This window comes from Sphingopyxis sp. MC1, assembly GCF_000371385.1.
Classification (GTDB): domain Bacteria; phylum Pseudomonadota; class Alphaproteobacteria; order Sphingomonadales; family Sphingomonadaceae; genus Sphingopyxis; species Sphingopyxis terrae.
Genome location: NZ_AOUN01000024.1, coordinates 56086 through 108887, shown reverse-complemented (window position 1 = coordinate 108887; position 52802 = coordinate 56086). Strand labels below are relative to the sequence as shown.

The window sequence follows — 52802 nt, the reverse complement described above, 5'->3', positions numbered from 1 at the left end:
TTCAATCAGCGTCCGCACCGCGGCGGCGACATGATCGGGAACCACCACCTTGCCGTCGGGTCCGATTTCGGTCGTGCTGCTCGTCATATCCCCGCTTTCACTGTTGCTTTCTTGCCGCACATTTCGGGACGATTGCCCCGATAAGCAAGAGCGTGCGCGCAAGTTTTTGTTCGGTCGCCGATGCTTTACGTTGCGGAATCCAACCCTTTTCCGATTGTGCAGAGCCGCAATTTCCTTTCGAATTTTCCCGCCAACAAGCCACTTGACGCTTTGGTAAAGTCAGCGCAGTTTTCAATCATTACAGAGTTCGCTCAAGCGGACCGTAATCCGGAGAGGCCGGCGTTTTCCCCGACGCCGGTGGGAGAGGACGATGACCAGCACCGCTGGCAGGTGGGATACTCACTGGCGCTTGGCCCCCGCGGCCCGGCGCCTTCTGGCATGCCCGGTCGAATCCCCTCCCCTGACCACAAATTGAATTTGGGCGAACCCGTGGACTGCGGGGTCGAAAAAGGGAGGAATAGATGAAGTTCAAGGCACTGATTGGAACGTCCGTCCTGGCCATGGCGGTGGCAACGCCGGCCCATGCGCAGAGCGGCGGCTCCAGCTCCGACCCCTATGGCGAAATCGTCGTCACCGCGCAGCGCCAGTCCGAACGTCTGCAAGACGTTCCGATTGCCGTCAGCGCCTTTTCGGCGGAAGCGTTGGAAAAGCAACAGATCGACAATGCGTCCGACCTTCAGCTGACGCTTCCCAATGTCACTTTCTCCAAGGGCAATTTTACCGGCTCGAGCTTCACGATCCGCGGCATCGGAGATTTGTGCGTCGGCTCAAGTTGCGACAGCGCCACAGCTATTCACGTCAATGGTTCCCCCCTGTTCGGCACCCGCATTTTCGAAACCGAATATTTTGATCTCGAGCGCATTGAGGTTCTTCGTGGTCCGCAAGGCACGCTCTTCGGTCGCAACGCCACGTCCGGTGTCGTGAATTTCGTCACGGCGAAGCCGAAAGTTGGGCAATTCCAGGCGAGTGCCGATGGCGAGTATGGCAATTTCGATGCCTGGAAGGTCAAGGGGATGGTCAATGTTCCCCTCGGCGACACGCTCGCGCTTCGGGCCGCGGGATTTTATTTGAAGCGCGGAGGCTATACCAAGAATCTGTTCGATGACAGCCATATCGACGGCCGCGAAATGTATGCGGTCCGCGGTTCGCTACGCTGGGAGCCCAGCCCCGATACCTCGCTCGACCTGATGGGCTATTATTTCCGAGAAAAGGATGACCGGCTGCGCATCCAGAAACAATTTTGCCAGCGCGACCCGACCGGCGTTCTCGGCTGCCTGAATAATCGCCGCGATGCCGAAAAGGTGAACGGCAACGCAACCTTCCCCAGTGTGCTGGGATCGCGCGAAGTGTTCGCGCTCAACGGCATCTCTCCCCTGCTCGGCCTCGGCACCGGCAGCCTCTATGGCGCGGACGCCAATGCCGGCGCTATCGAGCCGGCCGACGTCCGGACCGTCAATACCGATTTCACGCCGGAATATTTCACCGACGAAATTCAAGCACAGGCGCATTTCGAGCATAATTTCGGCGCGATCAAGCTGGGCCTGACCGGCATCTATCAGCGCACCCGCGTCGATTCACGGCAGGACTACAACCTCGACGTCGCCAATCGCGCGACGATCCAGCCGGGCCTCAACGCCTTGGCCTACCTCGCCGCCAACGGCATTCCGACGGGCGTTGCAAGTCCGGCCTTCATCCCGGGATCAGCGGCTTATTTCGCACCGATCGCCGCTGCATTGATCCCCGATGGCCCGACAGGCAAGCTATGCACGTCTAACACCAATCCGAATGGCTTGGGCGTATTCGGCGGCGATGGGGTGTGCGGCGACAACGCATTGGCGTTCGACCGCTCGGTCGGCAAGAATGAAAGCTGGTCAGGCGAAGCGATCATCAGCAGCGATTTCGACGGACCGTTCAACTTCCTGCTCGGCGGCATCTACGCGAGGTCGAAATCAACCAATGTCGACTATTATATCAACGCCTTCTCGATCGACTATTTTGCGAGCCTTTTCGGAACCTTCTCAGCTTTCGCCAACGGAAAGGATCCCTCCTATCTGGGATCTCCCTATTTCAAGAACCATAACGAAAGCCTGACGCTCAATTCCTACGGCCTGTTCGGCGAGGCTTATTTCGAAGCAAGCGATCGTCTGAAATTCACCGTCGGATTGCGCTACAACAACGACAAGAAGCACGACCTGTCCAATTCGACCCTGGCGTCGTTCCTCGTTCCTTACGGGACCACCGGCGACATCTTCAACTCGCCCGATTCGGCAGGTTATGACGCGGACGCCGGCGTCACCGGCCTGCCGGGCGCGCAAAGAATTCGCGACCGCACCCAGAAGTTCGACGAAGTGACGGGCCGCGCGGTGATCGACTTCAAGATTACCCCCGACAACCTCCTCTACGCCTCCTATTCGCGCGGCTATAAATCGGGCGGCATCAACCCGGCGCTGCAATTCAATGTCCCGGGCGTGACCGAAACATTCGCGCCGGAAATCATCGATGCCTTCGAGGTCGGTTCCAAAAATACCTTCGGAAACGGCGCGCTCCAGCTTAATCTCACCGGCTTTTATTACAAATATAAGGGCTTGCAATTGAGCCGCATCGTCGCGCGCACATCGGTCAACGACAATGTCAATGCAAATATCTACGGCTTCGAGGCCGAAGCTATGGTGCGCCCCGATCCCGACTGGCTCATCAATCTGGGCTTCAGCTATCTGAAGACTAAGGTTACCGACGATAAGCTGTTCGTGAACCAGCGTGACCCGTCAGGCGGCCTGCCCAATTCGGTCATCATCAAGGACATCACCCAAGCCTTCAATTGCGCAGTGGTGGCTAATGTCGGCGGCCAGGCTGCCGCCGATGGCTTCGTCACGGCGGTTAACAATGGTATCAACGCCTCGAAGGGCTTGACGGCGGCCAATGGACTGCGGGGACCGGAAGCCTTTCCGTCCGATGCAAACCTTGGGGCCGCCACCGGCGCCTTCAGCAGTTGCAATGCTCTTGAAGCCGCGGCTGCCGGCACGGGCGGCGCCATTACAGTCTACGGCGGCGGCGTGCCCGTGAGCATCAAGGGCAATGCGCTGCCGCAGGCGCCCAATTTCAAATTCTCCGCCGGTGTCCAGCACACGGTCAACTTCTCCAGCGGCATGACGCTCGTCCCGCGCCTCGACCTCACCTATACCGGCGAAAGCTATGGCAATATCTTCAACGGCCGGGTGAACAAGGTGAAGGGCTATGCCCAAGCCAATGCCCAACTCCAGCTCAACGGGCGTGACGACCGCTGGTATGTGCGCGGCTTCATCCAGAATATCTTCGATAATAATGCAACGACCGGCCTGTATCTGACCGATCAGTCGTCGGGGCTGTTCACCAACATCTTCACGCTCGAACCCCGCCGTTACGGCATCGGCGCCGGTGTGAAATTCTAAGATCCGGCGGCGGCAACGCCCGAAAAAGGACCCCGGCCTCTCGCATGAGAGGCCGGGGTTTTCTTTTGCCCGAATGGCCGATCCGGCGGCGCTTGGCGCCGCCGGGGCCGGTCAGAATTTGAAGCGGCCGGTGACGCCATAGGTGCGCGGCTGGCTGGGATAGCCCGACACGCTGCCCGCCTGCGCGACGGCGTTGAAGATCGTCGTCAGATATTGCGCATTGGTCAGGTTGCGGCCCCACACGCCCAGTTCGAAGCCGTTGGTCAGCGCGACGGTGAACGACGCGTTGAGCTGGTTGACTTCACGCTTCAGATTCTGCGCGACGCTGGCGGGGAAGCCCGACAGGCCGTCGACGATCTGCGTCGGGCTTTCATACTGATAGTCGACGTGCGCGATCGCCTTCGTCCCGCCCGCGAATTCATAGGTATAGGTACCGCCCATCGAAACCGACAGATCGGGGATGCCCGCGGGCTTCTTGCCCGACAGGTCACCGAACGCCGAGGCGACGAAGCTGTCGTACTTCGGATCGAGCCAGGTCACCGCCAGCGACAGGTTCAGCCCCTGCACCGGACGGACCGAACCGTCGAACTCGAGGCCCCAGGTCGACTGCTTGCCCGCGTTGGCGAGCGCGAAGCCGGTGCCGGTGAAGACGTTCGACTGGAAGCCCTTGATCGACTGCTTGAACACCGCAAGGTTCAAGGCCGCGACCGACCACTGTGCCTTCAGCCCGGCTTCGTACACCGTCGATTCCTCGGGCGCCGCAAAGCGGGTGCCCGACACCAGATTCGCGGTGCCGAGACCGCCTGCGATGATCGCCGGCAGGTCGCTGGCGAGCGGACGGCTGTCGCGCGACAGGTTGACCGAGCTTGCCTTGAAGCCCGTCGCATAGGTCGCATAGACGTTGACCGTGTCGGTCAGCTTATAGGCCAGACGCGCGCTGTAGCTGAAGTCGCCGTCGTTGGTCTTGCCGGGTTCGACGCTGTTCGGAACATTCAGGAAGGGCGGCAGGAACTGGAAATCCTTCAGCGGTTTCAGCGGGTTCGCCGCCGGGTTGTTCTGGTTTGCGTCGGCAATAGCCTGGACCTGCCCCGAGATTCCGGCAAAGGCAGTGGGATTTGCGCCCGCAAACGCCGCGATTTCTGCGGCAGTCGCCGGGCGTCCGAGGTTAAGGACATCGGGACCGCCGATCGTTTGAGCGAGGCCGCCCTGATAGATCAGCTGATTGCGGAACGGCGCATAGGCCGCTGCATCGAGGTCGATGCCCGAAAAGACGTCGGTGCTCGTCACGTCGGTCGTGAAGCGCTTCTTGTCCTTGGTGTAGTTGCCACCGAGGGTCAGCGTCAGGCGATCGGTCACGTCGAAATCCACCGTGCCGAAGATCGACCAAGCCGTGTTCTTCATGCCGTAATATTCGTCCATGCCGTCACCGGCGCGGAAGAAGGTGCCCACATATTTGGCCGGGTTGCCTTCGAGCGTGCCAAGCGTCCCTTCAAGCACCGGAACGCTCAGCGCCCCGCCGCTTGCCGCCTGGATCAGCGCATTGCCATAGGCGCGGAAATCGTCGCCGAAATAGATCTGGCTGTGCTGCTTGATCTTCTCGTTGAAATAATAGCCGCCGATCAGGAAGTTGATCGGGCCGTCGAAATCCTAGGCCAGACGCAGTTCCTGCGTGAAGGTGTTGATCGCGGTATCGTCCGACTTCTGCCCGATCAGGTCGGCGCTGGTGAAGTCCGAATCCTGGTTGGTGTTGGAGCGAACTTCGCGATAGGCGCTGATCGAGGTCAGCGACATGTTGCCGAGATCATAGTCGATCTGGCCCGAACCGCCGTAATTCTTGATCAGGTTCGACGACAGGAAGTTGTTGTAGACGCGATACGAAAAGGGATTGTTCGCATCGACGCTGGGGCCGCCCGCGAGGGCATTGGTGATCGCGACCGTCGGGCCGGCGATAACGTTGCCGGCGATGCAGCAATTCTCGTCGATCTTGTCATAATCGCCGATCAGGCGGATCGTCAGCGCCTCGGTCGGTTCGAACAGCAGCTGGCCGCGCACGCCCCAGCGGTTGCGATCGTTGACGTCGGTGTCGAGGTTGACGTCGCGGGCATAGCCGTCGCGGCGGTTGTAGTTGCCGCCGAGCGAGAAGGCGATCTTGTCGCTGATCGGACCGGTGATGTCGCCCTTGATGACGAAGGCATCATAATTGCCGTAGCTCGCCTCGACCGAACCGCCGAATTCATACTGCGGCTTCTGCGTGACGATGCTGATGACGCCTGCCGACGCATTCTTGCCGAACAGCGTCGACTGCGGACCGCGCAGCACTTCGATGCGCTCGACATTGGGAAGGTCGCCGATCTGGGCGGCCGAACGCGAACGATAGACGCCGTCGATGAAGACGCCGACCGAGGGTTCGATGCCCGGATTGTTCGCGCCGTTGCCGAAGCCGCGGATGATGAAGTTGGTGTTCGCGCTCGACTGGAGCTGCGACACGCGAAGGCTGGGGACCGCCGACTGCAGGTCGATAAGGTCGCGGATCTGCGCGTTCTGGATATCGGCGGCCGAGGTCACCGAAACGGCGATCGGCGTATCCTGAAGCGTCTGCGAGCGCTTGGTCGCGGTGACGATGATGTCATTGCCATAATCGGTGTCGCTTGCGGGCGCCTCGGCGGTGTCCTGAGCGAAAGCGATGGCGGGGGTGGTCGCGGCGCACAGCATCGTGGCGCCCAACAAAATGTTGCGCAAAGTCATGATAGTCTCTCTCTCCATACCGCCAGAGGTGACCCATCGGGCCTAAGGAGGGGATGCACTAGCGGTGACTGGTCGCTGTAATACGGCGGCGGGCCGCGTCAACGCCATCGCGGTGACAATGGCGGATTTTCCCGAAATTCGTGACCAAAAAGCAACAGTTTACGCTACGGCGACCGTTAAGGCACTCGGGGGACCGGACAAGTCGTCAGCAAAATTTTCCGCCGCAGCCGCCCGCGCTCGACGCCTTTCCGAAACTGAAATCTATAGCTCAAGGCTATGGATCACCCGCCGATCGGCGATATTTTGCTCAATGGTCTGCGCGTAGAAACCTGTCGCCACCAAACAGGAGAAGATCATCATGTCGGGACCGCCGCTTTCCCCTGCCCGCTGCGCCGGGTCGCTCGTCTTCACATCCGGACAGCTCGCGCGCGGCGACGACGGCAAGATCGTCGCCGGAGGAATCGAAGCGCAGGCCGAGCAGGCGCTCGCCAATCTGATCGCCGTGCTCGCCGCCGAAGGCTGCACCGCCGCCGATGTCGTCAAGGTGACGGCTTGGCTGACCGACGCGCGGTTCGGCGCCGCGTTCAACGCGGCCTATCGCCGCCATTTCGGCGCGCCCTTCCCTGCGCGCTCGACGGTGGTTTCGGCGTTGCTTGCCGACGGCGCCCTGATCGAGGTCGAGGCGATCGCGCAGCGCGCATGAGCGTAAAGGGCACTGGACCCCAGCTTTTGCGGGAGTACAGTCGCGGCATGCGCTTTCGCCAGATCGAAGTCTTTCACGCCGTCTATACGCACGGGTCGATCAGCGCCGCCGCGCGCGTGCTTGGCGTGTCGCAGCCTTCGGTATCGAAGACGCTGCGCCATGCCGAGGACGGTCTGGGCTTCTCGCTGTTCCAGCTCGCCCGCGGCCGCCTCGTCCCCACCGACGAGGCGCATGCGCTGATGCACGAGGCGGGCGATATTTTCGACCGCATCACCTCGCTCCAGCATACCGCGCGCAATCTGTCGCAAGCGGGCGGCGGGCATATCCGGCTCGGCATCGTGCCCAGCCTGGCGCTCGACGTCGTACCGCAGGCGATGGCCCAGTTCCGCCGCGAATGGCCGCGCGTGACCTTCGAGGTGCATACGCATCACCATGACGATCTGGTGCAATCGCTGATCGAGCGCGAAACCGACATCGCGATCGCCTATACGCCGCCGCGCCATCCGCGCCTGACGCGCTCGCTGCTGGCGGAAGGCGAGCTGGTCGTCTTCTTCCCCGACGGCGCCTTCGCCGATGCCGGCCCGCGCCTTGCACTCGACCAGCTGGCCCATCGCGACGTCATTGGCGTGGCGGCAACGGGGCCGATCGGCGACGTCCTCACCCGCGCGGCGCGCGATCGCGGCATTACCTATCGCGAATCGGTGTCGGTCCAGACCTTCTTCATCGCGGCGCGTCTGGCCCAGCTCGAGGGCGGCGTCACGGTGATCGACGAATTCACCGCGCGCGCCTGGCAATCGCCCGGCTATCGCTGGCTACCGACCGACCCGCCACTGGGGTTCACCGTCTCCTACGTCACGCTGGAGGACCGGCCGCCGTCGAAGATCGCGCGCCAGTTCCTGCGCACACTCGAAGACACGCTCGAGGGGATCCGTGCCGACCGCCCATAGCTTTTGGCTATGGATGTCACAAATGTTGCATATTTGCGCGGCGTGACCCTTCGATATTCTGCCCCGAGAGCAGGCGGCGGCATTTTCCCTTTCGCCCTGCCACAGGGGGATCGGGTTGATCGATGCGGGCCACGTTCGGACTGGACGAACCGCCGCAGACAAGGCGGCCGCAGGAGCTGATCGTGATCGGCGCCGGCGTCGTCGGCATGGCGACCGCGCTGACCCTTTCCGACCGCGGGCACCGCGTCACGCTCGTCGACGCGGCCGAGGGCCCGGGTCTTGGCACCTCCTTCGCCAATGGCGCGCAGTTGAGCTATGCCTATACCGACGCTTTTGCGAGCCCGTCGACCGTCGCGCAATTGCCACGGCTGTTGATGGGGCTGGACCCGGCCTTTCGCCTCTCGCCGTCGCTCGATCCCGATTTGCTGCGCTGGGGCATCGCCTTTCTGCGCAATGCCTCGGCGGGGCGGTTCCGCCGCAACACGCTGGCCGGCATGATGCTCGCCATCGAATCGCGCGCGGCGCTCGACCGGCTGACGCAGCGGCACGGCATCGAATTTGCGCGCAGCGCCCCCGGCAAGCTCATCCTCTATCGCAGCGCCAAAAGCTTTGCGGCGGCCGAGCGTGTCGCCGCGATGAAGGCCGAACATGGCGCGAGGCAAAGCCTGATCGACGCCAGCCAAGCGGTGGCGATCGAACCCGCGCTGGGCGCGATCCGGCCGGAAATCGCCGGCGCGGTGTTCGACCGCGGCGAGGAAGTGGGCGACCCCTATCGCTTCTGCAACGGCGCACGGGCTGTCTTGGCGGCGCATGGACAAAGCGCGAGCTGGTTCCGCACCGACATTGCCGCGATCGAGCCCGACGCGCGGCGCCCCGCGATCGTCGCGCGGGACGGTCGGCGGTTCGCCGCCGACCGGATCCTATTATGTTCGGGCACGGGATCGCTCGCGCTGGCGCGGAGCTTCGGCGTCCGCCTGCCGATCGTGCCGATGAAGGGCTATTCGATCACCGCCGGGCCGGGCGCGGCCGCGCCGACGGTCAGCATCACCGACGCTGCGAACCGGGTCGTTTTCGCCCGGCTGGGCAATCGCATGCGGATTGCCGGCCTCGCCGACCTGGCGCAGCGCGACGCCGCGGTCGATCCGCGGCGGCTCGCCACGTTGATCGCCAGCGCCCGCGCCGCGCTACCCGAAGCGGCGACCTATGACGCGATCGAATCGAGCTGGGCGGGGCTGCGGCCCATGACCCCCGATTCGCTTCCGATCACACGGCCGATCGCGCCGGGGGTGATCGCGAACACCGGGCACGGGGCGCTGGGCTGGACCTATGCCGCAGGGTCCGCCGCGCGCGTCGCCGCGCTTATCGATCGAGAGGATTAATACAAAAATACAACCGCTTATCTGCCAAATCTCAGGGAAGGGCCATTAGCATGAACAGGGGTCAAAAATTCATCAGCCTGATGGGCGGCATTTCGCTGCTCGCCAGTGCAACCGCCGCCATGGCGCAGGACCGCGCCGAACCCGAACCGCAAATCGCCGAGGATATCGAACAGGACTCGGGCGAAGCGATCGTGGTCACCGGATCGCAGATCAAGGGCGCCGACGTCGCGGGGGCGCTGCCGCTGACGTTGCTCAACGAACAGGATATCGACGCCATTGCCGCGACGAGCGGTGACGACCTGTTCCGCGCCATTCCGCAGGCGGGCGATGTCGCCTTCAACGAAAGCCGCGACGCCGGCGGCATCAACGACGCGCGCGGCGACGTCGCGTCGATCAACCTGCGCGCGCTGGGCACGGGCAACACGCTCGTCCTTCTCAACGGGCGCCGCATGGTGCTGCACCCCGGCACCCAGTCCGAAAATCTGGTTCCGGTGCAAAGCGTCAACACCAACACCATCCCGGTGACGGGGGTCCGCCGCGTCGAGGTTCTGCTCGACGGCGCCGCCGCCATCTATGGATCGGATGCGGTCGCCGGCGTCGTCAACACCGTGCTCAAGGACAATTTCAATGGGCTGCGCGTTACCGGCGAATATAGCCTGACCGACGACAGCGATCAGCGCGAATATGAACTGTCGTTCGAAGCGGGCCACACGTTCAATGACGGCCGCACCAACATTTCGCTGTTCGGGTCGTTCAACCACCGCGACCCGCTTTATGCGCGCGAACGCTACAACTCGCGCTCGTCGGACCTGCGCCCGCTGCTCGTCGGGACGGCGTTCGAGGGCGACACCGATTTCCGCAACACATCGGTCGATACCATCTGGGGCGAATTCCAGCGTCTGACGAACAGTTACGCCCCCTCGACCACGACGGCGCGCATCGACGGCGTCGCGCTGACGACCAGCGGCATCTTCCATGTCCAGCCCGACACCAACGACGGCTGCATCGCGCCGACCCAATATGCCGGCACCTGCTGGGACAACAGCTCGCTATCGACAATCTCGAGCGACGAAAATCTGAGGTACGACACCAACTATCTGCGCACGATTCTGGGACGCAACAATCGCTTCAACCTGTTCGGCTTCCTGAATCATGAATTTGATTCGGGGCTGGAATTCTATGCCGAGGCAGGCTGGTATCATTCGGATTATCGCGCCTACCGCGATACCGAAACCAACCTGTCGAGCCAGCGGCTGATCATCCCCGCCAACGGCTATTGGAACCCCTTCGGTCCGGTCGGCAGCCCGAACCGGATTCCGGGTCTGACCGGCGTGTCCGATGCCGGGGTGCCGATCGAACTGATCGACTATCGCCCGGTCGATGCCGGCCCGACGATCGTCAACGTCAAGAACGACACCACCCGCTTCCTCGGCGGGCTGCGCGGCAAGCTGCTCGGCTTCGATTTCGACACCGCGGCGCTTTACTCGCGCGCCCGGACCAAGGACAGCATGCACACGATTTCGATGACGCTGTTCGAAGAAGCGCTGAGCCGTACCGATGCGACCGCCTATAACCCGTTCAACGGCGGCGATCCGCTCAATCCCGGCACGCTCGATTCCTCGCCCAATCCGCAGGAGGTGATCGACAGCTTCATGGTCGATATCGGCCGCATCAGCACGACCGAGCTTTACCTCGCCGATTTCAAGCTCAGCAAGAACGACCTGTTCGAACTGCCGGGCGGCCGGGTCGGGATGGCGACCGGCGTCGAATTCCGTCACGAAACCTTTGCGGACGATCGCGACGACCGGCTCGACGGCACGATCTTCTACGTCGCGCCCGACGGTTCGTCGAACGGCAGCGACGCGATGGGCGCAAGCCCGACCCCCGACAGCAGCGGGTCGCGCGATGTGCTGTCGGCCTTCCTCGAATTTGCGGTGCCGCTGGTCTCGCCCGAGATGAATGTGCCGCTGGTCCATGCACTGGACCTGCAACTTGCGGGCCGCGCCGAATCCTATCAGGGCTTCGGATCGGTCGCGAAGCCGAAGATCGCCTTGTCCTGGTATCCGGTGCGCAACTTCCAGCTGCGCGGCAGCTGGTCCGAAAGCTTCCGCGCGCCGAACCTGCCGCAATTGTTCGAAAATGGTATCCAGCGGTCAAACACGCGCACCGACTGGATCCGCTGCGAGGCAGACCTGCGCGCGGCGCGCATCGCCAATTTCGACGAGTGCGGTCAGGCACAGGGCATCGTCAGCAACCGGTCGGGCAGCAAGGAGCTGAAACCCGAAACGGCTCAAAACCTGTCGGTCGGCGGGACTTTCCAGATGAATTTCGGCGCGGCGGGTCGTTTGACGCTGACCACCGACTATTGGGAAATCCGGCAAAAGCAGGTCATCGGCCTGTTCGGCGACTCCAATGCACTCATCCTAGACTATTTGCTCCGTCTGCAGGGTTCGTCGAACCCCAATGTTCAGCGCGCCGATCCGACGCCCGCCGACATCGACGACTTCGACGGCACCGGAATCGCACCGGTCGGCGACGTGATCCAGGTGATCGACAATTACACCAACCTCAGCCCGCGCCGCGTCCGCGGCATCGACTTCGGCCTCTATTATCAGGTGCGCAACACCGGCATCGGCGACATCAGCCTGCGCGTCAACGCGGCGCGCCTGCTCGAATTCTATCAGGTGCCGGGCGACATGCAGCAGATGCTGCTCGACGCCCAGACGTCGGGCGATATCGATCCGACGATCATCATCTCGGGCGCCGAAAGCCTAGTCGAACAGAATGGCCGTCCGAAGTGGCGCGGATCGGCCAGCCTGACCTGGCGCTACAAGGGCTGGGGCGCCGGCTGGTACGGCAGCTATGTCGGCCCGGTGAACGACACCTCGGCGGCGCTGGCCGACGGCACGCTGTTCCGCGTCAAGGATTACATGTCGCACAGCCTCTATGTGCAATATGAGGCCGAGAAGGGCCCGCTCAAGGATACGCGCTTCCGCATCGGGGTGCGCAACCTGTTCAACGAGCTCGCGCCGCTCGCCGATCAGAGCTTCGGCTATATCGGCGATCTGTACAGCAACCGCGGCCGTCAGTTCTACGCTTCGATCAGCAAGCGTTTCTGACCGCCGCCGGGTCGCCGGGACAGGCGGCGTGGGGGCTCCCCCTCCCGCGCCGTCTTCCCGACCGGCCGTCAGAGAATAAGAAAAGGGTTCGCCGATGATCTTCCGCCGCCTGATCGCCGCTTCGCTCGCGCTGACGCTGGCACTCCCCGCGCCGCTCGCCGCGCAGAGCCGCCACCTCCTCGAATATCCGTCGATCCATTCGCCGACGGTGGGAACGCGCGGCATGGTGGTCAGCCAGAACGCCATCGCCAGCGAGGTCGGCGCGAAGATCCTGCGCGAAGGCGGCAATGCCGTCGATGCCGCGATCGCGGTCGGCTTCGCCCTGTCGGTTACGCTGCCGCGCGCGGGCAATATCGGCGGCGACGGCTATATGAGCGTCTACGACGCCGCCTCGGGCGAGGTGCGCGTGATCGATTTCCGCTCGGTCGCCCCACGCGCCGCGACCCCCGCCATGTTCGTCGACAATCGCGGCAAGGAGCGCGCGGTCGCGAGCTACGGCTATGTGGCGCCCGCGGTGCCGGGAACGGTCGCGGGTTTCGACTATGCCCATCGCAAATGGGGCAAGCTGTCGTGGGACAAGATTGTCGCTCCCGCCATCGCGCTGGCCGCCGACGGCGTGCGGCTGAGCGCCGACGAGGCTTTCGTTTTCAGCTGGGGCAAGGATCGGCTGTCGAAGAGCGCGGCGGGCAAGGCCGCCTTCTACAAGCCCGACGGCAGTCTGTACCAAAAGGACGAGGTGATGAAGCGCCCCGACCTCGCCTGGACGCTGGGCGAGATAGCGCAGCATGGCGCCGACGGCTTTTACAAGGACGAAGTCGCGCGCCGGATCGCCGCCGACATGAAGGCGCATGGCGGGCTCATCACGCTCGACGACCTCGCCGCCTATCGCCCGCAGGAGCGCGCCCCGCTGGTCGGCAGCTACCGCGGTTACACCATCTACACCGCGCCGCCATCGAGCGCGGGCGGGGCAACGCTGCTCAATATCCTCAACCAGCTCGAACATTTCGACGTCAAGGCGATGGGCGCCAATTCGGCGGCGTCGCTGCATGTGATGGCCGAGGCGATGAAGCTCGGCTATGTTGACCGCTACCGCGCGCTGGGCGATCCCGCTTTCGTCACCGCGCCGGTCGGCGGTTTCATTTCGAAAGCCTATGCCGCCGAGCGCGCGAAACTGATCGACCCCGCGCGCGCCAAGCCGATCGACGCCATGCCTTTCGGCGACCCGCTCCGCTACGAAAGCCCCTCGACGACGCATTTCTCGGTCGCCGACAAGGACGGCAATGTCGTCTCGACGACCTTCACGCTCGGTTCGGACTTCGGATCGGGGGTGATGATCGCGGGAACGGGCATCCTCCTCAATAACGAGATGAACAATTTCAGCCACGAACAGGCCTGGGAGGCCCAGCGAACCGGGACACCGCCACCGCTCAACGCGATGGCGCCGGGCAAGCGCATGCTGTCGACGCAGATGCCGACGATCGTGATGAAGGACGGCAAGCCGTGGATCGTCACCGGAACCCCCGGCGGCAGCACGATCATCACCTCGGTCGTGCAGGTTCTCGTCAACGTCATCGATCATGGCATGAACATCGCCGAAGCGACGCACCAACCGCGCATCTATCAGGGTGCGAGCGACACGCTGCGCGTCGAACCCAATTTCAACCCGGACACCGTCGCCGCGCTGAAGGCGATGGGCCATCCGATCACCAGCGATGAAACGATGGGCAGCGAACAATCGATCATGATAGAAAAGGGCCTGTTCCTCGGCGCCGCCGATCCGCGGCGCCCCGGCGCGCTGGCGGTGGAACCATGATGCGCCGCCGCCTGTTCCTGCTCGCCGCCGGCCTGCTCGCGGCCTGCGCGCCGGTCGCGCCGCCGCAAACGGTCGCTCCGCCCGCGGCGTCCGCTCCCTCTTCCGCCGACGAGCAGGCGTTCGTCGCGGCCGCGCATCCACTCGCGGTCGAAGCGGGGCTCGACGTGCTGCGTCGCGGCGGCAACGCCGTCGACGCAGCCGTCGCAGTCCAGGCGATGCTCGGGCTGGTCGAACCGCAAAGCTCGGGGCTCGGCGGCGGGGCCTTCATGGTCTATTATGACGCCGCCACGCGCGGCGTCACCGTCTATGACGGGCGCGAAACCGCGCCCGCCGGCGCGACCCCGGACATGTTTCTCGATGCGGACGGCAACCCGCTGCCCTTCCGGACCGCGGTGCTCAGCGGCCGCGCGACCGGGGTTCCGGGCGCGGTGGCGATGCTGGCGCTGGCGCAGCACGACCGCGGGAAGCTCGCATGGCGCGACCTCTTCGGCAGCGCCGAGCGGACGGCACGCGAAGGCTTCACCGTCACCGCCCGCCTCGAACGCTTCGTCCACGGCCCCTACCCGCAGGCGAGCGCGCCCGATGTGGTGCGCTATTTCAGCGACGGGCATGGCGACAAGGTTCGCGCCGGCGACACGCTGCGCAATCCCGCCTATGCCGCCTTCGTCCAGCGCCTTGCCGCCGAGGGCGCCGACGCCCTCTATCGCGGCGCCACTGCCGCGCGCATTGTCGCGCGGCTGCACGAAGGCGCCTTGCCGGGCAGCATGACTGCAGCCGATCTTGCCGGCTATCGCCCCGTGGTCCGGCAGGCGCTGTGCAATGGCTATCGCGTCTATCTGCTCTGCGCGCCGCCGCCGCCGTCGAGCGGGGTGGGCTTGCTGCAGCTTATGGCGATGATCGAACATAGCGATATCGCGGCGCGCGGCCCCGACGACGCGGTCGCTTGGGTCGAATATGCCGAAGCGAGCCGGCTGATGTATGCCGACCGCGACGCTTATGTCGGCGATGTGCCGAACGTCCCGGTCAAGGGGCTGCTCGATCCCGCCTATGTCGCTGCCCGCGCCGCGCTCATCAAGGACCGGGCCGGCCCGCCGCCCTCTGCCGGAACTCCGCCCGGTGCGGTCGTCGCGGCGGCGGACGCCACCGATGAAGTTCCGGGCACCTCGCACTTCGTGATCATCGACGGCGACGGCAATGCGGTGTCGATGACCACCACGGTCGAAAGCTATTTCGGATCGGGGCGCATGGTCGACGGCTTCTTCCTGAACAACCAGATGACCGACTTTTCGTTCGTCCCCACCGGTCCCAACGCCATCGCGCCGGGCAAGCGGCCGCGGTCTTCGATGACCCCGCTCGTGATTTTGCACCGCGACCGCAGCCTTGCCGGCGCGATCGGGTCGCCGGGCGGCAACGCGATCCTTGCCTATGTGTCGAAGGCGCTGATCGGCGTAATCGATTGGGGACTACCGCTGCAAAAGGCGGTCGCGCTCCCCAATCTGGTCGCCCGCGGCACAACTTTCGCTGGCGAGGAAAGCCGCTTTCCGCCCGCAATGCGCGCCGAAATGGCGCGGCGCGGCGTCGAAGTCCGTGCCGGATCGGGTGAGGAATCGGGACTCCACGGCGTCATGATCCGGGATGGCGGCTTCGATGGCGCCGCCGACCCGCGCCGCGACGGCGTTGCGCGAACGATCACGCTCGAAAGGAAATGACGATGATGCGTTTCATCCCGCTCGCGGCGCTTGCCGCCAGCATGACCCTCGCCGTTCCCGCGGCTGCGCAGCGCGTGTCGGTCGAAGCGGTCGAATTCCCCAGCCGCGACGGCAAGACGATGATCAAGGGCTATGTCTTCAAGACGGACAATGCCCCCGCGCAATCGCCCGCCGTTGTGATGATGCACGGACGCGCCGGCGCCTATTCGTCGCTTGCCAAGGGGAAATATGATGCGGCGACCCTCGCATCGCGGCACCGGGCGTGGGGGCGTCTGCTCGCGCGCAGCGGCTATGTGGCGCTGATGGTCGATGACTTCGGCCCGCTCGGCTATCCGACGGGCTTTCGCGCCGGCACCTACAAGGACCGCCCCGCCGAAGTGAACGAGGTCACCTACCGCCCGCTCCATGCCTATGGCGCCCTGCGCTATCTTCAGCAGCGCGCCGATGTGGCGGGCACGCGCGTCGCACTGCTCGGCTGGTCGAACGGCGCGAGCGCGACCCTCGCCGCCATGGCCGACGACAAGCCGGGCGACATGCGCAAGATCGGCTTTCGCGTCGGCATCGCGCTTTACCCCGGCTGCGGGCTCAAGCGTCGCTTCGACAAGCAGGGCTATCGCCCCTACGCGCCGGTGCGCGTCTTCATCGGCACCGCCGACGAGGAAGTGTCGCCCGCATCATGCGAAAAGCTGGTCGCGCGCAGCCGCGACAAGGGCGGCGACATCACGCTGACCAGTTTCAAGGGCGCGACGCACGGCTATGACACCCCCACCGAATCGCGTCAGTCGGTTGCCGCCAATGCCGCAGCCAAGGCGGCGACGGAAAGCGACGTCCTCGCCTTTCTGGCGAAAAATTTGAAGGATGAGTGATATGGCTCAGCTTGCGCCCTTTCATTTTGCCTTTCCCGTCGATGATCTCGACGCGGCGCGGCATTTCTATGGCACCGTCCTCGGTTGCCCCGAGGGGCGCAGCGACTGCGACTGGATCGACTTCAACCTCTATGGGCACCAGATCGTCGCGCACCGCGTCGCGCGGCGCGATGCGGTGGCTGGCCATAATCCGGTCGACGGCCACGACGTGCCGGTTCCGCATTTCGGCGTCGTCCTGCCGCCCGACGAATGGCGCGCGCTTGCGGCGCGGCTCCAGGATCAGGGCGTCCGCTTCGTCATCGAGCCGCACACGCGCTTTCCCGGCCAGCCGGGCGAGCAGTCGACGATGTTCTTCCACGATCCGGCGGGCAATGCCCTCGAATTCAAGGCCTTTGCCGATCTCGACCAACTCTTCGCCAAATAAGGATTTGTGATGGCGCGACCGATGCGTTTCTGGGGACATTTGGGCGCCGCCGCCGCGCTCGCCGCGGGCGTTCCGCTCGCAGCACCTCTCGCCGCAGCCGCCGAAGCGCCCGCGTCGATCCGCGGCATCGAGGGAACGGTCGCGGTCGTCGGGGGCACGGTCGATGTCCAGGCGGTAGAAGCGCGCATCAATGGCCAACCGGTGCCGATTGCGCGCGATGGCAGCCTTGCGGCATCGCTGCCCAACGCAGCCGATTACCGGATCAGCCTGCGCGGCCCGGCGATCTTCGACGCCGATTTCGCCTTCGCCGCCGCCGAACTGGGCACGAAGGACGGCAAGCGCGTGCTGCCGCAGCTCGAAGTCGTGGCGCGCGCGCCGGGCCGTGTCGAATTTTTCTTCGGCGGCGATGTCATGATGGCGCGCCGCTATGAAAAGCCGATCTGGGGCGAGCGCACCTTGATCCATCCCGCGACCCGCGCCGCCGACATGGCGCGGCTGCTCGCGCCGATGCGTCCCTACTTCGCAGGCGCCGACCTTGCCTCGGTCAATCTCGAGACGGTACTCGCGGCCGAGGATCTGGGCGACGCACCCGACAAGACGGTGGTCTTCTATACCCACCGCGATGCGGCGCAGGTGCTCGCCGATGCCGGGATCGATTATGTCACGCTCGGCAACAATCATGTCTATGACTATGTCGAACCGGGCCTTGCCTCGACACTGGCGGCGCTCGACAAGGCGAAACTCCCCTGGTCGGGTGCCGGCCGAAACGAAGCGGAAGCACTGAAGGCTGCCCGCATCGAGGTTGGCGGACAGCCCTATGCGATGCTCGGTTTCGTCGGCTGGAAGGGACGCGTCGAGCCCAATCAGGTCGCCGAAAGCGCCAAGGGCGGGGCCGCCTTCGGCAGCGACGAGAATATCGAGACCGCCGTTACCCGCGAAGTCGCGGCCGGGCGCATGCCCATCGTCCAATATCACGGCAGCAGCGAATATAGCGACCGCCCCACCGACATCAGCGAACGGCGGATGAAGCTGGCGATCGACAAGGGCGCGGTGCTCGTCGTGTCGCACCACCCACATGTGTCGCACGGGCTCGAACTCTATAAGGGGCGGCTGATCGCCTATTCGCTCGGCAATTTTGTCTTCGACCAATATTTCCCCGAAACGCAGGCGACCTATGCGCTGAAAGTCTGGATGGACGGCGGCACCTTGTTTCGCGCCGAAATTCTGCCGATCCAGCTCCTCGACTATCGCCCCGTTCCCGCGACGGGCGCGATCCGGCAAGCAGCGCTTCACCGCATCGTCGACCTGTCGGCAGAGCGCGGCACACAGATCGCCCTGTCCGGCGGGCATGGTGTGATCACCCCGCAGCAGCAGCCTGTACCGCTGCGCGAATGCGCCGCGACGTCGATTTCCGGAGTTGTCGCCTACCGCTATGCACTCGACGCAGCCGCACCTTGCACGGCTGCCACAGGCGCGATGACCGGCCGCGATCTGATCCTGCGCGGCGATTTCGAAGCGGCGCGGTACGACGACGCGACCGACCGGAGCTGGGCAAGCGAGAATGGCAGCATCGATTTCGTCGGCGGCGACTTTGGCGGCGGGCACGCGCTCGCGCTGCGCCCCGATGCGGGGGCATCATCGGCCACCGTCGCGCCGACGACCTTCTTTCGCAACGGGAATGCACGCCGCTACACGCTGGTCGGCCGCGCGCGCAGCGATAGCGCCGCGACGCTAGCGGCCTTCGTCCAGTTGCAACCGAAGGGCAGCGGCATGACCAAGGCGATCGAAAGCGCACCGTGGCAGCCGATCGGCACGGCCGCGCTGACCGGCGGCGCATGGACCGATTTCCGCTTCGACGTCGACCTTGCGCCCGGTGACGAGGAACTGCCCCTGCGTCCGCTGTTGCAAATCGATGGAAAGCCGGTGCGGATCGACGATATCGCCTTCGTCGCGTGGGACGGACCGACGGACGGCGAACTGCCGGCGCCCGGCCGCTCCTATCGCCGCTAAATCAACGCTTCGAGGAGGCCGATAAGCGGTTTGTCGGCGGGTGGCATGTCGAGCGCATATAATTCGGCCGGCCGCACCCAGCGCAGCGCCTCCGCATGGCGGGCGGCGGGCGTGCCGCGCCACTTGCGGCAGACATAGACGAGCAGCAGCAGGTGGCGGTCCCCCAGCGTGTCGCTCGCGAAACAGGCGGGCGCGAGGCAGGCCGCTTCGACGTCGATCGCCAATTCTTCCGCCAGTTCGCGGATCAGCGCCTGTTCGGGCGTCTCCCCCTCCTCCAGCTTTCCGCCCGGAAATTCCCATAGCCCCGCCAGTGGCTTACCCGCCGGACGCCGCTGGACGAGCAGCCGCCCGTCGCCGTCGACCAGCGCCGCCGCGACCACGAAGAGCAAGTTTTTCGGCGGATTTCCGGGGCCGGACGCAGTCAAATCATTAACCTTCCTGTGCCAGAGAGACGATGCCGGACTGCTATAGGTTCGGTCGAGGGTGGAACAATGGGCTTTTTCAACAAACTGATCGGATCGGTCAAAGCCGCGACGGCCGTGGAATATGGCCTCGTGCTGGCGCTGATCTTCATCGGCGCGATCTTTGCCATCGGCGCGGTCGCGGACAAGACCAGCATCCTGTGGAATCGGGTGGGCGATGAAGCCACGCAGGCGATGGCCCGCAATTCCTGAAATGGGACAGTCGCCGGAAATGCGGCGCCCGCCGATTAATCCTTTCAAAACCAATTGGGCATAGATGTCACAGCGTTGACAACGACCAGAACGTCAACGGGGTAAGTGATTGTCAGGAGACCAGACATGAAGTTTTTCAAGAAATTCGTTCGCGACAACAAGGCCGCGACTGCCATTGAATACGGCCTGATCGCCGCTCTGATCGCGATTGCCGCCATCACCGTGATGGGCAATGTCGGCGACAGCGTGACCGCCACCTTCGGCAAGGTCGACAGCGGCCTACAGGCAGGTCTGGACAAGAGCGGCGGCTAAACGCCGACGCCGTAATCGGAACCCGTTTCCGACCAAGGGAAAGGGCGGTGGAGCGATCCACCGCCCTTTTTCGCGTCGGGGGCCGGGGGCTGGCTCGCCGCTCCAATCCGCGACACTCCGCATTCCCGAGCGAAGACGAGGGGCCCGTTCGAGCGAAGCGGGAACCGCACCGTCGCGGCCTCGGCTGCGCTCGGAAATTCCCCCCGGCGCGCGCAATTATCGGTTCGCGTAAGTGACGATCTTCACTTTCTGCCCCGGCTGCAAGGCGCTGTTCGCAGCCAGCCGGTTCAGCACCTGGAACCGTTCGCCCTGAAGGTCGGTATAGGCCATGCGCCGCGACAGGCTGGCGACCGTGTCGCCGCTTTTCACCGTCACCACATCGACGCGCCGCGGCCGGATCGCGGCCGCCTCGCTTGCCGTCAACCGCCGGACGCTGCCGAACATCGGATTGAAAACGCCCGATCCGCCGGCCTTGGCCAGGGTCACGAAGTGGAAAGCGCTTTTCGGCGCAAATTCATAAGCGAAGACGGTCACATCGACCTGCCCCGACTGGCTGTTCGCCCGCGCCGAAGAAAAATAGGCCGGGATACCGTTCACTGTCGTGCGCTGAATGGGGCCGGGCGTAATTTTGGCATCGCCTGCAACCGCCTTGAACACATTGGCAATATAGGCGGTCATGTCGCCGTTATACGCCGCGGTCGAAAATTGCGCCTGCCCGCCATTGCCGCTGATCGACACCGCGCTGGTGCCGTTCTGCATTGCAAAGCCGTTCGGGACGGTGAAGCGCAAACGCAGGTCGGGATGCAGAAAATCCCTGCCCTCGACCACACCCTGCGCCGGATCATCGCCATAGAGCACGCCGTCAACCGACGCGAGGAAGGCGTCGGCGTTGCGCACGCCGCCGGTGCCGACCCGCGAGGCGAGCGTCTGCGCATTGCGCACGCGCGACGCCGGATCGGGATGGGTGCTCGCCCATTCGGGTAGTGACCGCGCATCGCCGCCCGCCAGTCGCGCCTCGAGGTTGGTCTGGTTCGCAAGGCTCGCCAGCATCGTCGAAAGCGCCATCGGATCATAATCGGCGCGCTTCAGATATTGGACGCCGAGTTGGTCGGCCTCGAGTTCCTGTGAGCGCGAGAAACCCAGCGTCGCAAGCTGCGCCACCTGCATCGCATTATTCTGCAACAGGCCGCCGAGCCCGCCGAGCAGCCCTCCATTGTCGCCGATCGCGCCGCCAAGCACCGACGCGAGAACGCCGAGGATGGTGTTGCGCGTCGCCGCCGACTGGCGCTTCTTGCTATGCTGCGCAGCGACATGGCCGACTTCGTGGCCGAGCACACCGGCGAGTTCGGCCTCGTCGTTCATCAGCGCCATCAACTGGCGCGTGACGTAAACATAACCGCCGGGGATCGCGAAGGCGTTGTTCACCGGCGAATTGAGCAGCGTCACGGTGAAGTCGCTCGGGCTGCGCGACAGGCCCGACTGCACGGCGATATTCTGGCCGATGCGGTTCACATAGGCGGCCTGCGGCCCGGCATAGGCACCGCCGAATTCGGCGAGCAGTTGCGGATGCGCCTCATCGCCCTGCTTGCGCTCGGCGGGCGAGATGCTGGTCGCGGTGCGGATTGCCTTGAGCTGCGCCTGGGCGGCCCCGGTAAACACCAACGCCGACAGCGCGAACACCGTTGCCAGCCTGCATTTCGTCTTCCGCATCGTCACCGCCTCCCTTATGCGCTTCGTCATTGCGAGCGCAGCGAAGCAATCCAGCGCGGTTTACGCATACTCTGGATTGCCGCGTCGCCTTCGGCTCCTCGCAATGACGATTCCAACCAACAACATCCGTTCGGGTTCCGCCGCTTCAGGCGCGCCCCATCGCAAGGAACTTGTCTTCGCGGTCTGTGCGCAGCCGCTCACGCGACTGGCCCTGCAAGCCGTCGAGTTCCTGCGCGAGTGCATCGCCGAGCGACTGGATGGCCACTTCGGGCGCCCGGTGCGCGCCGCCGACGGGCTCAGTCACGATACGATCGATGACCTTCAGCCCCAGCAGATCCTGCGCCGACATCTTCATCGCGGTTGCCGCATCGGGCGCCTTGTCGGCGGTGCGCCACAGGATCGACGCACAGCCTTCGGGCGAGATCACCGAATATACGGCATGTTCGAACATCAACACGCGGTTGGCGGCCGCAAGCGCAATGGCGCCGCCCGAGCCGCCCTCGCCGACGATTGCTGCAACCATCGGAACGCCGAGCGCAAGGCATTGTTCGGTCGACCGCGCGATCGCTTCCGCCTGACCGCGCTCCTCGGCCTGGATGCCCGGAAACGCGCCCGACGTATCGACCAGTGTCACCACCGGCAGTCCGAAGCGATCGGCAAGCTGCATTAGGCGGATCGCCTTGCGATAGCCTTCGGGCTTCGCCATGCCGAAATTATGCTTCATGCGCGACGGAATGTCGTCGCCCTTCTCATGCCCGATCACCATCACGCGCCGACCGCGAAAGCGGGCGAGGCCGCCCAGAATCGCCTGATCGTCGCCGAAATTGCGATCGCCGGCGAGCGGCATCCAGTCGTCGAACAGGCCCGCGACATAATGTTTGAAATGCGGCCGGTCGGGGTGGCGGGCGACCTGTGTCTTTTGCCAGGGCGTCAGCTTGGCATAGATGTCGCGCAGCATCTTCGAGGACTTGTCCTCAAGCCGGGCGATGTCGCCATCGATATTGAGCGACGGATCGTCCCCCATTTCACGCAATTCGGCAATCTGGCGATCGAGCGCGGCGACCTGTTTTTCGAAATCGAGAAAGGCTGTCATAGGGGAGCGCTAGGCCGAAGGCGCCGCAACGTCAACGGCCCGCATCTGCGCCAAGGGATGGCGCCGATTGACCAACTCGACGAGCCGCCGACTATCGACATGGGTGTAAATTTCGGTCGTCGCGATGTCGGCGTGGCCGAGCATCATCTGCAACGCGCGCAGGTCGGCCCCGCCCTCCAGCAGATGGGTGGCGAAGGCGTGGCGCAGGACGTGCGGACTGACCCCCGCGGGATCGACCCCGGCGCGTGCTGCCAGTTCGCGCAGCATCTGGAACAGCCGTACGCGCGACACATGCGCCTTGCCCGACGGGAACAGCCAGGGCGCTCCGTCGGCGAGCAGCGGCAGCCAGCGATCGAGCGCTTCGCGCGCCCGGTCGGACAGCGGCACCAGCCGTTCCTTGTCGCCCTTGCCGCGCACGATCAGAAATTGCCGTTCGCCCGCAACTGCACGGCGCGGCAGCGACACCAGCTCGCTCGCGCGCAGTCCGGAGCCGTAGAGCAGTTCGAGCAGCAGCAGCATGCGCATGGCGCTCGCGGGCGCTGCCTCCCCCGCTGCCTCCTCGCTAGCCTGCGCGAACAGCCGGTCGACATCATCGTGCGACAGAATGCGCGGCAGCGGACGGCGCGTGGCGGGACGCGCGATGTCGAGCGCCGGATTGTCGGTGCGCTCGCCCTCATCCTCCAGAAACGCGAAGAACTGCCGCAGCGCCGACAATTTGCGTGCGGCGCTGCTCGCCGCCAGCGTCCGATATGCGGCCATCAATGCGCGCAGCGCGGCGGCGTCGGCGGCGGCGAGCGAACCGCGCACCAGTTCGGCCGCCTGTTCGAGGTCGCGGCGATAAGCCAGGATGGTATTGCGCGATGCCCCCCGTTCGGCGGACATCATCTCGAGGAAGCGGTCGATCAGGCGCGCGTCAGACACGCACCAGCGCTTCGGCCGCGATCATCCGGGCTTCGGCGTCGAGCCCGACGTCGTGGAGCGCCCGGACGATATGATAGAGGTGATAGGGCGGTATCTTGTCCCATTCGCCCTGCATCCCGGCCGCGGCAAGCAGCGCGACCATGCCGGGTTCGCGCCGCTCGGCGGCTTCGGAAATCGCACGCGTCCAGCGCGTCTGCTTGCCCAAATCGACGCCCAGATCGCTCGCCGCCGACGATGCCTGCCCGGCATCGATGCGGCCGAGGCCCGCGAGACCCGCAAGCAGGAATTTCGACCGCAAGGATTCGGCACTGTCGTCGTCGCTGGCGAAGCTGCCGATCGACCCCGCGCCGACACCGGTCAGCGGGCGCGGCGACCCGACCGCCATGATGCCCCAGCCGTGGCCGCCGACCGACAGTTTCGACACCCATTGCACCGCGCGATTGTCATATCCCGCGGTCAGCATCGATCCCAGCAACTGCCACGGATCGGCGCCGACATCGGCGCCGGTGGGCAGCGCGGCGGCGGCTCGCGCGGTTGCGACAAGCGCGGCATAGCGCGCCGTCGCGCCGGTGCCCGCGGACCAATATTCCGCCATCGCGGTATAGCGATCGGCGGCATTGGCGCCGCTGAACGCGCTGCGCAGCAGATCGGTCTGCGCCGCGAGCGCTTCGGGGGGCTCCTCCTCGCTCGACGCGGCGCTGAGCAGCGAGACATAGGCTTCGCTCGATAGCACGCCGCGCGATGCGGCATAGGGAGCGGCAGCGATGCGGTCGCCCATCGGCGTCATCGGCGCGAGTACCGTCCAGCTTCGGATCGAACCGGCCTCCGTGGCGCGCAGCGGTGCCGGAATGTCGATTCCCGTCGCGGTCGCCAGGCCAAAGCGCCAGCTCGTCAGGCGCCCGACCTTGTCCCATTCGATCGTTGTCGAACGGCGGCCGGCGCCCGTTGCGCCGAGCACACGTTCGGCGAGCAGAATGTCAAAATTGCTGATCTTGCCGCTTGACCGTACCCGGCCGATCGCCCAGCCCGCGGGTCCGGCCTCGCCCGACATCCCGGCGCACATTGCCGCGGCGAGCCGCCAGCTTTGCTCGTCGCCATGGGCAAGCCCTGCGGGGACATAAGGACAAAGCCCCGACGGATCGGCGTTCGCCAGATAGGTCTGCTGGGCGGTCGCGACGAGCCGCGGGGTCGCGCGGTCATAATCGACCGACTGCACGATCATCCGCGCGGTGGTCGATTCGCCGAGCCGCAAAAGCAGCCCCGCGCGGTCGGCGGCAAGGTCGGCGCCGCTGATCGTATCGGGCGTGTCGATCGCAGACGCGAGCGCGCGGCGCAGCAATATCTGGCCCCAGCGCGAGGCGACCTGACCGCGCATGCTGCGCATGATCGCCGCCGCATATTGGCCGCGCACCCCGAAGGCATCGGGCGCCATCCCGCCGGTTTCGGGCGTCAGCGGCCCGACCCGCGTCAACAGCCGGCGCGCGCCGGGCGGCAGGTCGTATTTGAGCTGGCCGGAGGTGCCTTCCTCGCCATCGCTGGCCTCATCGCCCGTGTCGGTGTCGCCGCTGTCGAGCGTCGCGACGGTTGACGGCGCAAGGGTCGTCGCACCGCTCTGGCCGCCTTTGGGTGCGGCGGTCGATGATGGTGCCGGGGTCTGCGATGGCGTCGGTGCCGGGCGCGGTGCGGGCGTATCGGCGGGCTTGCCGAAGCCTTCGGGCAAGAGCGATTCCTGCGCGACCGCCGGAAGCACAAGCGCAGCGGCGAGTGCGGTTCCCGACAGTCCCAGGGTCAGCGCGAGCAGTTTCTTCGTCATTGCGCCGCGCTTTCGGCAATCTTGTCGGTCACGTCCACCTCAATCATCTTCGCCTCGATCGGTCGTCCCAGCCAATAGAGGAACAGACCGAACGCCAGCAGCAGCGCCAGGGCGCAAATCCCGGCGACCCAGCGCCCTTTTCCCGATCCTTGCGTTGCGCGCAATATCCTGTGCCACCCGTGCCGGCTCGACCCAAATTTGCGCGGCGCAGCAAAATCATTGTCCCGCGCGGTTCCTGCGGTATAGCCGCGCGCACCATGTCGCGAAACCCGAAAAGCCCGGCCCCGGACATCGCGCCCGCAATTCGCGCGCGGCCGATCGTGCTCGTCGGGTTGATGGGATCGGGCAAATCGACGATCGGCCGCCGCCTGGCGCAGCGGCTCGGCATGCGCTTCGCCGACGCCGATGACGAAATCGAACGCGCCGCCGGCATGACGATATCCGACATTTTCGCGCGCTTCGGCGAAGCGCATTTCCGCGACGGCGAACGCCGCGTGATCGCGCGCCTGCTCGCCGGTCGGCCGCTGGTGCTCGCGACAGGCGGCGGCGCCTTCATGAACGACGAGACGCGCGCGCTGATCCTGGGCAAAAGCCTGTGCATCTGGCTCGACGCCGACGTCGCGACCCTGGTCGAGCGCGTCGGGCGCCGCAGCCATCGCCCGCTGCTCAAGGATCGCGATCCCGGTGAGGTGCTGCGCGAACTCGCCGCGATCCGCAATCCCGTTTATGCCGAGGCGCATATCCGCGTCAGCTCGGCAAGCAATCCGCACGAACATACGGTGCGCGCGATCCTGGAGGCGCTGTCGCAATGGAAACCGCAATGACCAGACTGACCGTCGAACTTGGCGCGCGCAGCTATCCGATCCTGATCGGCGAGGGACTGCTCGACGCATTGGGCGCGCATGTCGCCCCGCTACTGAAGCGTCCGCGCACGATGATCGTCACCGATACCCACGTGGCCGATGCCTATCTGGCCAAGGTCGGTGCCGCGCTGGGTGCAGAGGGCATTTCCTTTTCCTCGCTCGTCCTGCCCGCAGGCGAAGCAACGAAAAGCTGGGAGGGACTGGCGCGGCTGACCGAATGGCTGATCGGCGAAGGCGTCGAACGCAGCGATCATGTGATCGCACTCGGTGGCGGCGTGATCGGCGATCTCGTCGGTTTTGCGTGCAGCATCGTCAAGCGCGGCTGCGCCTTCATCCAGGTGCCGACGACGCTACTCGCGCAGGTCGATAGCAGCGTCGGCGGCAAGACCGCGATCAACGTCCCTGCCGGCAAGAATTTGATCGGCGCCTTTCACCAGCCGGCGCTGGTCGTCATCGACCCCGCGACGCTGGCCACCCTCCCCCGCCGCGAGCTCGGCGCGGGCTATGCCGAAGTCGTCAAATACGGCCTGATCGACGACGCGGACTTCTTTGCCTGGTGCGAGGCGAATGGTGCCGCTCTGCTGGCTGGCGATGCCGCCGCGCGCGCCTGTGCCATCGCGCACAGCGTCGCGGCGAAGGCCCGGATCGTCGCCGCCGACGAACGCGAAACGCAGGATATCCGCGCGCTGCTCAATCTGGGCCACAGCTTCGGCCACGCGCTTGAGGCCGAAACGGGCTATTCAGCGCGGCTGCTGCACGGTGAAGCGGTTGCGGCGGGCATGGTCCTCGCGCATCGGTTTTCGGCGGCGAAGGGCCTGTGTTCCGCCGCCGATGCCGAACGCGTACGCGCGCATCTGGCGAGCGTCGACTTGCCGCACAGCCTGGCCAGCGCGGGCATCAACATTGGCGGCGCCGCGCTTGCCGCGCATATGGCGCATGACAAGAAGGTACGCGGCGGCAAACTGCCGCTGATCCTGACGCGCGGCATCGGGCAGAGTTTCGTCACCGACGAATATGGGCTCGATAGCGTTGCGGATTTTCTAGACGCGCAGGCGGCTTAGGCGCCAGACGCTGCGGTCAGCGGACGCGTCACGCCGACTCGGGGTCGGCCGCCTGCATCGCTTCCTCGTCGCGCGCGGCGGCCTTTGCCTCCTGACGCCGCTGGCGTAATTTTTCCAGCACGCTGGCCGACTCGCGGCCGCCGCCGGGCTTGAAACGGTGATCCTTGCCCGCCGCGAGGTCGCCTTCGTCCATCTGCGCGGCGAGGCGCGTCGCGTCGAGCTGGCGCAGCGCCGCCTCGACATCTTCCATCTGGCGCGGATCGACGTCGAGCTTTTCGAGCGCCATCAGGCCGAGCGCGATCGAGCTTTCGAACACCTCGCGCACCGCGCCTGCCGTTCCCGCACCCTCGATCGCCATCAACTGGCGCCGGTCGAAAACGCGCGTCAATATCTTCGCCTGCGGGAAGGCTTCGACGATCGGACGCAATACTTCGGCATCAACCGTGGCGTCGTCGATGCAATAGATGATGACCCGCGCCTCCTCCGCGCCCGCGCGGCGGAGCAGGTCGAGCCGCAGCCCGTCGCCGAAATAGACCTTGGTGTCGAACCGGCCAGACAATTCGATCTGGCTCGGCTTCTTGTCGATCAGCGTGACCGAACAATCGACCGCGTGGAGCATCTGCGCGACGATCTGGCCGAAGCGGCCATAGCCGATGACGAGCGCCGAGCCGCGCGGTGCATCGTCGGGTCCTTCGAGTTCGTCGCCATCGCGATCGGGCGAGAATTCGAGATTGCGCGCGAACAGCATCAGGAACGGCGTCGATACCATCGACAGTGTTACCACCGCGCTGAACAGGCTCGCCGCCTCGGGCGCGATAAGCAGCGCGTCGGCGGCTTGGGTAAAGAGCAGGAAGCCGAATTCGCCGCCCTGGCTGAGCAACAGCGCGAGGCCGAGCGCGGTTTTCCACGATTTGCCGAATGCGCGCACGAGCAGCGTCAGCACCACCACCTTGACCGCGACCAGACCCGCCGCGAGCAGCAGGACACGCAGCGGATCGGCGAGGATCACGTTGACGTCCAGCACCATGCCGACGGCCAGGAAGAACAGGCCGAGCAGAATCAGGCGGAAGGGTTCGACATCGGCCTCTATCTCGTGGCGATACGGCGAATCGGCGAGCATCACACCCGCGACGAAGGCGCCGAGCGCAGTCGAGACATGCAGGCTGTGCATCAGCGCCGAACTCGCCAGCACGACGAGCAGACCGACGACGACGAACAGCTCGCGCTCGCCATAGCGCGCGACGAGGCGCAGCAGCGGATTGACGACGAACCGGCCGGCGAGGACCAGCCCCGCGATGGCAAGCAGCGTATAAAGCGCCAGCAGCGCGCCCGGCGGCGCCGACGGATCGGCGGGCGCCCGCGACAGCGCGGCGATGATCGTGATCATCGGGACGATCGCCAGATCCTGAAAGAGCAGGATCGAAAAGGCTTTTTCGCCGAAGGGCGAGTTGATCCGGCCCGAGCTTTTGAGGCTCGGAAGCACCTGCGCCGTCGACGACAGCGCGAGCGGCAGGCCGAGCGCGAGCGCCGCTGCGGGGCTGAAGCCCAGCGTCACGAAGATCAGCCCGGTCAGGATCAGCCCGGTGACGACAACCTGCGCCAGGCCGAGCCCGAAGATGGCGCGGCGAAGCTGCCAAAGCCGCCGCGGATGCAGTTCGAGGCCGACGAGGAACAACAGGAAGGCGATGCCGATCTCAGCGATCTGCAGCTTCGACTCGCCGCCGCCGACGAGACCCAGACCGTGCGGCCCGACGAGCGCGCCGGCGATCAGATAGCCAAGCACCGCGCCGAGCCCCAAACGGCGGAAGATCAACACGAACAACGTCGCGACGCCCAGCAGCACCGCGCCTTCGAACAACAGCGTATCGGTCGGGGTGCGCGCCGCCACCTCGGTGACGGCCGGCGCCGTTGCCGCGAGGAGAAAAGTCATGCCGTCACCTCGTCATCCTCAAGCGCGGCGATGGCGGCATCGAAGGGCAGCAATATAGCGCCCTGCCGCGCCGGATAGTCGCGCGCCGGCGCAAGAAGATCGAAGCCGGGCCAGTCGGGCATTGCGCCCTCGCCCGCGAACCAGGCTGCGATGGCGGCGCGCGCGGCACGAATGTCATCGAGCGCACGGCCGGGCGCGTGGCGAGCGACCAGCGCCGCCGACGCCTGTCCCAGCGCGCAGGCTTCGACGTGCAGGCCGACTTTCGTCACCCGCCCACCCGCATCGGCGTCGAGGTCGAGGATGATCGCGCTGCCGCACAGCGGCGCGCGCGCCGAGATATGATGGCGCGCCTCGGGCAGCGGCGGGTAATCGGCATTGGCGACTGCCAGCGCCAATATGTCGCGGTTATACAGCGGCGCGCTCATTTCGCGGCCGCGTCGGGCGCGTCCTGCTTCACGGTCGTGCTTTCGGCGGCGCGCGCTTCGGCCCGCCGCTCGGCGATCACCTTGCTCAGCGCGGCGCTCGTCGCGTTGAGTGCGGGATAGGTGCGGCTCTGCTCCATCCATTCGGGACGCTGCGCATTGCCATAGCCGATGTCATAGAGAAGCGTAACGAGCATGAAGCCGATCGCGGCGATCAATAGCCCCTTCACCGCCCCGAAACCCGCACCGAGCCCACGGTCGATACCGCCGACGATCGAGGCACGGCTGCGCTGCCCCATCGCCCGCGACCCCCATTTGGCGAGGCCGAAGACGATACCGAAAAGCAGAACGAAGGCGAGCATCGCAGCTCCGCCCGCGGTTCCGACCCAACGCGACACGAACTCGGTCACTGCCGGATGAAAAAAGCGCACCGCCGCGATCGCCAGCACCCAGGCGAGCAGCGTCGTCACCTCCTGCACCAGCCCGCGCGAAAAACCGAGCACTGCGCCGCCACCGACCAGCGTCAGCACGATGATATCCAGAGCCGTCAGACTTCCCATCTGCCGGTCGCTAGTCGCGCCCGAGCATCAGGTCAACGAGTTCGCCGAGCCGCGTGAAGCCGGTAACGCCGATGCCGTTCACAGCCTTCATCCCCTTCGGTCCCCAGCCCCTTGAAAAACCGAGCTTCGCGGCTTCGCGCAGGCGCAGCGCGTCGTGCGCGACAGGGCGAATTTCGCCCGACAGCGACAATTCGCCGAAGACGATCGCATCGGCAGGAACCGGTCGCTCGCTGAAAGCCGAAATCAGCGCCGCCGCGACCGCAAGATCGGCGGCGGGATCGGTCAGACGATAGCCGCCCGCAATGTTGAGATAAACCTCGGCGCCGCCCATCTGGAGCCCGCAGCGCGCTTCGAGCACCGCAAGCACCATCGCCAGGCGCCCGCTGTCCCAGCCGACGACGGCGCGGCGCGGCGTCGCGCCGCTCGCCAGCCGCACGGTCAGCGCCTGCACCTCCACCAGCACCGGGCGCGTCCCCTCCAGCGCCGGGAAGACGACCGATCCCGGCACGTCGCGGCTGCGGTCGGTCAGGAACAGGCTCGACGGGTTGCTGACCTCGCCCAGCCCTTCCTCGCCCATCGCGAAGACGCCGATTTCGTCGGTGCCGCCAAAGCGGTTCTTCACCGCGCGCAGGATACGATATTGATGGCTGCGCTCGCCCTCGAACGCCAGCACCGTATCGACCATATGTTCGAGGACGCGCGGACCTGCGATCGTGCCATCCTTGGTGACATGCCCGACGAGGACGATCGCGGCGCCGCCGTCCTTGGCATAGCGGATCAGTTCCTGCGCGCTCGCGCGGACCTGGCTCACCGTTCCCGGCGCGCTGTCGATGAGGTCGCTGTGCATCGTCTGGATCGAATCGATGACGACGAAATCGGCGTCGCGGCTGTCGAGCGTCGCCAATATGTCGCGCACCGACGTCGCGCTCGCCAGCGCGACCGGCGCGTCGCCGAGTCCCAGCCGCTGCGCGCGCAGCCGCACCTGACCCGCCGCTTCCTCGCCGCTGATATAGACGACCGACTTGCCCGCCTTCGCGAGCCGCCCGGCCGCTTGCAACAACAAGGTCGACTTGCCGATCCCCGGATCGCCGCCGATCAGCGTCGCCGATCCGGCGACGAAGCCGCCGCCGAGCGCCCGGTCGAATTCGGCGATGCCGCACAGCATCCGCTCCGGCATCGGGCTATGCTCGCCCAGCGTCTCGAGCGCCAGTGACCGCCCGCCTTTCGACAGGTCGTGCTTGGCTGAAAAGACGGTTTCGCTCGTCTCTTCGATCAGGGTATTCCACTCGCCGCAATCGGCGCATTGCCCCTGCCACCGATACGAGACCGATCCGCAATTCTGGCAGACATATTGACGCTTTGCTTTGGCCATGCGGCTCGCATAATCGGAACAAAGATGGAACGCCAGCGCTTTCCTCTCGGTCATTGCGAGGAGCGTAGCGACGCGGCAATCTCCCGCTCTCGACTTTGCGCAAGGCCGATGGCGGGAGATTGCTTCGCTTCGCTCGCAATGACGATCAAACCGCTTTACGGCAGCTTCAAACCCGAATCACCCTGCCCGCAAGGAACCCCGCGCCATGAAATTCTTCGCCGACACCGCCGAAATCGCCGACATCAAGGAACTGACCGCAACGGGGCTGCTCGACGGCGTGACCACCAACCCGTCGCTGATCGCCAAGTCGGGCCGCGACTTCAAGGAAGTGACGAAGGAAATCTGCGCGCTTGTCGATGGCCCGGTCTCGGCCGAGGTCGTCGCGCTCGACCATGAAACGATGATGAAGGAGGCCGAAATCCTCCGCAAGATCGCCGACAATGTCTGCATCAAGGTGCCGCTGACGATCGACGGACTCAAGACCTGCAAGGCGCTGACCAGCGACGGCACGATGGTCAATGTCACGCTCTGCTTCTCAGCGACGCAGGCGCTGCTCGCGGCAAAGGCGGGCGCGACCTTCGTTTCGCCCTTCGTGGGCCGCCACGACGACAATGGCTTCGACGGCATGCAGTTGATCGCCGACATCCGGCTGATCTACGACAATTATGCCTTCGAGACCGAAATCCTGGTCGCGAGCGTGCGCCACGGCATCCACGTCCTCGAAGCCGCCAAGATCGGCGCCGACGTGATGACCGCGCCGCCGTCGGTCATCAAGGGATTGTTCAAGCATGTCCTGACCGAAAAGGGCATCGAAGGCTTCCTGGCCGACTGGGCCAAGACCGGGCAGTCGATCTGAAAATGATCCTCCCTGTGCCGCAGGCATGGGGAGGTGGCAGCGCGAAGCGCTGACGGAGGGGCCATGACGCGGCGTCGCCGCCCCTCCACCATCCTGCGGATGGTCCCCCTCCCCATCGCTTCGCGACAGGGAGGATTACAGTTGACGTAAACGTTAACCTCCCGCGATACTCGTCCGAAAGGGAGAGATTCGCGATGACCGACACCACCATTCTTACCGAACGCCGCGGCCATGTGCTGATCGTCACGATCAACCGACCCGAGGCGCGCAACGCGGTCAACGCCGCGGTCCATGTCGGCATCGGCACCGCGCTCGAAACCGCCGAGAACGACCCCGAAATCCGCGCCGTCGTCATCACCGGCGCGGGCGACAAGAGCTTTTGCGCCGGCGCCGACCTCGTCGCGCTGTCGCGCGGCGAGAGCCTCGCGCCGTCGGACCCCGATCAGCTTGCATGGGGCTTCGCGGGCATGGTGTCGCACCCGATCTCGAAGCCGATCATCGCCGCGGTCAACGGCTTCGCCTTCGGCGGCGGCTGCGAGATCGCGCTGATGAGCGACATCATCGTCGCTGCCGAGCACGCCCAATTCGGGCTGCCCGAAGTCAAGGTCGGGCTGTTCGCCGCGGCGGGCGGAGCCTTCCGCCTTGCGCAGCAGATGCCGCGCAAGCTGGCGATGGAGCATATGCTGACCGGCGACCCGATCCCTGCCGCGCGCGCCGCGCAATTCGGCCTCGTCAACCATGTCGTGCCGCTCGCCGAGCTGATGCCGACCGCGCTTGCGCTTGCCGACAAGATTGCCGCCAACGCGCCGCTGTCGGTCCAGGCATCGAAGCGCGTCGCGCTCGGCATCCAGGACGGCCGCATCGCCGCCGACGCGCCCTATTGGGAGCACAACACCCTCGAACGCAGCGCCTTGATGCGCAGCGAAGACGCGCGCGAAGGCCCGCGCGCCTTTGCCGAAAAGCGCAAGCCCGAATGGAAAGCGCGCTGATATGACCATGACCGATCCCGAGCGCATTCCCGTCATCATCGGCGTTGGCCAGGTCAACGACCGCCCCGCCGACCCCGACGAAGGGCTCGACTCGCTCGGGCTGATGGTCGCGGCGCTGCGGGTCGCCGCCGAAGACGCCGGCGTGCCGCTCGCCGAGATCGACAGCCTCGCGATCGTCGACCAGATCAGCTTTCACAGCCTCGGCAAACTGCCCGAACCGCTGGCCGCCGCCATCGGCGCCAGCCCGGCGATCAATTACCAGTCGGCGGCGCCACACGGAGATACGCCGGTACGCCTGCTCAACGAAGCGGCGAACCGCATCGGCGCGGGCGAGGTGAAGCTCGCGGCCATCGTCGGCGCCGAGGCGCTGCGCACCGCGGCGGGCCGCGCCGCCAAGGCCTCGAGCGGCGAGGACAAGAGCTATAACGCGATCCGCAAGGTCGCGACGCGGCGCGAGCCCGATTATGCGCAGAAGCACGGCCTCGCCGCGCCGGTCGACGTCTATCCGCTCTATGAAAATGCGACGCGCGCCGCATGGGGCCAGAGCCTTGCCGAAGCGCAGGGCGAGAGCGCCGAAATCTGGTCGCGCTTTTCGGAGGTTGCGGCGGCAAACGAAGGCGCCTGGATCCGCAAGTCCGCAACCCCCGCCGACATTCTGCGCGTTGACGAGCGCAACCGGCCGATCGCCTTTCCTTATTCCAAGCTGATGGTCGCCAATTCGTCGGTCAATCAGGGGGCGGGTTTCCTCGTCGCCAGCCTGGCCGAAGCGCGCCGCCGCGGCATATCCGAGGACCGGCTGATTTACGTGGGCATGGGCGCCGCCGCGAAGGAGCCGCCGAGTATCCTCCGCCGCGACCGCTATAACGGCAGCGTCAGCATGGAAACCTCGATCAACCGCACGCTAGCGCTCAACGGCATGACCGCGCAGGATTTCGATTTCGTCGAGCTCTACAGCTGCTTCCCCTGCGTGCCGAAGATGGCACGCCGCACGCTCGGCTGGCCGGTCGACCGCCCCGCGACGGTGTTCGGCGGGCTGACCTTCGGCGGCGGCCCGATCGCCAATTATATGAGCCACGCAATCGTCTCGATGGTGGAAAAACTCCGCCGCGAAGGCCGCTACGGCTTCCTCTTCGCCAATGGCGGCTTCGCCACCGACAATCATTGCATTGTGCTGGGCAAGGAGCCGATCGCCCCCGCCAGCTTCCCGCAGGATTTCGACTATCAGGCCGAAGCCGAGGCCAAGCGCGGACCGGTGCCGGATCTGGTAGAAGATTATGCGGGGCCGGCAACGATCGAGAGCTATACCGTCTTCTACGGCCGCGATGGCGCGCCAAGGGCGGGCGTCGTGGTCGCGCGCACGCCCGAGGGTCGGCGCACATTGGCGCATGTCGATGTCGGCGACGCCGCGATGCTGGCGTTCCTGACCGATGGCGCGAAGGAGCCCGTGGGGACGGCGGGTGAAGTCGTGGCGCTGGGCGACGGCCGCTTCGGCTGGCAGAGCCTCTGACTGGTACATATTTGCGCTAAACCCTCACCAGCGTTGATGATATTCCTCATCCGGGCAAGGGGGGAAGCGATATGGTGCGTGGTCTGTTGACGATCGGCATGGCAGCATCGCTCGCGGCCTGCGCTTCGGCGCCCGCAACGCCCCAAACCGCCTCCGCGCCACTCCCGGCGATCGACGACAAGCGGCTCGATCAGATAACTTCGCCCGAGCTCGTCCCTTATGCGAGCGAAGGCGAATTCCGGGCGTATCTCCGGTCGCTCGAACGGCTGCGCGACCGACGTGAACGCTATACCGCGCGATCCTCGGAAATCGTCGTCGCGGCGGCGATGCAAGGCGGCGACCCCTTATGCGAAAAGCCCGAGGACTGCCCCGGCGAAGGTGGCGTGAGAGACGTTATCGTGACCGGGTCGCGCGCCGCGGCGCCGACGTCGATCACGAACGTCCAGACCGCTGGCGTTGACGAGGGCGATATCGTCAAGCAGATCGGCGACTATCTGCTCGTTTTGCAGGACGGTCGGATCTTTGCGATCAATGTGAAGACGATGCAGCTTACCGACCGGGCCGACGTCTATCGGCACCTGCCGCCGGACCGGCCCGGGAAGCAGCGGTGGGACAAGGATTTCGAGGGTGCCGATTGGTACGATGAGATGCTCGTTCAGGACGATCATATCATCGTCACTGCCTACAGCTATGATGACGATGCGACCGAAATGTCGATCTTCAAGCTCGATCAGGCGAGCGGCAAGGTGGCAAGCGAAGGCGTCTTCCTCATCACGTCCGACGATTATTACGACGTCGACAATTATGCCACGCGCATCGTCGGCGACACGCTCGTCGTATACACGCCCTATGCGCTCGACCAGTTCGAGGAACGCGACGCACGCCCGATACTGAGGCGGTGGCTGCCCGAAGCGGAGCGCAAGACGCGCCAAGCGCGCGGCACCCCGTTGCTCGATGCGCGATCGATCTACAAACCGGTGTTGCGGACGGACGACCCGACCGTCCACGCAATCTCGCTCTGTCCGCTTGGCGGCTTCGACAGCAAGCGCAGCCTGGAATGCCGCACGACCGGATTTGTGGGGCCTCGAAAGGCCGAAATGTTCGTGTCGCCCGAAGCCGTCTATCTTTGGACATCGGCGTTCGGCGATCGGGAGTGGTGGCATTTGCCCGGTTGCGACGAAGATCAGGCCGAGGATGGCGCCCCCCTCGATCGGCCGCGCGCCGACCGCCGCGACGTTGCTCCGGGCGCGCTCTATCGCCTGCCGATCGGCAGCCGCGCGCCAGGCGTCGTCGGCGTTTCGGGCGCGCCCTACGATCATCTTTCGATGGATGAACGCGACGGGGAATTTCGCGCCTTGGTCGACTGGCGCAGCATCCGCTGCCGTTCAGGCTATGCTGAACCCGCGCAAAACGCCTTTCTGAAAATCCGTACCGGCGTCTTCGACACGATCTTCCAACCCGTAGCGGACAGCGCCTTCACGCCGCTTCCATCGACAGGCAAGGCGATTGTCGAAAATCGGTTTGCCGACGATTGGCTCGTGTTCGGCGGACGCAATGGCTGGAGCGGCGATCCGCCCGACCCCGACACGCCCCCGCAATCGAGCAAGGTCGTTGCCGTGCCGGTCAAGCGCCCGAAGGACGCGCTGGTGATCGACGTTCCCCACAATATCGTTCGCACCGAACGCGTGGGCAATGACGTCATCGTCAATGGCTATCGCGACGACCGCGGCCTGACTCTGACGCTGATCGGTCTCGGCAAGGACGCGCATATCCTCTCGTCTGCCTTCCTGCCGGACCGATACGAAAGCGAAGGCCGCAGCCATGCCTTCAACAGCATTGTCGACGAAGCGGGCAATGGGATCATCGGCCTGCCGACCGTCAAGCTGAGCGCGGAGTCGAGACGATGGTGGTGGCGCTCGGATACCTCCGACCTCAGCTTCCTGACCAAATCACCAACCGGGCAGCTTGCCGACGCCGGTGCGCTTGCCGCAACGCCGGCCGATCAGGTCGAAACCGACGCCAGCTATATATGCGAAGTTTCGTGCATCGACTGGTACGGCAATTCACGGCCGGTGTTTCTGAACGGCCGCATCTTCGGCCTCATGGGCACGAGCCTGGTCGAAGCCCGGATCGACGGCGACAAGATCCGCGAGATCGCGCGGATCGACCTGACTGCGCCGCTTCCACAGCGCTAGCCGACGTCGAACGACACCCCCTGCGCGAGCGGCAGCGCGTCGGAATAGTTTACCGTGTTCGTCGCGCGGCGCATATATTGCCGCCACGCATCCGACCCGCTCTCGCGTCCGCCGCCGGTTTCCTTCTCGCCGCCGAACGCCCCGCCGATCTCGGCGCCCGATGTGCCGAGGTTGACGTTGGCGATGCCGCAATCGCTCGCGGCCAGGAAGCGCTCGGCTTCGCGCAGATCGGTGGTGAAAATCGCCGACGACAGCCCTGCCGCGACATCGTTGTGCAGGCGGATCGCGGTGTCGAGATCGTCGTAGCGCATGACATAGAGGATCGGCGCGAACGTCTCCTCCAGCACCGGGCCGGCCTGGCCGGGCATTTCGACCAGTGCGGGACGGACATAATAGCTCGCGCCGTCGCCGACCCGCTCGCCGCCATGCACGACGCCGCCTGCGGCCTTGGCCGCCGACAGCGCTGCCTGCATCGCCTCATAGGCAGCGCGGTCGATCAGCGGGCCGACCAGCACCGTGCTTTCCAGCGGATTGCCGACGCCGACGCTGGCATAGGCCGCCTTCAACCGCGCGACGAAGCCGTCATAGATGCTGTCGTGGACAAACAGCCGCCGCGTCGTCGTGCAGCGCTGCCCCGCGGTGCCCATCGCGCCGAAGGCGACGCCGCGCAGCGCAAGGTCGAGGTCGGCCGATGGCGCAACGATCACGCCGTTATTACCGCCCAGTTCGAGGATCGCACGCGCGAACCGCTGCGCGAGGCGCGGCGCCACCGCGCGGCCCATGCGCGTCGATCCCGTCGCGGAGACGAGCGGGACGCGGGTATCGTCGACCAGCGCCTCGCCCGTCTCGCGCCCGCCGATCAGAACCTGCGACAATCCCGCGGGCGCATCGCCGAACCGCCGCAACGCGCGCTCGAAAATCGCCTGCGTCGCCAAGGCGGTAAGCGGCGTCTTTTCGGAAGGCTTCCAAACCACGCTATTGCCGCAGACGAGCGCTAGCGCGGCATTCCATGCCCAGACGGCGACCGGAAAATTGAAGGCGGAGATGACGCCCACGACGCCCAGCGGGTGCCATATCTCCATCATCCTGTGCCCGGGTCGCTCGGTCGCGATGGTGAGGCCGTGAAGCTGGCGCGACAGGCCGACAGCAAAGTCGCAGATGTCTATCATCTCCTGCACCTCGCCAGCGCCTTCGGACGGAATCTTGCCGGCTTCGATCGTCACCAGCATCGCAAGATCATCCTTGGCGGCGCGCAGTTCTTCGCCGAACAACCGCACCAGTTCGCCGCGGCGTGGGGCGGGCACGTCGCGCCACGCGCGGAACGCCGCACCGGCGGCCGCGAGCGCGGCGTCGGTGTCGGCGGCATCGGCGATCCGCACCGCCGCGATCTGCTCACCGGTCAGCGGCGAATGGGACGGCATCGAACCCTGGGTGTACAGCGCGTGCTCCACGCCGAGCGTATCGAGCAGGCCTGCTGTCATTTTCTCGATCCCGGCCATCCTTCGTCCTTTCGTCCACGCCATCGGGCAGCCGCATAATACTCCACCCCCGTTCGTGTCGAGCGAAGTCGAGACACTACGACGGCGCGCAATGACGATAGGGCATCTCGACTTCGCTCGATGCGAACGGCTAAGGGGATAGCAAATAGAGGAGAGATGCAGTGTCCGAACTACCCCCCTCCGAACCCTTCGTCCCCGTGCCCGCCGATGCCGCCGCGAACACGCATTGCAGCGCGGCCGACTATGACCGGCTCTACGCCGCCAGCATCGACGATCCCGACGGTTTCTGGGCCGATCAGGCACAGCGCATCGACTGGATGACGCCGCCAACGAAGATCGCGGGCTGGTCCTACGATCCCGTCAGCATCAAATGGTATGAGGACGGCGTTCTCAACCTTTGCCACAATGCGCTCGACCGCCATGTCGCCGCGGGCCATGGGATGCGCACCGCGATCATCTTTGAACCCGACGCCCCCGATGGCGAGGTGCGGCACATCAGCTATGCCGCGCTGCTCGCCGACACGATCCGCATGGCCAACACGCTCAAGAAGATGGGCGTCCGCAAGGGCGACCGCGTCACCATCTATATGCCGATGATCCCCGAAGGCGCGATGGCGATGCTCGCCTGCGCGCGCATCGGCGCGATCCACAGCGTCATCTTCGGCGGCTTTTCGCCCGAGGCGATCCACGGGCGGATCGAAGATTGCGGCAGCGACTGGGTGATCTGCGCCGACGAAGGGCTGCGCGGCGGCAAGACGATCCCGCTTAAGGCCAATGTCGACAAGGCACTCGAGCGCGTCGAGGTAAAGGGCGTGCTCGTCATCGCGCACACCGGCGGCGATGTCGCAATGCAGGAAGGCCGCGACCATTGGTACGATGCGCTGTCGGCCGATGTCGACGCCGACTGCCCGTGCGAACCGATGGGCGCGGAAGATCCGCTGTTCATCCTCTACACCTCAGGCTCGACGGGTAAGCCCAAGGGCGTGCTGCACACCGTCGGCGGCTACAGCGTGTGGACCGCGTCTACCTTCTGGTACGGGTTCGATTATCGGCCGGGCGAAATCTTCTGGTGCACCGCCGACATCGGCTGGGTCACGGGGCACAGCTATGTCGTCTACGGCCCGCTTCAGAATGGCGCGACGACGCTGATGTTCGAAGGCGTACCCAATTATCCGGACCACGACCGTTTCTGGCAGGTCGTCGACAAACACCGGGTCAACATCCTCTACACCGCGCCGACCGCGATCCGCGCGCTGATGCGCGAAGGCGACGATTATGTGACGCGCCACGACCTGTCGACGCTCCGGCTGCTCGGCAGCGTCGGCGAACCGATCAATCCCGAGGCATGGCGTTGGTATCACCATCTCGTCGGCAAGGGCCGCATCCCCGTCGTCGATACCTGGTGGCAGACCGAGACCGGCGGCATCATGATCACGACGCTTCCCGGCGCGCATCCGATGCAGCCGGGCAGTGCGGGGCGCCCCTTCTTCGGCGTTCGGCCGCAACTCGTCGACGCCGACGGTGCGGTGCTTGCCGACGAGCAGGTCGGCGGCGCGACCGAGGGCAATCTGTGCATCACGCATAGCTGGCCGGGGCAGGCGCGGACGGTCTATGGCGACCATGACCGCTTCATCCAGACCTATTTTTCGACCTACAAGGGCAAATATTTCACCGGCGATGGCTGCCGCCGCGATGCCGAGGGCTATTGGCGGATCACCGGGCGGGTCGACGATGTCATCAACGTCTCGGGCCACCGCATGGGCACCGCCGAGGTCGAAAGCGCGCTCGTGCTGCACGATCTGGTCGCCGAAGCTGCGGTCGTCGGCTTTCCGCACGACATCAAGGGCCAAGGCATCTACGCCTATGTCACGCTGAATGCGGGGGTCGAGCCGACCGAAGAGATTGCCGCCGCGCTACGGCAGCAGGTGCGCACGGAAATCGGCCCGATCGCGACGCCCGACCATATCCACCTGACCCCCGCCCTTCCGAAGACCCGGTCGGGCAAGATCATGCGGCGGATTCTGCGCAAGATCGCGGAGAATGACTTCGGCTCGCTCGGCGACACGTCGACGCTGGCGGACCCGAGCCTGGTCGACGGGCTGATCGAAGGCCGGAAGAACCGGTAACCCTCACCCCCTCCCGCAAGCGGGAGGGGGATTTAGAAATGGAAGTCCGGCAGTTCGGCTAGTGCGATGCCCAGCGCTTCGGCCCAGCCGTGCGACACATTGTGGAAATAGGGATCGTCGCGTTCGAAGCGGCGTTCGTGGACGCCGTGGAAATCGTCGCGTTCGTGGACCTTCAGGTCGATCGGCAGGTCGACCCCGGCGTTGGCGCGGATCGTCGAATCGAACGAGACGCACAGCAGCTTGACCGCATCCTCAAACGACATGGCGGGATCGTAGGACCGCACGATGATCGGGCGGCCATATTTGGTTTCGCCGATCTGAAAGAAGGGATTATCCTCCCCCGCTTCGATGAAATTGCCCTCGGGATAGATCAGGAACAGGCGCGGTTCGGCGCCGGCAATCTGCCCGCCGACGATCAACGAGGCGCGAAAGATCGATTCGGCGGCCGGCCCTTCGGCGCCGTAGCGCAGCACGATCTGGCGCAGCGTTTCCCCGACGATCGTCGCGACCTGGAACATCGACGGCGCCTGCAGGATCGACGGCTGGCGTTCCTCGGGTGCCTTGGTACGCTCGTCGAGCAGGCTGACGACCGCCTGGGTGGTCGCCAGATTGCCCGCCGACATCAGCGTGATCACGCGCTCGCCCGGCACGTGCCAGCTGCGCATCTTGCGCACCTGCGATATGTCGTCGACGCCGGCGTTGGTGCGGGTGTCCGACATGAACACCAGCCCCTTGTTCAAACGCATGCCCACGCAATAGGTCATCGAATCCCCGTCCCGCCCCTGTGATGTCCCGATTATTGCTGCACCTGCAATTGGACAACCAGATTTTCCTGCGCCGCACCATAGCGCATGCCGCGAACCGGGGCGGCGTCGCGATAATCGAGCCCCGTCGCGACGCGGATATAGCGCTCGTCGGGCGAATGGCCGTTGCTGACGTCGAAGCCGATCCAGCCGATATGGGCGAAATGCGCCTCGGCCCAGGCGTGGGTGGCGTCCTGATGGGTGCGGTCGTCCATGCTGAGATAGCCCGACACATAACGCGCAGGATGGCCCAGATGGCGCATCGCGGCGATGAAGATATGGGCGTGATCCTGGCACACCCCGCCCTCGCCCCCCAACGCCTGTTCGGCGGTCGTTTCGGCATCGGTGACGCCGATGCGATAGGCCAGCCGGTCGAGGATCGCCGCCGACAGCGCATGCGCGCGTTCGATATCGTTCGCAAAGTCGCGGCCCAATCCGGCGGTCAGCGCGCGCACGCCCCGTCCCGCACGCGTGAGCGGCGTCGGGCGGAGGAAGGTCCACAGCGGCATCGCCCCGCGATGCGCCCCGATCACCCCGTCGGTGGTGAGCAGTTCGACCGCGCCGTGGCACCGGATGACAAGTTCGGCATCGCCGCCGTGCACCGCGATCAGATCGACGCCATTGCCGTGATGATCGACATAATGGAGCTGCTTTTCCCCGCCCTCGACTTCGATCGTCCAGTCGTGGATCCGCTGCTGGCCCGGCCGGTCCTTGGGGGTCAGGCGCAGTTGTTGCAGCGCATAGCCGACGGGAGCGTCATAGCGATAATGGGTGGTATGTTCGACACGCAGGAACATCGTCACTCCACGAAACGGTAATCGCGCTCGATCTGCATCGCGAGCGCCGAATTGGCGGACAGGAAATCGGTCAGATGTTCGTGCAGGCCACCATCGAAGATCGCCTGGATCGGCCCCGCGAGCTTTTGCCGGCACAGGGCATCGGCCATCCGCCCTGCCTCGGTCTCTTCGCCATAGCCGCGCTGCAGCCAGGCAAGATTGTCCTGCATCTTGGCGCAGCAAAAGGCGAGGCTGCGCGGCATCTGGCCATAAAGGATCAGGAATTCGGCGATCTTGAGCGCGCTGATCTCGGCCCCGTAAAGCCAGCGATAGGCGCGGTGCGCCGAGACCGACCGCAGGATCGTTTCCCACTGCACATTGTCGATCGACGTGCCGATATGCGCGACCGAGGGCAGCAGCAGATAATATTTTACGTCGAGAATGCGCGCCGTGTTGTCGGCGCGTTCGAGGAAGGTGCCCAGCCGCGCGAAATTATAGCCATCGTTGCGCAGCATCGTGCCGGTCAGCGCACCACGCACCTGCGCACTCTGCTGACGGATCGCGGCGAGCACGTCGGGCAGATCGTCCTCGCGCACCGGCCGCTTGAGCAGGTCGGTCAACGTCATCCAGCTCGTATTCACCGCCTCCCACACCTCGCGCGTCAGCGCGGTACGCGCGGTGCGCGCATTGTCGCGCGCGTGCTTGACGATCGACAGGATGCTCGACGGGTTGGCCGGGTCGCGCAGCAGGAAATCGACGACGCGCGCCGAGCTGTAATCATCGTGCGTCGCCAGGAATGCCTGATCGACCCCCGCGGTCTCCAATATCGAGCGCCATTCGGCGGGCGCCGTCTGCGACCGGGTGAGCGCGATGCGAAAGCCCGCGTCGATCAGCCGCGCATTATTCTCGCTTCGTTCAAGATAGCGCGCCATCCAAAAGAGGCTGCCTGCGGTTTTGCCTAGCATGGGCGCGCCTCCTTCCCCTCCCGCAAGCGGGAGGGGAAGCGAGGCTTGGTAGCTTGCTGCCTAGGCGCAGCGGGGTGGGTAGACCGATCGCGCTGCATGCCCACCCCGCTGCGACTAGCGAACGAGTTCGCAAGTCTCGCAGCCCCTCCCGCAGGCGGGAGGGGGTTGAAACCGATCCCCGTGCCAAGCGCCATCCCCATCAGTCCTCCAACACCCAGGTGTCCTTGGTGCCGCCACCTTGGCTGCTGTTCACGACCAGCGATCCCCTCGTCATCGCGACGCGCGTCAGGCCGCCGGGGGTGATGGTGACGCCCTGCGGCGACATCAGGACAAAGGGACGCAGATCGACATGCCGCGGCGCAAGGCCCTTTTTGGTGAAGATCGGCACCGTCGAAAGCGACAGGGTCGGCTGGGCGATATAATTGCCGGGGTTTGCCTCCAGCTTGGCGCGGAACGCTGCGATTTCCTTCCGGCTTGCGGTCGGCCCGACGAGCATTCCATAGCCGCCCGACCCGTGCACTTCCTTCACCACCAGTTCGGGAAGCCGGTCGAGCACCTCGCGCAGATGTTCGGGCTCGCTGCATCGCCACGTCGGCACGTTGGGTAACAGCGCCTTTTCGCCGGTGTAGAATTCGATGATGTCGGGCATGTAACTATAGAGCGCCTTGTCATCGGCGATCCCGGTCCCCGGCGCATTGGCAATCGTGATGCCGCCCGCGCGATAGACGTCCCATATCCCCGGCACTCCCAGCATCGAATCGGGACGGAAATTCAGCGGGTCGAGAAAGTCATCGTCGACGCGGCGGTAAAGGACGTCGATCGCGCGATAGCCCTGCGTCGTGCGCATCGCGACCCGGCCATCGACGACGCGCAGGTCATGCCCTTCGACCAGTTCGGCGCCCATCTGATCGGCTAGGAAGCTGTGCTCGAAATAGGCGCTGTTGTGGATGCCCGGCGTCAGCACCGCGACGGTCGGCGTACCGCTGCACATCGGCGGCGCACAGGCCGACAGCGATTTCAGGAGGTTGATCGGATAGTCGCCGACCTCGCGCACCGGTACTTTCGCGAAGAGCTCCGGAAACATCTGGAGCATCGTTTCGCGATTCTCGAGCATGTAGGACACCCCCGACGGAGTGCGGGCATTATCCTCCAGCACATAGAATTCGTCGGCGCCGGTGCGGACGATATCGATGCCGCTGATATGGGTATAGACGCCGCCGGGCGGATCCATGCCCATCATCATCGGCAGGAAGGCATCGTTGCGCGCGATCAACGCGGTCGGCACCCGGCCGGCGCGCAAAATCTCCTGCCGGTGATAAATGTCGTAGAGAAAGGCGTTGAGCGCGCGCACCCGCTGTTCGATCCCGCGCGACAGGCGCCGCCATTCGCCCGCCGCGATGATCCGCGGCACGACGTCGAACGGGATCAGTCGCTCGTCGGCGTCGGCCTCGCCATAGACGTTGAAGGTAATGCCAGTGGTGCGAAAAAAGGCTTCGGCCTGCTGCGTCTTGCGCTGGATGCGCTGGGCATCCTCGGCATCGAACCATTCGCAATATTCGCGATAGGGCGGCCTGGTCCCGCCATCCCCGGTTATCATCTCGTCGAAGAAGGAAATGCTCCGACCCTTTCCACGCAACAGCCACGCCAACCGCGCACGATAAACGCGGCGCCCTGTTCCGACCTGCTACGTCGCCCGGCGGCTACACGGCCACCAAGCTTATGGGAAAGATGCTAATCGCGCCGCCGCGCGATGGCAAGCGGCCTCGTCACGGCGCGAAGGGCCGCGCGCACCGGCGCGCGGCCCCGCCGTCCTATGCCGTCAAAGCTGCCCGTGGCAGTGCTTGTACTTGCGGCCCGAACCACAGGGGCACGGCGCGTTGCGGCTGATCTCCAGCGCCGCATAGGGATTTTCGCCTTCGGGAAGATCGGGGCGCGGCACCTGCATCGGCGGCAGCGTGTCGGCGATCACGCCCAGCGAGCCGCCGTCGATATCGGCGCTGTTGTCCTCGCCGGTGAAGGGATCGATGTGCGTGGTCAGGAAGTCTGGCAGGTCGGGCAGCGGCATCGGTTCGGGTTCCTGGAACTGGAAATCGATCCGCGCCACGGTGCGCGTCACATCCTCGCGGATATTCTGCAGCATCCGTTCGAACAGCCCGAAAGCCTCGGCCTTATATTCGTTGATCGGCTGCTTTTGCGCATAGGCGCGCAGGAAGATCGCCTGCCGCAATGCGTCGAGCGTCGCGAGATGGTCCTTCCAATGATGGTCCAGCGTCTGGAGCAGGATCGACTTTTCGATACCGCGCCAGCTTTCCTGGTCGACTTGCGCCGCCTTTTCGGCGGCGGCCGCGTCGGCCATCTGCTGGATGCGCTCCTCGAAGATCTCGGCGTCGACCGCATCTTCCTGCATCCATTCATCGAACGGCGGGCTGAGGTCGAGGATGTTCGCCACCCGCTCCTTCATCGCCTCGATGTCCCATTGCTCGGGATAGCTGCCCGGCGGGCACGCATCGGCGACGATCGCATTGACCGTTTCGGCACGCATCGCCGTCATCGCGTCATCGACCGTTTCGCTGTCGATGATCTCGCCGCGCTGTTCGTAGATCACCTTGCGCTGGTCGTTCATGACGTTGTCATATTCGACCACCTGCTTGCGGATGTCGTAGTTGCGCGCCTCGACCTTCTTCTGCGCCGTCTCGATCGCCTTCGACAGCCACTTCGATCCGATCGCTTCGCCATCCTCGAGATTCTTGTTCATCATCTTGGCGAACAGCGTGTCGGGACCGAAGATGCGAAGCAGATCGTCGTCGAGGCAGAGGTAGAATTTCGACAGGCCGGGGTCGCCCTGACGGCCCGAACGGCCACGCAGCTGGTTGTCGATGCGGCGGCTTTCGTGACGCTCGGTGGCGAGCACAAACAACCCGCCGGCGGCCTTCACCGCCTCTCGCTCGGCGGCGACTTCCTCGCGGATTCGTGCCTCGGCGGCGTCGCGTTCGGCGCCTTCGGGCATGTCCTTCAGCTCGTCCTCAATGCGGAATTCTTCGCTGCCGCCGAGTTTGATGTCGGTGCCGCGGCCCGCCATGTTCGTCGCGATTGTCACCGCGCCGGCGCGGCCGGCCTGCGCGACGATATGCGCTTCGCTTTCATGGAAGCGCGCGTTGAGGACGCTGTGCGGCACGCCTTCCTTTTCGAGATAGGAGGACAGAAGCTCGGACTTCTCGATCGACACCGTGCCGACCAGCACCGGCTGGCCGCGCTCGTTCGCATCGCGGATCGTGCGTGCGATCGCGCCGAACTTGTCGGTGATATTCTTGTAGAATTCATCTTCCTCATCGATGCGCGCGATCGGGCGGTTCGTCGGGATGGTGACGACGTTCATCTTGTAGATTTCGAAGAATTCGGCCGCCTCGGTCGCCGCGGTGCCGGTCATGCCAGACAGCTTAGGATACATGCGGAAATAATTCTGGAAGGTGATCGAGGCGAGCGTCTGGTTTTCGGGCTCGATATTCACGCCCTCTTTCGCCTCGACCGCCTGGTGCAGGCCGTCGGACCAGCGGCGGCCATCCATCATGCGGCCGGTGAATTCGTCGATGATGACGACCTTGCCGTCCTTGACGATATAGTCGGTGTCGCGGCGGAACATCACGATGGCTTTCAGGGCCTGGTTGACGTGATGGACGACCTGCGTGTTCTCGATGTCGTAGAGGTTGCTGCCCTGGAGCAGCCCGGCGTTTTCGAGCAATCGCTCGACATGCTCGGTGCCTTCTTCGGTCAGGCTGATCGACTTCGCCTTTTCGTCCTTCTCATAATCCTCTTCGCCGAGCTGGAGCACCACTTCGTTGACGCGGATATAGAGTTCGGATTTGTCGTCGGTCGGGCCGGAGATGATCAGCGGCGTACGCGCTTCGTCGATCAGGATCGAATCGACTTCGTCGACGATGCCGAAATTGAACGGGCGATGGACCATCTGGCCGCGGTCATATTTCATGTTGTCGCGCAGATAGTCGAAACCCAGCTCGTTGTTCGTCGCATAGGTGATGTCGCTGTTATAGGCGGCGCGGCGTTCGGTTTCGTTGAGGTTGGGAACGATGATCCCGGTCGTCAGCCCCAGAAAGCCATAAACGGTGCCCATCCATTCGGCGTCGCGGCGGGCCAGATAATCGTTCACGGTGACGACGTGAACGCCTTTGCTCTCGAGCGCATTCAGATAGCAGGGCAAAGTCGCCATCAGCGTCTTGCCTTCGCCCGTCGCCATTTCGGCGATTTCGCCGCGGTGGAGGACGATGCCGCCAATCATCTGCACGTCGAAATGGCGCATGCCAAGCGTGCGCTTTGCCGCTTCGCGAACCGTCGCAAAGGCTTCGGGCAGGATGTCGTCGAGCGTTTCGCCGGCATCGAGCCGGGCGCGGAACTTCGGAGTCTGCGCCTTCAATTCCTCGTCGCTCTTCGCTTCCATTTCGGGCTCGAAGGCGTTGATCTTGGCGACGGTCTTGCGGATCGAATTGACGTAGCGGTCGTTGGACGAGCCGAACAGGCTCTTGGCAATGCTGCCGAACATGGCGGATTTCCTTGGATTATCGAAAAGGGTGGCGGACGCGCCGCACGAATATGCAGAAAAAGGCCCCGATCATTCGGAGCCTGGCCCGTCAGGGCATCGCCAAAAGGCTATTCGAGCGCGCGGTCGCTGCCGGTGAGGAGGCCGGGAAGATGCGGCGGGGCCGCCTTGCGCGGCTTGCCGCTGCCGCCGCTCGTCGTGCGGCGAGTCGGGGTAGCGGTGGTTGGTCGGCGTTCGCTATCGCTCGCCTCGGCCTTGTTCGCGCTTTCGGCGAGCAGGACCAGCGACCCCATTGCCACGGGCGTGGCAGGCGCCGCCATCGCCCGGTCCGCGGTCGCGAAGCCGGTGAGCAGCGCCAAAAGGGTCAGCAATAACCGCAAGAATCGCCCCTATTCCAATCCAACGCGCCGCATATAGCGCGCTGGTGCATGAACATAGGGTGAAAGGAGGCGGACGTCCAGAGGCGGCGGAACGACGTGCGACGCCCTCACGCGCCGCCCGATGGGCAATCCGCGACCACCGGCCCCTTCGTCTTGGCCTTCATATCGATCGAATCGACGCGCATCGTGATGTGGCTGGACCGGAAGAATTCGGGCGAGGTTTCGCAGAAGCCTATGACGAGGGCATCGGAAACCTGCTGCGGCGTTGCGTCGGCCCGCCATCCGTCGGGTCCGGTCACGGTAATCACCAGCGTATTGTCCTCGGCGTCTACCGCCAGGATCTGGATACCGCCCTCGAATACCGTCCCGATTGTCGTGCGCATGGCCGCGACATAGTCGCCGATCGTCAGCGCGGCATTCGGAGCCTGTGCGGTTGCAGCCGTTGGGATCGAAACGACCGCCAGTGCGGCGGCCAAAAACAGCTTGTTCATCGTCTGACACTCCCCTGCGACCCCACTTGCTCCATATCGCCGCGCGCATCGCTGTCAAAGCCCGTTTGCGCCGGGCGCCGCGATTGCGCTTGACGGGCGCGTCAACTTCGCCTGTTCTCTACTGACAAACATGTCAGGGAGGACGGGATGGCACGGAAGGCGATATTCATCACCGGCGGCGGATCGGGCATCGGCCGTGCCACCGCGCAATATTTCGCGGCGCAGGGTTGGTTCGTCGGGATCGCCGACGTGAACAAGCAGGGCATCGACGAAACCGCCGCGCTGCTTCCCGAAGGCGCCTCGTCGCGCCATGTCATGGACGTACGCGACCGCGACCAATGGAAAGCTGCCCTTGCCGAATTCGCAGCCGCGAGCGGCGGTCGCCTCGACGTCCTGTTCAACAACGCCGGTATCGGATCGGGCGGCCAGTTCCTCGACATGCCGCCCGAAGAGGCGGACCGGCTGATCGCCATCAATTTCGGCGGCGTCGTCAACGGCATCTACATGGCGATGCCGTTGCTGCGCGCGACCCCCGGATCGGCGATCCTCAACACCGGATCGGCGTCGGGCTTCTATGGCGTCGCCGGGCTTGCCGTCTATTCGGCGACGAAGTTCGCGGTGCGCGGGCTGACCGAGGGGCTGGAGATCGAGTTCGCCAAATATGGGATCAAGGTTCGCTCGCTGATGCCCGGCTTCATCGACACGCCTTTGCTCGATCAGGTCAGCGCCGACAGCAACGAGCCGGCCCGCGACCGCCTGTCGGCGAGCGGTTTCGAAATCTCGCCGGTGCAGGATGTCGCAAAGGCAGCGTGGGATGCCGTTCACGGCGACCGCGTGCATGTCCCCGTCGGCAAGATGGCGCGCCGCCTCGGTCGCCTCGCGCGCTTCTTCCCCGGCCTGATCGCCAAGCAATCGAAAAAGATCGACGGCCTCGGCGGCGCCGCGGCGCATTGACGCGCCGGTCGGGCGCGAAAGACGGTGTGCGCTACAGATTCAGAAACCTGCGGGAATTGCCGCTGAATATCTTGGCCTTCTGCACGCCCGACAGGCCGCTGTGATCGCGAACGAGCTGGCCGATGTCCTGCTCGCCGAGCGGAAACGGATGGTCCGAACCGAGCAGGATACGGTCTTCGCCCATCACTTCAACGAGCAGGGTCAGCGCGTGCGGATCGAACACCGCTGAATCGACGAAAAAGCGATCGACATAGGTCGAGGGCGGGTTCGGGCAATCGACACGGACGATATCCCGATATTTCCAGGCATTTTCGACGCGGCCGAGCAGAAAGGCGAAACTGCCGCCGCCGTGACCGAAACAGATGCGCAGGCTTTTCGGCAGGCGTTCGAAGGCGCCCGACAGGATCAGCGACAGGATCGAAAGCTGCGTCTCGGCGGGCATCGCGACGAGCCAGGGCAGCATATATTTGGGCATGCGTTCGCGTGCCATCATGTCCCACGGGTGGACGAGCACCGCCGCACCCACTTCGGCGCAGTGGGTGAGAAAGGTCAGGATGCCTTCATCGTCGAGGTTGCGCAGCCCCATATGATTGCCGATCTGGACGCCAAGATGGCCGCATTCCATCGCGCGGCTGACCTCGCGGCACGAGCGGTCGATATCCTGCAACGGCACCTGCGCCAGAGACTTCATCCGATGCGGCGCGTGGCCGCAAAATTCGAGCGCCGCGTCATTGAAGCGCTGCGCACATTCGAGCGCCTGCCCGGCGGGCCGACTATAGCCGAACATGATCGGCGTCGCGCAGATGATTTGCAGGTCGATCCCCTGCTGGTCGAGCGCTTCGACGCGGCGCGCGGGATTCCACAATATATCGTCGACGGGGCGGAACATCTTGGCGCCCGACATGATGAAGCCGCTGCCGTCGCCGTCATCGCGCAGCCACGGCAGACCGTCGGCTTCGGCGCGGGCGCGATAGGCGGCATCCATCGCCGGAAAGAAGTGGCTGTGCATGTCGATCACGGCCGCCCGTTGCGCTGGATTGTCCATCATAATTGTCGCCGCACCCTTGTCCTTCAAACACCCCGCGGGTCGCCGGAGCGCGCGGGCCATGCGGTTGAGTAACGACGGGTAGCTATCAACAATAATCCCCAGACTTGCCCTCGCTATTACAAAATGGCTATATCCTGTCCGAACCGGGTGGGAGATACATCATGCCAAAATTTCACGAGAATTTCCTGCTCGGACGCCTGAAGCTGCGTCAGTTGCGGCTGCTGACCGCCATCGCCGACGAAGGCACGGTGCTGAAGGGTTCGCAGGCGCTCAACATCGCCCAGCCCGCGGCCACGAAGAGCATCAAGGAGTTGGAGGACGCCTTGGGCGTCCAGCTCTTCGAGCGCTCGTCGCGCGGCGTCACCCCGACCGATTTCGGCGCGGTCATGATCAAGCATGGGAAGCTGATCCTTGCGCAGCTTCGCCATGCCGGCGAGGAATTGCAATCGCTGGAAGAAGGTCTGTCGGGGCGGGTCCATGTCGGCACATTGCTTGCGGCATCGACCTCGCTGCTGCCGCGCGCGCTGGCGCGACTGCGCGAGCGGCGGCCGGGGATCGCGGTGACGGTCGCCGAAGGCACGATCGACCGGCTGATGCCCGGTCTGCGCACCGGCGACATCGACGTCGTGCTCGGCCGCCTGCCCGAATATCGCGAGCGCGAGGGCCTAAAGCAGGATGTGCTGTACCTCGACACCGTGTCGATCATGGTGCGCGCCGGCCATCCGCTGACGCAGCGCGCCGCCCTGACGCTCGCCGACCTGGTCGATCAGGCGTGGGTGATGCCGCCGACGCAGACATCGCTGCGCCGCCAGATCGACCAGGCCTTTCGCCACGAAGATCTGGAACCGCCGCTCGACGTGATCGAATCGGTGTCGATCCTGACCAATCACGCGCTGTTGATGAGCACCGACATGGTGGCGGCGATGCCGCATCAGGTGGGCATCGGTCAGGCGGGCCTCGTCGCGCTGCCCGTAACGCTCGAAGGCGCCAGTTCGCGGATCGGCGCGACGACGCATGCCAATGTCGAACTGTCGGCGGCCGCCGCCTATTTCATGGACGTCGTCCACGAGGTCGCCGCAGAGATTCGCAGCGAACTGGGGCAGGATCAGCCGGCTTCCGCCGAGGGCGACACGCGCCGCCAGACGAAATAGGCCGCAGCGATCAGCACTAGCCACGGGCCACCCGCAAAGACGGCGACCTGCCAGTCGGCATCGACCGCCATCGTCACACCGATCGCCCCCAGCAGCGCCAGCCCCAAAAGCTGGGCATAAGGGAAGAAGGGCATCTGCACCGGCAGATCGGCGCCGCGATGGCGTCGCCGAAAACGCAGGTGACTGACGAGGATTGCACCCCAGACGAGCAGACCGCCGAACAGCACGATCCCGAAAAGATAATTATAGGCGAGCGGGGTAAGGATCGACAGCGACGCGGCGGCGAGGATGCCGACGCCGGTGACCATCGTTGCGCGCATCGGGACATGCTGCGCGTTGAGTTCCCCCAGCTTTCGCGGCGCATAGCCGCCGCGCGCGAGCGAAAAGAGCATGCGCGATCCCAGGTAGATGCTGGTGTTCATCGCCGACAGCGCGGCGGTCGCGACAACGAAGTTCATGATGCCGGCGGCATAGGGAATCCCTGCGCTGGCGAACATCTTTACGAACGGGCTTTCGGTCACGACCTTCGCGCCCGATTCGGTCCACGGCATAAAGGCGACGATGATGAACAAAGCC

General features: G+C 65.1%; 43 protein-coding genes (1 of these 43 running past the window's edge). 21 read left to right on the top strand and 22 right to left on the bottom strand.

Translation table 11 applies throughout. From position 1 onward, the window contains the following. The first annotated feature begins 521 nt into the window (after positions 1 to 521). On the top strand, positions 522 to 3488 hold the full coding sequence (locus tag EBMC1_RS17645; RefSeq protein WP_003052837.1) for a TonB-dependent receptor: 2967 nt from the start codon (positions 522 to 524) through the stop codon (positions 3486 to 3488). A 111-nt stretch (positions 3489 to 3599) separates the two neighbouring features. On the opposite strand, the gene EBMC1_RS18895 is transcribed toward EBMC1_RS17645, so the two are convergent. Next, positions 3600 to 4985, bottom strand: a complete 1386-nt coding sequence (locus EBMC1_RS18895) for a TonB-dependent receptor domain-containing protein (RefSeq protein WP_231292965.1) — start codon at positions 4983 to 4985, stop codon at positions 3600 to 3602. 150 nt (positions 4986 to 5135) lie between these two features. Then, the gene (locus EBMC1_RS18890; protein WP_231292964.1) at positions 5136 to 6233 is read right to left on the bottom strand and encodes a TonB-dependent receptor; all 1098 of its coding nucleotides are present in this window, start codon (positions 6231 to 6233) and stop codon (positions 5136 to 5138) included. A 358-nt stretch (positions 6234 to 6591) separates the two neighbouring features. On the opposite strand from EBMC1_RS18890, the gene EBMC1_RS17635 reads away from it, so the two are divergent. From EBMC1_RS17635 to EBMC1_RS17595, 9 genes are all read left to right on the top strand, one after another. Beyond that, the gene (locus EBMC1_RS17635) at positions 6592 to 6936 is read left to right on the top strand and encodes a RidA family protein (protein WP_003052835.1); all 345 of its coding nucleotides are present in this window, start codon (positions 6592 to 6594) and stop codon (positions 6934 to 6936) included. Between the two features lie 47 nt (positions 6937 to 6983). Further along, positions 6984 to 7883, top strand: a complete 900-nt coding sequence (locus EBMC1_RS17630) for a LysR family transcriptional regulator (protein ID WP_003052833.1) — start codon at positions 6984 to 6986, stop codon at positions 7881 to 7883. A 122-nt stretch (positions 7884 to 8005) separates the two neighbouring features. Continuing rightward, positions 8006 to 9262, top strand: a complete 1257-nt coding sequence (locus EBMC1_RS17625; RefSeq protein WP_003052831.1) for an FAD-dependent oxidoreductase — start codon at positions 8006 to 8008, stop codon at positions 9260 to 9262. Between the two features lie 50 nt (positions 9263 to 9312). Next, positions 9313 to 12381, top strand: coding sequence for a TonB-dependent receptor domain-containing protein (locus EBMC1_RS17620; RefSeq protein ID WP_003052829.1), 3069 nt, complete (start codon positions 9313 to 9315; stop codon positions 12379 to 12381). Between the two features lie 94 nt (positions 12382 to 12475). Beyond that, positions 12476 to 14194: a gamma-glutamyltransferase gene (ggt, locus tag EBMC1_RS17615; protein ID WP_003052827.1), complete on the top strand. Its 1719-nt coding sequence runs from the start codon at positions 12476 to 12478 to the stop codon at positions 14192 to 14194. Further along, on the top strand, positions 14191 to 15903 hold the full coding sequence (locus EBMC1_RS17610; RefSeq protein ID WP_003052823.1) for a gamma-glutamyltransferase family protein: 1713 nt from the start codon (positions 14191 to 14193) through the stop codon (positions 15901 to 15903). Before ggt ends, EBMC1_RS17610 begins: the two co-directional genes overlap by 4 nt. Positions 15904 to 15905: 2 nt before the next feature. After that, positions 15906 to 16769 carry a dienelactone hydrolase family protein gene (locus EBMC1_RS17605; RefSeq protein WP_051066459.1) on the top strand — a complete coding sequence of 288 codons (864 nt, stop codon included), beginning with the start codon at positions 15906 to 15908 and terminating at the stop codon, positions 16767 to 16769. A 1-nt stretch (position 16770) separates the two neighbouring features. Then, on the top strand, positions 16771 to 17193 hold the full coding sequence (locus tag EBMC1_RS17600; protein WP_003052819.1) for a VOC family protein: 423 nt from the start codon (positions 16771 to 16773) through the stop codon (positions 17191 to 17193). A gap of 9 nt (positions 17194 to 17202) precedes the next feature. Beyond that, positions 17203 to 19203, top strand: a complete 2001-nt coding sequence (locus tag EBMC1_RS17595; protein ID WP_003052817.1) for a CapA family protein — start codon at positions 17203 to 17205, stop codon at positions 19201 to 19203. Here EBMC1_RS17595 and EBMC1_RS17590 read toward each other — a convergent pair. Continuing rightward, positions 19200 to 19592: a (deoxy)nucleoside triphosphate pyrophosphohydrolase gene (locus tag EBMC1_RS17590; protein ID WP_040590879.1), complete on the bottom strand. Its 393-nt coding sequence runs from the start codon at positions 19590 to 19592 to the stop codon at positions 19200 to 19202. The genes EBMC1_RS17595 and EBMC1_RS17590 overlap by 4 nt on opposite strands. A 102-nt stretch (positions 19593 to 19694) precedes the next feature. Here EBMC1_RS17590 and EBMC1_RS17585 point away from each other — a divergent pair, with 102 nt between their 5' ends. Together EBMC1_RS17585 and EBMC1_RS17580 are read left to right on the top strand one after the other, a co-directional pair. Further along, complete coding sequence (locus EBMC1_RS17585) at positions 19695 to 19877, top strand: Flp family type IVb pilin (RefSeq protein ID WP_003052812.1); 183 nt, start codon at positions 19695 to 19697, stop codon at positions 19875 to 19877. 126 nt (positions 19878 to 20003) lie between these two features. Further along, a complete protein-coding gene (locus EBMC1_RS17580; RefSeq protein ID WP_003052809.1) occupies positions 20004 to 20189 on the top strand; it encodes a Flp family type IVb pilin in 186 nt (61 codons plus the stop codon). A 216-nt stretch (positions 20190 to 20405) separates the two neighbouring features. Here the strand turns inward: EBMC1_RS17580 and EBMC1_RS17575 are convergent, their stop codons facing one another. From EBMC1_RS17575 to EBMC1_RS18595, 5 genes are all read right to left on the bottom strand, one after another. Further along, positions 20406 to 21899 carry a M48 family metalloprotease gene (locus EBMC1_RS17575; protein ID WP_003052806.1) on the bottom strand — a complete coding sequence of 498 codons (1494 nt, stop codon included), beginning with the start codon at positions 21897 to 21899 and terminating at the stop codon, positions 20406 to 20408. Positions 21900 to 22044: 145 nt separating this feature from the next. Beyond that, on the bottom strand, positions 22045 to 22992 hold the full coding sequence (locus EBMC1_RS17570) for an acetyl-CoA carboxylase carboxyltransferase subunit alpha (RefSeq protein ID WP_003052803.1): 948 nt from the start codon (positions 22990 to 22992) through the stop codon (positions 22045 to 22047). Positions 22993 to 23001: 9 nt separating this feature from the next. Beyond that, the gene (locus tag EBMC1_RS17565; RefSeq protein WP_003052796.1) at positions 23002 to 23913 is read right to left on the bottom strand and encodes a tyrosine recombinase; all 912 of its coding nucleotides are present in this window, start codon (positions 23911 to 23913) and stop codon (positions 23002 to 23004) included. Further along, the gene (locus tag EBMC1_RS17560) at positions 23906 to 25726 is read right to left on the bottom strand and encodes a hypothetical protein (RefSeq protein WP_003052793.1); all 1821 of its coding nucleotides are present in this window, start codon (positions 25724 to 25726) and stop codon (positions 23906 to 23908) included. The genes EBMC1_RS17565 and EBMC1_RS17560 overlap by 8 nt, the downstream gene beginning before the upstream one ends. Continuing rightward, complete coding sequence (locus EBMC1_RS18595; protein ID WP_156001461.1) at positions 25723 to 25890, bottom strand: hypothetical protein; 168 nt, start codon at positions 25888 to 25890, stop codon at positions 25723 to 25725. Before EBMC1_RS18595 ends, EBMC1_RS17560 begins: the two co-directional genes overlap by 4 nt. 93 nt (positions 25891 to 25983) lie before the next feature. On the opposite strand from EBMC1_RS18595, the gene EBMC1_RS17555 reads away from it, so the two are divergent. Together EBMC1_RS17555 and aroB are read left to right on the top strand one after the other, a co-directional pair. Continuing rightward, positions 25984 to 26550, top strand: coding sequence for a shikimate kinase (locus tag EBMC1_RS17555; RefSeq protein ID WP_003052790.1), 567 nt, complete (start codon positions 25984 to 25986; stop codon positions 26548 to 26550). After that, the gene (gene aroB / locus EBMC1_RS17550) at positions 26547 to 27650 is read left to right on the top strand and encodes a 3-dehydroquinate synthase (protein ID WP_003052787.1); all 1104 of its coding nucleotides are present in this window, start codon (positions 26547 to 26549) and stop codon (positions 27648 to 27650) included. Before EBMC1_RS17555 ends, aroB begins: the two co-directional genes overlap by 4 nt. 28 nt (positions 27651 to 27678) lie before the next feature. Here the strand turns inward: aroB and EBMC1_RS17545 are convergent, their stop codons facing one another. From EBMC1_RS17545 to radA, 4 genes are read right to left on the bottom strand one after another with little or no spacing between them, the layout of a single operon-like run. Continuing rightward, a complete protein-coding gene (locus EBMC1_RS17545) occupies positions 27679 to 29580 on the bottom strand; it encodes a cation:proton antiporter domain-containing protein (protein WP_003052785.1) in 1902 nt (633 codons plus the stop codon). After that, positions 29577 to 30005 carry an iron-sulfur cluster assembly scaffold protein gene (locus EBMC1_RS17540; RefSeq protein WP_003052782.1) on the bottom strand — a complete coding sequence of 143 codons (429 nt, stop codon included), beginning with the start codon at positions 30003 to 30005 and terminating at the stop codon, positions 29577 to 29579. Before EBMC1_RS17540 ends, EBMC1_RS17545 begins: the two co-directional genes overlap by 4 nt. Then, on the bottom strand, positions 30002 to 30562 hold the full coding sequence (locus EBMC1_RS17535) for a CvpA family protein (protein ID WP_003052779.1): 561 nt from the start codon (positions 30560 to 30562) through the stop codon (positions 30002 to 30004). The genes EBMC1_RS17540 and EBMC1_RS17535 overlap by 4 nt, the downstream gene beginning before the upstream one ends. A gap of 10 nt (positions 30563 to 30572) precedes the next feature. After that, positions 30573 to 31934 (bottom strand): DNA repair protein RadA, encoded by a 1362-nt coding sequence (radA, locus tag EBMC1_RS17530; RefSeq protein WP_003052776.1) that lies wholly within the window; start codon positions 31932 to 31934, stop codon positions 30573 to 30575. A 205-nt stretch (positions 31935 to 32139) separates the two neighbouring features. Here radA and fsa point away from each other — a divergent pair, with 205 nt between their 5' ends. The 4 genes from fsa (at position 32140) to EBMC1_RS17510 (ending at position 37481) form a co-directional block, all read left to right on the top strand. Beyond that, positions 32140 to 32790 carry a fructose-6-phosphate aldolase gene (fsa, locus tag EBMC1_RS17525; protein ID WP_003052773.1) on the top strand — a complete coding sequence of 217 codons (651 nt, stop codon included), beginning with the start codon at positions 32140 to 32142 and terminating at the stop codon, positions 32788 to 32790. Positions 32791 to 32984: 194 nt separating this feature from the next. Then, positions 32985 to 33779, top strand: a complete 795-nt coding sequence (locus EBMC1_RS17520; protein WP_003052771.1) for an enoyl-CoA hydratase-related protein — start codon at positions 32985 to 32987, stop codon at positions 33777 to 33779. A 1-nt stretch (position 33780) separates the two neighbouring features. Then, entirely contained in the window at positions 33781 to 35286 is a 1506-nt protein-coding gene (locus EBMC1_RS17515; protein ID WP_003052767.1) for an acetyl-CoA acetyltransferase, read from the top strand. A 71-nt stretch (positions 35287 to 35357) separates the two neighbouring features. Next, the gene (locus EBMC1_RS17510) at positions 35358 to 37481 is read left to right on the top strand and encodes a beta-propeller domain-containing protein (RefSeq protein ID WP_003052763.1); all 2124 of its coding nucleotides are present in this window, start codon (positions 35358 to 35360) and stop codon (positions 37479 to 37481) included. Here the strand turns inward: EBMC1_RS17510 and amaB are convergent. Further along, the gene (gene amaB / locus EBMC1_RS17505) at positions 37478 to 38962 is read right to left on the bottom strand and encodes an L-piperidine-6-carboxylate dehydrogenase (RefSeq protein WP_003052760.1); all 1485 of its coding nucleotides are present in this window, start codon (positions 38960 to 38962) and stop codon (positions 37478 to 37480) included. The two genes, EBMC1_RS17510 and amaB, sit on opposite strands and share 4 nt — an antisense overlap. A 179-nt stretch (positions 38963 to 39141) precedes the next feature. Here amaB and acs point away from each other — a divergent pair, with 179 nt between their 5' ends. Beyond that, positions 39142 to 41106 (top strand): acetate--CoA ligase, encoded by a 1965-nt coding sequence (gene acs / locus EBMC1_RS17500; RefSeq protein WP_003052757.1) that lies wholly within the window; start codon positions 39142 to 39144, stop codon positions 41104 to 41106. Positions 41107 to 41138: 32 nt separating this feature from the next. On the opposite strand, the gene EBMC1_RS17495 is transcribed toward acs, so the two are convergent. The 7 genes from EBMC1_RS17495 to EBMC1_RS17465 all read right to left on the bottom strand — a co-directional run bounded on the left by EBMC1_RS17495 (position 41139) and on the right by EBMC1_RS17465 (position 49073). After that, the gene (locus tag EBMC1_RS17495) at positions 41139 to 41870 is read right to left on the bottom strand and encodes a proteasome-type protease (RefSeq protein WP_003052754.1); all 732 of its coding nucleotides are present in this window, start codon (positions 41868 to 41870) and stop codon (positions 41139 to 41141) included. Positions 41871 to 41902: 32 nt separating this feature from the next. Further along, positions 41903 to 42706 carry a transglutaminase family protein gene (locus EBMC1_RS17490; protein ID WP_040590872.1) on the bottom strand — a complete coding sequence of 268 codons (804 nt, stop codon included), beginning with the start codon at positions 42704 to 42706 and terminating at the stop codon, positions 41903 to 41905. Between the two features lie 2 nt (positions 42707 to 42708). Further along, positions 42709 to 43650 carry an alpha-E domain-containing protein gene (locus EBMC1_RS17485; RefSeq protein WP_003052750.1) on the bottom strand — a complete coding sequence of 314 codons (942 nt, stop codon included), beginning with the start codon at positions 43648 to 43650 and terminating at the stop codon, positions 42709 to 42711. A gap of 199 nt (positions 43651 to 43849) precedes the next feature. Further along, positions 43850 to 45247 carry a circularly permuted type 2 ATP-grasp protein gene (locus tag EBMC1_RS17480; protein ID WP_040590869.1) on the bottom strand — a complete coding sequence of 466 codons (1398 nt, stop codon included), beginning with the start codon at positions 45245 to 45247 and terminating at the stop codon, positions 43850 to 43852. A gap of 222 nt (positions 45248 to 45469) precedes the next feature. Then, on the bottom strand, positions 45470 to 48205 hold the full coding sequence (gene secA, locus EBMC1_RS17475) for a preprotein translocase subunit SecA (RefSeq protein WP_003052744.1): 2736 nt from the start codon (positions 48203 to 48205) through the stop codon (positions 45470 to 45472). Positions 48206 to 48312: 107 nt separating this feature from the next. Next, a complete protein-coding gene (locus tag EBMC1_RS17470) occupies positions 48313 to 48582 on the bottom strand; it encodes a hypothetical protein (RefSeq protein ID WP_120694221.1) in 270 nt (89 codons plus the stop codon). 107 nt (positions 48583 to 48689) lie between these two features. Next, positions 48690 to 49073, bottom strand: a complete 384-nt coding sequence (locus tag EBMC1_RS17465) for a hypothetical protein (RefSeq protein ID WP_003052738.1) — start codon at positions 49071 to 49073, stop codon at positions 48690 to 48692. 147 nt (positions 49074 to 49220) lie between these two features. Here EBMC1_RS17465 and EBMC1_RS17460 point away from each other — a divergent pair, with 147 nt between their 5' ends. Next, positions 49221 to 50027: an SDR family oxidoreductase gene (locus EBMC1_RS17460; RefSeq protein ID WP_003052734.1), complete on the top strand. Its 807-nt coding sequence runs from the start codon at positions 49221 to 49223 to the stop codon at positions 50025 to 50027. A 31-nt stretch (positions 50028 to 50058) separates the two neighbouring features. On the opposite strand, the gene EBMC1_RS17455 is transcribed toward EBMC1_RS17460, so the two are convergent. Continuing rightward, positions 50059 to 51075 carry an amidohydrolase family protein gene (locus EBMC1_RS17455; protein ID WP_231292963.1) on the bottom strand — a complete coding sequence of 339 codons (1017 nt, stop codon included), beginning with the start codon at positions 51073 to 51075 and terminating at the stop codon, positions 50059 to 50061. A gap of 161 nt (positions 51076 to 51236) precedes the next feature. Here EBMC1_RS17455 and EBMC1_RS17450 point away from each other — a divergent pair, with 161 nt between their 5' ends. Further along, positions 51237 to 52226 carry a LysR family transcriptional regulator gene (locus tag EBMC1_RS17450; protein WP_003052730.1) on the top strand — a complete coding sequence of 330 codons (990 nt, stop codon included), beginning with the start codon at positions 51237 to 51239 and terminating at the stop codon, positions 52224 to 52226. On the opposite strand, the gene EBMC1_RS17445 is transcribed toward EBMC1_RS17450, so the two are convergent. Beyond that, positions 52181 to 52802 carry the end of an amino acid permease gene (locus EBMC1_RS17445; protein ID WP_040590891.1) on the bottom strand. The gene runs 758 nt beyond the window's last position, so the window shows 622 of its 1380 coding nt (coding positions 759-1380); its start codon lies off the right edge, out of view; the stop codon is at positions 52181 to 52183. The two genes, EBMC1_RS17450 and EBMC1_RS17445, sit on opposite strands and share 46 nt — an antisense overlap.

Coding starts and splice junctions, on each gene's coding strand:
- EBMC1_RS17600 (WP_003052819.1), top strand. CDS start 16,771: ATGGCTCAGCTTGCGCCCTTTCATTTTGCCTTTCCCGTCGATGATCTC.
- EBMC1_RS17625 (WP_003052831.1), top strand. CDS start 8,006: ATGCGGGCCACGTTCGGACTGGACGAACCGCCGCAGACAAGGCGGCCG.
- EBMC1_RS17570 (WP_003052803.1), bottom strand. CDS start 22,992: ATGACAGCCTTTCTCGATTTCGAAAAACAGGTCGCCGCGCTCGATCGC.
- EBMC1_RS17560 (WP_003052793.1), bottom strand. CDS start 25,726: ATGACGAAGAAACTGCTCGCGCTGACCCTGGGACTGTCGGGAACCGCA.
- EBMC1_RS17515 (WP_003052767.1), top strand. CDS start 33,781: ATGACCATGACCGATCCCGAGCGCATTCCCGTCATCATCGGCGTTGGC.
- EBMC1_RS17555 (WP_003052790.1), top strand. CDS start 25,984: ATGTCGCGAAACCCGAAAAGCCCGGCCCCGGACATCGCGCCCGCAATT.
- EBMC1_RS17545 (WP_003052785.1), bottom strand. CDS start 29,580: ATGACTTTTCTCCTCGCGGCAACGGCGCCGGCCGTCACCGAGGTGGCG.
- EBMC1_RS17585 (WP_003052812.1), top strand. CDS start 19,695: ATGGGCTTTTTCAACAAACTGATCGGATCGGTCAAAGCCGCGACGGCC.
- aroB (WP_003052787.1), top strand. CDS start 26,547: ATGACCAGACTGACCGTCGAACTTGGCGCGCGCAGCTATCCGATCCTG.
- radA (WP_003052776.1), bottom strand. CDS start 31,934: ATGGCCAAAGCAAAGCGTCAATATGTCTGCCAGAATTGCGGATCGGTC.
- EBMC1_RS17635 (WP_003052835.1), top strand. CDS start 6,592: ATGTCGGGACCGCCGCTTTCCCCTGCCCGCTGCGCCGGGTCGCTCGTC.
- EBMC1_RS17485 (WP_003052750.1), bottom strand. CDS start 43,650: ATGCTAGGCAAAACCGCAGGCAGCCTCTTTTGGATGGCGCGCTATCTT.
- EBMC1_RS17495 (WP_003052754.1), bottom strand. CDS start 41,870: ATGACCTATTGCGTGGGCATGCGTTTGAACAAGGGGCTGGTGTTCATG.
- fsa (WP_003052773.1), top strand. CDS start 32,140: ATGAAATTCTTCGCCGACACCGCCGAAATCGCCGACATCAAGGAACTG.
- EBMC1_RS18890 (WP_231292964.1), bottom strand. CDS start 6,233: ATGACTTTGCGCAACATTTTGTTGGGCGCCACGATGCTGTGCGCCGCG.
- amaB (WP_003052760.1), bottom strand. CDS start 38,962: ATGACAGCAGGCCTGCTCGATACGCTCGGCGTGGAGCACGCGCTGTAC.
- EBMC1_RS17455 (WP_231292963.1), bottom strand. CDS start 51,075: ATGATGGACAATCCAGCGCAACGGGCGGCCGTGATCGACATGCACAGC.
- EBMC1_RS17610 (WP_003052823.1), top strand. CDS start 14,191: ATGATGCGCCGCCGCCTGTTCCTGCTCGCCGCCGGCCTGCTCGCGGCC.
- EBMC1_RS17595 (WP_003052817.1), top strand. CDS start 17,203: ATGGCGCGACCGATGCGTTTCTGGGGACATTTGGGCGCCGCCGCCGCG.
- EBMC1_RS17450 (WP_003052730.1), top strand. CDS start 51,237: ATGCCAAAATTTCACGAGAATTTCCTGCTCGGACGCCTGAAGCTGCGT.
- EBMC1_RS17645 (WP_003052837.1), top strand. CDS start 522: ATGAAGTTCAAGGCACTGATTGGAACGTCCGTCCTGGCCATGGCGGTG.
- EBMC1_RS17535 (WP_003052779.1), bottom strand. CDS start 30,562: ATGGGAAGTCTGACGGCTCTGGATATCATCGTGCTGACGCTGGTCGGT.
- secA (WP_003052744.1), bottom strand. CDS start 48,205: ATGTTCGGCAGCATTGCCAAGAGCCTGTTCGGCTCGTCCAACGACCGC.
- EBMC1_RS17520 (WP_003052771.1), top strand. CDS start 32,985: ATGACCGACACCACCATTCTTACCGAACGCCGCGGCCATGTGCTGATC.
- ggt (WP_003052827.1), top strand. CDS start 12,476: ATGATCTTCCGCCGCCTGATCGCCGCTTCGCTCGCGCTGACGCTGGCA.
- EBMC1_RS17620 (WP_003052829.1), top strand. CDS start 9,313: ATGAACAGGGGTCAAAAATTCATCAGCCTGATGGGCGGCATTTCGCTG.
- EBMC1_RS17605 (WP_051066459.1), top strand. CDS start 15,906: ATGATGCGTTTCATCCCGCTCGCGGCGCTTGCCGCCAGCATGACCCTC.
- EBMC1_RS17630 (WP_003052833.1), top strand. CDS start 6,984: ATGCGCTTTCGCCAGATCGAAGTCTTTCACGCCGTCTATACGCACGGG.
- EBMC1_RS17490 (WP_040590872.1), bottom strand. CDS start 42,706: ATGTTCCTGCGTGTCGAACATACCACCCATTATCGCTATGACGCTCCC.
- EBMC1_RS17480 (WP_040590869.1), bottom strand. CDS start 45,247: ATGATAACCGGGGATGGCGGGACCAGGCCGCCCTATCGCGAATATTGC.
- EBMC1_RS17510 (WP_003052763.1), top strand. CDS start 35,358: ATGGTGCGTGGTCTGTTGACGATCGGCATGGCAGCATCGCTCGCGGCC.
- EBMC1_RS17575 (WP_003052806.1), bottom strand. CDS start 21,899: ATGCGGAAGACGAAATGCAGGCTGGCAACGGTGTTCGCGCTGTCGGCG.
- EBMC1_RS17580 (WP_003052809.1), top strand. CDS start 20,004: ATGAAGTTTTTCAAGAAATTCGTTCGCGACAACAAGGCCGCGACTGCC.
- EBMC1_RS17465 (WP_003052738.1), bottom strand. CDS start 49,073: ATGAACAAGCTGTTTTTGGCCGCCGCACTGGCGGTCGTTTCGATCCCA.
- EBMC1_RS17540 (WP_003052782.1), bottom strand. CDS start 30,005: ATGAGCGCGCCGCTGTATAACCGCGACATATTGGCGCTGGCAGTCGCC.
- EBMC1_RS17460 (WP_003052734.1), top strand. CDS start 49,221: ATGGCACGGAAGGCGATATTCATCACCGGCGGCGGATCGGGCATCGGC.